51 protein-coding genes (1 of these 51 running past the window's edge) are annotated in these 57,671 nt (G+C 39.2%); 43 read left to right on the top strand and 8 right to left on the bottom strand.

The features are described 5' to 3' along the window. Positions 1-293 precede the first annotated feature (293 nt). From TE34_RS08590 to TE34_RS08620, 7 genes are all read left to right on the top strand, one after another. Positions 294-770, top strand: a complete 477-nt coding sequence (locus TE34_RS08590) for a flavin reductase family protein (protein WP_047984414.1) — start codon at positions 294-296, stop codon at positions 768-770. Between the two features lie 30 nt (positions 771-800). Next, the gene (locus tag TE34_RS08595; protein ID WP_047984415.1) at positions 801-1,943 is read left to right on the top strand and encodes a Leu/Phe/Val dehydrogenase; all 1,143 of its coding nucleotides are present in this window, start codon (positions 801-803) and stop codon (positions 1,941-1,943) included. A gap of 10 nt (positions 1,944-1,953) precedes the next feature. After that, entirely contained in the window at positions 1,954-3,198 is a 1,245-nt protein-coding gene (locus TE34_RS08600; RefSeq protein ID WP_047984416.1) for a dihydrolipoamide acetyltransferase family protein, read from the top strand. A 103-nt stretch (positions 3,199-3,301) separates the two neighbouring features. Then, positions 3,302-4,093 carry a fumarylacetoacetate hydrolase family protein gene (locus TE34_RS08605; RefSeq protein ID WP_053075018.1) on the top strand — a complete coding sequence of 264 codons (792 nt, stop codon included), beginning with the start codon at positions 3,302-3,304 and terminating at the stop codon, positions 4,091-4,093. After that, entirely contained in the window at positions 4,090-4,845 is a 756-nt protein-coding gene (locus TE34_RS08610) for a fumarylacetoacetate hydrolase family protein (protein ID WP_047984417.1), read from the top strand. The genes TE34_RS08605 and TE34_RS08610 overlap by 4 nt, the downstream gene beginning before the upstream one ends. 13 nt (positions 4,846-4,858) lie before the next feature. Then, entirely contained in the window at positions 4,859-5,236 is a 378-nt protein-coding gene (locus TE34_RS08615) for a 5-carboxymethyl-2-hydroxymuconate Delta-isomerase (RefSeq protein ID WP_047984418.1), read from the top strand. A gap of 325 nt (positions 5,237-5,561) precedes the next feature. Beyond that, entirely contained in the window at positions 5,562-5,948 is a 387-nt protein-coding gene (locus TE34_RS08620; protein WP_047984419.1) for a RidA family protein, read from the top strand. 62 nt (positions 5,949-6,010) lie between these two features. On the opposite strand, the gene ytaF is transcribed toward TE34_RS08620, so the two are convergent. After that, positions 6,011-6,640 carry a sporulation membrane protein YtaF gene (gene ytaF / locus TE34_RS08625; protein ID WP_047984420.1) on the bottom strand — a complete coding sequence of 210 codons (630 nt, stop codon included), beginning with the start codon at positions 6,638-6,640 and terminating at the stop codon, positions 6,011-6,013. Between the two features lie 180 nt (positions 6,641-6,820). Here ytaF and TE34_RS08630 point away from each other — a divergent pair, with 180 nt between their 5' ends. The 5 genes from TE34_RS08630 (at position 6,821) to TE34_RS08650 (ending at position 10,942) form a co-directional block, all read left to right on the top strand. Next, positions 6,821-7,225: a hypothetical protein gene (locus TE34_RS08630; protein ID WP_047984421.1), complete on the top strand. Its 405-nt coding sequence runs from the start codon at positions 6,821-6,823 to the stop codon at positions 7,223-7,225. A gap of 58 nt (positions 7,226-7,283) precedes the next feature. After that, on the top strand, positions 7,284-9,458 hold the full coding sequence (locus tag TE34_RS08635) for a DNA topoisomerase III (RefSeq protein ID WP_047984422.1): 2,175 nt from the start codon (positions 7,284-7,286) through the stop codon (positions 9,456-9,458). Between the two features lie 366 nt (positions 9,459-9,824). After that, positions 9,825-10,265, top strand: coding sequence for a GNAT family N-acetyltransferase (locus TE34_RS08640; RefSeq protein WP_047984423.1), 441 nt, complete (start codon positions 9,825-9,827; stop codon positions 10,263-10,265). Between the two features lie 196 nt (positions 10,266-10,461). Beyond that, a complete protein-coding gene (locus tag TE34_RS21310; RefSeq protein WP_201777684.1) occupies positions 10,462-10,635 on the top strand; it encodes a hypothetical protein in 174 nt (57 codons plus the stop codon). Positions 10,636-10,702: 67 nt separating this feature from the next. Continuing rightward, positions 10,703-10,942: an indolepyruvate ferredoxin oxidoreductase subunit alpha gene (locus TE34_RS08650; RefSeq protein ID WP_047984424.1), complete on the top strand. Its 240-nt coding sequence runs from the start codon at positions 10,703-10,705 to the stop codon at positions 10,940-10,942. A 125-nt stretch (positions 10,943-11,067) separates the two neighbouring features. Here the strand turns inward: TE34_RS08650 and TE34_RS21220 are convergent, their stop codons facing one another. Further along, entirely contained in the window at positions 11,068-11,205 is a 138-nt protein-coding gene (locus TE34_RS21220) for a hypothetical protein (protein ID WP_169749093.1), read from the bottom strand. A gap of 211 nt (positions 11,206-11,416) precedes the next feature. Between TE34_RS21220 and TE34_RS08655 the strand changes: the two genes are divergently transcribed. The 8 genes from TE34_RS08655 (at position 11,417) to TE34_RS08690 (ending at position 19,500) form a co-directional block, all read left to right on the top strand. Further along, on the top strand, positions 11,417-11,761 hold the full coding sequence (locus tag TE34_RS08655; RefSeq protein ID WP_047984425.1) for an SCP2 sterol-binding domain-containing protein: 345 nt from the start codon (positions 11,417-11,419) through the stop codon (positions 11,759-11,761). A 38-nt stretch (positions 11,762-11,799) separates the two neighbouring features. After that, positions 11,800-12,942 carry an acyl-CoA dehydrogenase family protein gene (locus TE34_RS08660; RefSeq protein WP_047984426.1) on the top strand — a complete coding sequence of 381 codons (1,143 nt, stop codon included), beginning with the start codon at positions 11,800-11,802 and terminating at the stop codon, positions 12,940-12,942. Next, a complete protein-coding gene (locus TE34_RS08665; RefSeq protein WP_047984427.1) occupies positions 12,939-14,141 on the top strand; it encodes an acyl-CoA dehydrogenase family protein in 1,203 nt (400 codons plus the stop codon). Before TE34_RS08660 ends, TE34_RS08665 begins: the two co-directional genes overlap by 4 nt. A gap of 18 nt (positions 14,142-14,159) precedes the next feature. Next, a complete protein-coding gene (locus tag TE34_RS08670; protein ID WP_047984428.1) occupies positions 14,160-14,954 on the top strand; it encodes an enoyl-CoA hydratase/isomerase family protein in 795 nt (264 codons plus the stop codon). A 305-nt stretch (positions 14,955-15,259) separates the two neighbouring features. After that, entirely contained in the window at positions 15,260-16,099 is an 840-nt protein-coding gene (locus TE34_RS08675; RefSeq protein WP_236687133.1) for an SDR family NAD(P)-dependent oxidoreductase, read from the top strand. Between the two features lie 15 nt (positions 16,100-16,114). Beyond that, a complete protein-coding gene (locus tag TE34_RS08680; RefSeq protein WP_047984430.1) occupies positions 16,115-17,251 on the top strand; it encodes a thiolase family protein in 1,137 nt (378 codons plus the stop codon). A gap of 14 nt (positions 17,252-17,265) precedes the next feature. Next, on the top strand, positions 17,266-17,613 hold the full coding sequence (locus tag TE34_RS08685) for an SCP2 sterol-binding domain-containing protein (protein ID WP_047984431.1): 348 nt from the start codon (positions 17,266-17,268) through the stop codon (positions 17,611-17,613). A 51-nt stretch (positions 17,614-17,664) separates the two neighbouring features. Then, complete coding sequence (locus TE34_RS08690) at positions 17,665-19,500, top strand: AMP-dependent synthetase/ligase (protein WP_053075020.1); 1,836 nt, start codon at positions 17,665-17,667, stop codon at positions 19,498-19,500. Between the two features lie 223 nt (positions 19,501-19,723). On the opposite strand, the gene TE34_RS08695 is transcribed toward TE34_RS08690, so the two are convergent. After that, positions 19,724-21,211, bottom strand: coding sequence for a response regulator transcription factor (locus TE34_RS08695; RefSeq protein ID WP_047984432.1), 1,488 nt, complete (start codon positions 21,209-21,211; stop codon positions 19,724-19,726). A 396-nt stretch (positions 21,212-21,607) separates the two neighbouring features. Between TE34_RS08695 and TE34_RS08700 the strand changes: the two genes are divergently transcribed. The 3 genes from TE34_RS08700 to TE34_RS08710 are packed head-to-tail and all read left to right on the top strand — an operon-like array spanning position 21,608 to position 24,483. Next, positions 21,608-22,210, top strand: coding sequence for a DUF6230 family protein (locus TE34_RS08700; protein WP_407944359.1), 603 nt, complete (start codon positions 21,608-21,610; stop codon positions 22,208-22,210). A gap of 28 nt (positions 22,211-22,238) precedes the next feature. After that, entirely contained in the window at positions 22,239-22,712 is a 474-nt protein-coding gene (locus TE34_RS08705) for a DUF6114 domain-containing protein (protein ID WP_201777685.1), read from the top strand. 31 nt (positions 22,713-22,743) lie between these two features. Next, positions 22,744-24,483, top strand: a complete 1,740-nt coding sequence (locus TE34_RS08710; protein WP_047984433.1) for a hypothetical protein — start codon at positions 22,744-22,746, stop codon at positions 24,481-24,483. A gap of 48 nt (positions 24,484-24,531) precedes the next feature. Here TE34_RS08710 and trpB read toward each other — a convergent pair whose 3' ends face one another. Continuing rightward, positions 24,532-25,698: a tryptophan synthase subunit beta gene (gene trpB / locus TE34_RS08715; protein WP_047984434.1), complete on the bottom strand. Its 1,167-nt coding sequence runs from the start codon at positions 25,696-25,698 to the stop codon at positions 24,532-24,534. A gap of 190 nt (positions 25,699-25,888) precedes the next feature. Between trpB and TE34_RS08720 the strand changes: the two genes are divergently transcribed. Together TE34_RS08720 and proC are read left to right on the top strand one after the other, a co-directional pair. Then, positions 25,889-26,248, top strand: a complete 360-nt coding sequence (locus TE34_RS08720; protein WP_047984435.1) for a carboxymuconolactone decarboxylase family protein — start codon at positions 25,889-25,891, stop codon at positions 26,246-26,248. A gap of 171 nt (positions 26,249-26,419) precedes the next feature. Beyond that, entirely contained in the window at positions 26,420-27,247 is an 828-nt protein-coding gene (proC, locus tag TE34_RS08725) for a pyrroline-5-carboxylate reductase (protein WP_047984436.1), read from the top strand. A gap of 54 nt (positions 27,248-27,301) precedes the next feature. Here the strand turns inward: proC and TE34_RS08730 are convergent, their stop codons facing one another. After that, entirely contained in the window at positions 27,302-29,365 is a 2,064-nt protein-coding gene (locus TE34_RS08730) for a thioredoxin domain-containing protein (protein WP_047984437.1), read from the bottom strand. Between the two features lie 107 nt (positions 29,366-29,472). Further along, on the bottom strand, positions 29,473-30,432 hold the full coding sequence (locus TE34_RS08735) for a tetratricopeptide repeat protein (RefSeq protein ID WP_053075022.1): 960 nt from the start codon (positions 30,430-30,432) through the stop codon (positions 29,473-29,475). A 313-nt stretch (positions 30,433-30,745) separates the two neighbouring features. Here TE34_RS08735 and TE34_RS08740 point away from each other — a divergent pair, with 313 nt between their 5' ends. From TE34_RS08740 to TE34_RS08750, 3 genes are all read left to right on the top strand, one after another. Then, a complete protein-coding gene (locus tag TE34_RS08740) occupies positions 30,746-32,242 on the top strand; it encodes a peptide MFS transporter (protein ID WP_047984438.1) in 1,497 nt (498 codons plus the stop codon). A gap of 155 nt (positions 32,243-32,397) precedes the next feature. Next, the gene (locus tag TE34_RS08745) at positions 32,398-33,153 is read left to right on the top strand and encodes an acyl-[acyl-carrier-protein] thioesterase (RefSeq protein ID WP_047984439.1); all 756 of its coding nucleotides are present in this window, start codon (positions 32,398-32,400) and stop codon (positions 33,151-33,153) included. Positions 33,154-33,275: 122 nt separating this feature from the next. Next, positions 33,276-34,808, top strand: coding sequence for an alpha-amylase family glycosyl hydrolase (locus TE34_RS08750; RefSeq protein WP_047984440.1), 1,533 nt, complete (start codon positions 33,276-33,278; stop codon positions 34,806-34,808). Positions 34,809-34,856: 48 nt separating this feature from the next. On the opposite strand, the gene TE34_RS08755 is transcribed toward TE34_RS08750, so the two are convergent. Beyond that, positions 34,857-36,632 carry a glycoside hydrolase family 13 protein gene (locus TE34_RS08755; RefSeq protein WP_047984441.1) on the bottom strand — a complete coding sequence of 592 codons (1,776 nt, stop codon included), beginning with the start codon at positions 36,630-36,632 and terminating at the stop codon, positions 34,857-34,859. Positions 36,633-36,899: 267 nt separating this feature from the next. Here TE34_RS08755 and TE34_RS08760 point away from each other — a divergent pair, with 267 nt between their 5' ends. From TE34_RS08760 to TE34_RS08800, 9 genes are all read left to right on the top strand, one after another. After that, positions 36,900-38,192, top strand: coding sequence for an extracellular solute-binding protein (locus TE34_RS08760; protein WP_047984442.1), 1,293 nt, complete (start codon positions 36,900-36,902; stop codon positions 38,190-38,192). 234 nt (positions 38,193-38,426) lie between these two features. Continuing rightward, positions 38,427-39,725: a carbohydrate ABC transporter permease gene (locus TE34_RS08765; RefSeq protein ID WP_047984443.1), complete on the top strand. Its 1,299-nt coding sequence runs from the start codon at positions 38,427-38,429 to the stop codon at positions 39,723-39,725. Between the two features lie 5 nt (positions 39,726-39,730). Next, on the top strand, positions 39,731-40,573 hold the full coding sequence (locus tag TE34_RS08770) for a sugar ABC transporter permease (RefSeq protein ID WP_047984533.1): 843 nt from the start codon (positions 39,731-39,733) through the stop codon (positions 40,571-40,573). A gap of 294 nt (positions 40,574-40,867) precedes the next feature. Next, positions 40,868-42,523 (top strand): glycoside hydrolase family 13 protein, encoded by a 1,656-nt coding sequence (locus TE34_RS08775; RefSeq protein WP_047984444.1) that lies wholly within the window; start codon positions 40,868-40,870, stop codon positions 42,521-42,523. Between the two features lie 58 nt (positions 42,524-42,581). Then, positions 42,582-44,918 (top strand): glycoside hydrolase family 31 protein, encoded by a 2,337-nt coding sequence (locus TE34_RS08780; RefSeq protein ID WP_047984445.1) that lies wholly within the window; start codon positions 42,582-42,584, stop codon positions 44,916-44,918. 21 nt (positions 44,919-44,939) lie between these two features. After that, positions 44,940-45,959, top strand: coding sequence for a LacI family DNA-binding transcriptional regulator (locus tag TE34_RS08785; protein ID WP_047984446.1), 1,020 nt, complete (start codon positions 44,940-44,942; stop codon positions 45,957-45,959). 146 nt (positions 45,960-46,105) lie between these two features. Next, positions 46,106-47,254 carry an exo-beta-N-acetylmuramidase NamZ family protein gene (locus TE34_RS08790; RefSeq protein WP_047984447.1) on the top strand — a complete coding sequence of 383 codons (1,149 nt, stop codon included), beginning with the start codon at positions 46,106-46,108 and terminating at the stop codon, positions 47,252-47,254. 12 nt (positions 47,255-47,266) lie between these two features. Continuing rightward, positions 47,267-48,244: an N-acetylglucosamine kinase gene (locus TE34_RS08795; RefSeq protein WP_053075023.1), complete on the top strand. Its 978-nt coding sequence runs from the start codon at positions 47,267-47,269 to the stop codon at positions 48,242-48,244. Between the two features lie 365 nt (positions 48,245-48,609). Further along, positions 48,610-49,077 carry a flavodoxin domain-containing protein gene (locus tag TE34_RS08800; RefSeq protein ID WP_047984448.1) on the top strand — a complete coding sequence of 156 codons (468 nt, stop codon included), beginning with the start codon at positions 48,610-48,612 and terminating at the stop codon, positions 49,075-49,077. A 42-nt stretch (positions 49,078-49,119) separates the two neighbouring features. Here TE34_RS08800 and TE34_RS08805 read toward each other — a convergent pair whose 3' ends face one another. Then, complete coding sequence (locus TE34_RS08805; protein ID WP_047984449.1) at positions 49,120-50,691, bottom strand: SpoIID/LytB domain-containing protein; 1,572 nt, start codon at positions 50,689-50,691, stop codon at positions 49,120-49,122. A gap of 336 nt (positions 50,692-51,027) precedes the next feature. On the opposite strand from TE34_RS08805, the gene TE34_RS08810 reads away from it, so the two are divergent. The 6 genes from TE34_RS08810 to TE34_RS08835 form a co-directional block, all read left to right on the top strand. Beyond that, on the top strand, positions 51,028-51,744 hold the full coding sequence (locus TE34_RS08810; RefSeq protein ID WP_157037610.1) for a PIG-L deacetylase family protein: 717 nt from the start codon (positions 51,028-51,030) through the stop codon (positions 51,742-51,744). Positions 51,745-51,764: 20 nt separating this feature from the next. After that, positions 51,765-53,363: a glycoside hydrolase family 3 protein gene (locus TE34_RS08815; RefSeq protein WP_047984451.1), complete on the top strand. Its 1,599-nt coding sequence runs from the start codon at positions 51,765-51,767 to the stop codon at positions 53,361-53,363. Between the two features lie 5 nt (positions 53,364-53,368). Continuing rightward, positions 53,369-54,559, top strand: a complete 1,191-nt coding sequence (locus tag TE34_RS08820) for an anhydro-N-acetylmuramic acid kinase (protein WP_157037611.1) — start codon at positions 53,369-53,371, stop codon at positions 54,557-54,559. 66 nt (positions 54,560-54,625) lie between these two features. After that, a complete protein-coding gene (locus tag TE34_RS08825) occupies positions 54,626-55,981 on the top strand; it encodes an extracellular solute-binding protein (RefSeq protein WP_047984453.1) in 1,356 nt (451 codons plus the stop codon). Between the two features lie 449 nt (positions 55,982-56,430). Further along, positions 56,431-57,348: a carbohydrate ABC transporter permease gene (locus tag TE34_RS08830; protein WP_047984454.1), complete on the top strand. Its 918-nt coding sequence runs from the start codon at positions 56,431-56,433 to the stop codon at positions 57,346-57,348. Between the two features lie 12 nt (positions 57,349-57,360). Beyond that, a protein-coding gene (locus TE34_RS08835) for a carbohydrate ABC transporter permease (RefSeq protein WP_047984455.1) crosses the window boundary here: on the top strand, positions 57,361-57,671 show its beginning. It continues 655 nt past the right edge of the window; only the first 311 of its 966 coding nucleotides appear in the window; its start codon is at positions 57,361-57,363; its stop codon lies beyond the right edge, outside the window.

The raw sequence follows: 57,671 nt of genomic DNA on the forward strand, positions 1-57,671 counted from the left end.
CAAAATTCCGAGGAAATAAGAAAAAATGATTGAGAGAACGCTTCTCATAATCAAAATTCCGATGAAATAAGAAAAATTGATTGAGAGAACGCTTCTCATAATCAAAATTCCAAGGAAAAAAGAAAAAATGATTGTGAGAGAGCTTCTCACGAACAAAATTCCGAGAAAACACGAAAAAATGACTGAGAGAACCCATCTCACAGACAAAATCCCAAGGAAGTAAGGGGAAATGTCCAAGAGAAAGATTCTCAAAAAAATGAACGTCAAAATACTAAGTGAATGGGGGTCAAAATGTGGATGATCGTGCATTCCGAAACGCCATGGGAAAATTCACAACCGGTGTAACCGTCATTACAACTAAACTTGGAGACGAAATCCATGGCATGACCGCAAATGCCTTTATGTCAGTATCCTTAAACCCAAAGCTAGTCCTCGTATCAGTTGACAATAAAGCAACGATGAAACGATATATAAACAATTCAGGTAAATTTGCAGTTAGTTTTCTAAATCAAGAACAGAAAGACTTGTCTGCCTATTTTGCAGGGCAAAAAGATGAAATAAGGGAGATTGATTTTCACTGGATTCATGAACTACCAACAATAAAAGAAGCACTGGTGAATATCATTTGTGATTTACATGACACTGTAGATGCTGGAGACCATACACTTTTCATAGGTAAAGTTACGGACTTAGTCGTTAGAGAAGGAGAACCACTAGCATTCTATGAAGGAAAATATCGAGAGTTAGAAAATAGTGAACGCGTGAAATAGATTTATATTTTGCTGAATGGGGGTTTGACCATGAAACAGCAATTAGATCAGTCATCTAAGGTGTCAATGGATATCTTTGAAAAAATAAGTGGACATGAACAAGTAGTATTTTGCAATGACCCTAGTACAGGGTTACAAGCTATTATTGCGATTCATAATACGACACTCGGGCCTGCGCTTGGAGGAACGAGAATGTATCCATATGCTAGTTTGGAAGATGCGTTGGAGGATGTACTCCGTTTATCGGAGGGGATGACGAATAAATGTGCTGCTGCGGATATTGATTTTGGTGGTGGTAAAGGAGTTATTATCGGGGATCCGAAGAAGGAAAAATCACCAGCATTGTTTAGAGCCTACGGACAATTTGTCGATTCCTTGAACGGTAGATTTTACACCGGAACGGATATGGGAACGACGATGGATGATTTCGTGCAAGCAGCAAAGGAGACGAATTTTATTAATGGGATTCCAGAAGAGTTTGGTGGTGGAGGAGATTCTTCCATCCCAACAGCAGAAGGAGTACTGTACGGGTTAAAAGCTACGAATCAATATTTATTTGGTGATGAAGCACTAGCTGGCAAAACTTATGCCATTCAAGGGTTAGGTAAGGTTGGTTTTAAAGTAGCCCAACAGCTGTTACAAGAAGGAGCGAATCTAGTTGTAACAGATATATCCGAAGAAGCCATTTCAGAAATTCAGGAAATAGCGGATTCCTTACAGGGGAATGTAACCGTAGTAGCGAGTGAAGGGATTTATGATGCAGATGCTGATATTTTCATTCCATGTGCAATAGGCGGTATTTTGAATGATGTAACGATTGAGAAGTTAAAGGTAAAAGCTGTGGTCGGGTCTGCGAATAACCAGCTGAAAGAAGATTATCATGCAAAAGCACTTCATGATAAAGGAATCCTTTATGCGCCAGATTATATCGTGAATGCTGGGGGGCTCATTCAAGTTGCCGATGAACTTTATGGAGCGAATAAAGCTCGTGTTCTACTAAAAACAAAGGCTATCTATCAATCTATTTTAGAGATTTACCAACAATCGGAGCTTGATGCCATTACAACACTGGAAGCAGCAAACCGCAAATGTCAGCAACGCTTAGAAGAGCAACGGTCACGAAACAATTTCTTTAAAAGGGATAAAAGCCCGAAGTGGACATTTTATAAATGAGGTGTAACCAATGGTTGAAGTAAAATTTCATGATATTGGCGAAGGAATGACAGAGGGCGAAGTTGTTAGCTATTTAGTTAAGGTCGGCGACACAGTTAAGGTTGACCAGCCATTAGTAGAAATGCAGACCGACAAAATGGTTGCTGAAATTCCTTCACCAGCTTCTGGAGTAGTGAAAAAAGTAAATTTTGACGTTGGAACAACAATTACGATTGGCTCTGTATTGTTGGAGATTGATGATGGAAAAGTTGCACAAGATACGAAGTCTAGTCCGGAACAGGAAGTTTCAGCTGCAGTACTTACACCTGAGAAAAAGTCCAGTCAAGAAGAAACTCCTTCCAAGAAGAAACCACCAAAACGAATTATTGCTGCTCCGCATACGAGAAGGATTGCTAGAGAAAATGATGTAGATATTGAGCAAGTAGTTGGTTCTGGTCCTGCCGGAAGAGTTACAGATGAAGATATTTTCCGATTCATACGCGAACGAGAAGGGAAAGATGACGCATTAGCAGAAGTAGCAGTGGAACCAGAAATCAAAGAAGTAAGTAACACGAGTATTCCGGTTGAAGATACGATTCCGTTTACCGGCATTCGAAAACAAATTGCGATGAGAATGACTAAATCCTTATCAACTATTCCACATGTGACTCATTTTGACGAAGCAGATTTGACGAACTTACTAGATTTCCGTAAAGAACTGAAAGCGTCTGGAGAAAATATTTCAGTTGTAGCATTTTTCCTAAAAGCTCTTGCCATTACATTAAAAGAGTTTCCGCTATTCAATGCAAGGCTGGATGAGGAAAATAATGTGATTCGACTTTTAAAGGAATATCATATTGGGCTTGCGACTAACTCAGATAAGGGGTTACTAGTCCCTGTTCTTCGGGATGTGGATAAGAAATCGATGAAAGAAATCCAGAATGATATGAAGGCATTGACTAAGAGAGCGATTGAGCAAAAGCTTAGTGTTGGAGAAATGAAAGGTGGCACTTTTACAATTAGTAATGTCGGTCCACTTGGTGGAACCGCAGCAACACCAATCATTAACCATCCTCAAACAAGTATTATCGCTTTTCACAAGACGAAGAAAATGCCTGTTGTAATGGAAAATGATGAGATGGAGATTCGCTCTATCATGACGATGTCTTTATCCTTTGATCATCGTGTCATTGATGGTGCAGATTCGGTTATGTTTACGAATCGTTTCATTGAATTAATTGAACAACCGAAAAAACTGTTATTACATTTACGCTAAAGTAAGATACGAAACGGGCAGCTTGTACCAAATATGGTTCTACTGCCCGTTAGACGTTGCAAAGGCAATTAAAAAAAGCTATTAGATAGAGGTGATGGCACTCATGATGTATCATGCAAAAGCAAGATTTTCTTCTACAACAGGGCTTGAAGATATTTATATCGGGCAGTCTCACGTTGAATGGAAAGGTGAAAAACTCACTGAAGATGCCTTCTCTTGGCAATCCCCAGTAGTTGGTACGGTCTACGGGACACTGTTAAATTTCCAGGAGCAAGTGGATGCTCTTAAGGAAGACTTTCATAAGGCACCATATAATAAACCACCAGAGCGACCAGTACTATACATTAAACCGAGGAATACAATTAATGCTCATTTAAAAGAAGTTGCTATACCAAAGGAAGCAGAAATGGTAGAAGTGAATGGAACACTTGGCGTTGTTATTGGAAAAACTGCCACCCATGTAAAAGAAGAGGATGCTCTTGACTATGTGGAGGGATATACCATCGTGAATGATGTATCCATTCCTCATCGCAGTTTCTATAGACCAGCAATTAAACAGAAAGCTCGAGATGGTTTCTGCCCAATTGGTCCATGGATTGTCTTGAAGGAAAATGTGCCAGACCCGGATAACATAATGATTTGGACATTTAAAAATGATGAATTGATACAAGTAAATAGCACGAAAGATTTAGTGCGCTCGATTCCAAGATTAATTCAGGATATTTCGGAGTATATGACATTAGCCAAAGGGGATTTGCTTCTAGTAGGTATACCTCATGACCCTCCAACCGCAAAAGCAGGGGATACGATTCGAATTGAAATTGATCATATTGGCAGTTTAGAGAATCGATTCGTCTATGAGAATGTTCGTGTTGCAGGAGGGGAAAAAGTATGAAGCATGCACGTGTAGCTTGTTTTGGTGCTATTCATGAGGCAACCTTAGCTGATGGAAAGTTAAAACTTTCAGATGGAAGATTAGTAGATGAAAAAGAAGTGACATGGTTACCTCCAGTTGAACCTGGGACGATATTTGCACTTGGTTTGAATTATGCGGACCATGCAAGCGAAATCAGTTTCAAAGCTCCAGAGGAACCACTCGTTTTCTTAAAGGGACCTAATACATTAGTCGGTCATGATGGTGAAACGAGAAGACCAAGAGATGTGGAAATGATGCACTATGAGTGTGAGCTAGCTGTTGTTATTGGAAAGAAAGCACGAAATGTAAGGCGGGAAGATGCATACGATTATGTTTCAGGTTATACCGTCGCCAATGACTATGCTATCCGTAACTACCTAGAAAACTATTATCGCCCTAATTTGGCCGTGAAGAATCGTGATACTCTAACCCCTATTGGACCGTGGTTTGTGGATAAAGATGATATTTCGGATCCGATGAATCTTAAGTTATATACTTACGTTAATGGAGAATTGAAGCAAGAAGGTTGTACAAAGGATATGGTGTTTGATATCCCATTTTTAATCGAATATCTAAGCAGTTTTATGACTTTAAACGAAAATGACATCATCCTGACCGGAACACCAAAAGGAACGGTGAATGTGGTAGAAGGTGATGAAGTTGTCGTAGAAATTGAGGGAATTGGTGCATTGAAGAATACCATTGTTGGTGATGAAGTTTTTGTAAGATAGGGAGTTGTTCGTATTGCCACATATTACCGTTGAGTACACGGATAATCTAAAGAAAGACGGAGATTTTACAGGTTTACTGAAAAAAATAAATGAAACGCTCATCAGTGAAGGCTTCCCCATTGGCGGGATCCGTTCCCGAGCAATTGAACTAAAAGACTATTGTGTAGCAGATGGAAAAGGCAAGGATGATAGCTTTGTTCATGTCACTTTAAAAATCGGAGCTGGACGTACAGAAGTGGTAAAAAAAGCAGCCTGTGACCACTTATTTGACGTACTAGAAAACCATTTGGAAAAGCAATTTGCTAATCGCTATCTAGCGTTATCACTAGAATTAGCAGAGTTTACGTATCCCACGTACAAAAAGAATAATATTCATCAGCGCTATCGGTAAAAACACTGACAAATATAGAGTTACATGTTAAACTCGATTCAAACAAGGAGACTGGGACAAAGAATTCTAACAAAAGGTAAAAGATTAAGTAGTGCATATACCCCGCTCCGGAAATATACTTCGCTTTCCGCGGGCGGCTGGTGAGCCTCCTCGTGCTGGCGCACTGCGGGGTCTCACCTATGCCTTTCCTCCCGCAGGAGTCTACGTATATTTCCGGAGCTAGACTAGTGGTTATTCGTCTTTTTAGTTGGATATCTCGTTGTGACTCAGTTTTATCTTTACCATTTAGACAAATTATTATATGTAGCAAAGGAGCAAGCACACCATGAGAAAAGCATTTAATTCTAAAACCGTTTCTGCATCTGGTCCTTATTCACATGCAGTTGATACGGGAGATTTTGTGTATCTATCCGGTCAAACGGCTAAAAACACCGGGTCCCAAACAACATCAGAAGATTCAAAGGAAGACATCACTTCGCAAACAAAGCAGTGCTTTATCAATCTGCAATCCGTTTTAGATGAAGTAGACCTTGACGAATCAAATGTCGTAAAAGTGAATGTGTTTTTAACAAGTATGGACTACTTTGCAGAAATGAATGAAGTGTATCAAACATTCTTTAGCGAGCCATACCCAGCAAGAACTTGTGTTGCTGTGAAAGAGTTACCACTTGGTGCAGATGTTGAAATTGAACTTATCGCAAAACGAAAGTAAGATCCCATACTAAAGCTCTTAGTCCAATGAACTAAGAGCTTTTTTATATAGAAGCTTTAAAATCAGATTAAATTGAGTACTCCTAGTGTAATTAAAACGACAGGAGGTAAAAAATTCATTCGTTCTAGTCGTTTACTTTTCACTAACAAATTTCCAGTTCGGATTCCATAATACAGAAATACACCACTCATAACTGCAATTAATATTGGGGTAAATATAGGAGAATATCCTAAGATTGCCGCACCTATCCCTGCTCCAAATGCATCTAATGCAAGAGCTGTACCAAGCAAAATTGCCTCCCCGATGGAAATCGTTCCAGAGCGATCAAGGTCTGCTTTGTCTGGAGTTGTTAAAACAGTTCTAAAGCTTTGAAAATTATTCGGAGACATCGTTGAGGGATTCGCTTCATCTTCTTTTTTCACTTGACTTCGAATGGTATTAATTAAAGAGAATAACCCAATACATATGAGTATTGTTCCACCAATTGTCTTAGCAAAGCTTACTGTTAAAAAGGAATTTAGCATCGTTCCAATGACCATGGACAGGAGAACGACTATTCCAGAACAAACCATGATAATCGCTAAGGCGCTTTTAGGAACAAGGATTCTCCGCATTCCATAGGTTACCCCAACCCCAAACCCATCCAAACTTACAGCAATTACTAGGAACAATAATCCAGTGTAGAAAAGCATCAGCACCATATCCTTTACTTGTTCTAGGGTATTGTATGGAAATATGGGCTGTAGTGTGCTTTGCTACTTTATGAAGAAATTAATCTAACATAATTCTGTTCTTGTCCATTAGATTTTGGTATCGTTGGAATAAGGAACTGAAAAATAATATAGAGATGTGTAGTTGATGGAGGAGAATGTATGAAAAGAAAATTCTTAACAGCTTTGTTGTCGGCTGTTGTATTTAGTTTTTTGTTAGGTTTATTAAGTTATCTTACATATACAGCTGATAGTTTATGGGTACCAATGTTATTCTTTCTAATGTATTCAGCACCAGTTTATCTGATTGGCGGAATCCCCGTTGCTTTTCTGATAGATAAAGTAATTAATAGCGTGAATTTCTCATCCCAACTTGCACGTCACTATACTAGATATGCTTTGTTCATTCTAGCAGGTATTGTTATTTCTGTGATTTATATCGTCATTTTATCCTTTGCCGATGATAAATTTGAAATCATGTCGCAGGCTTCATTAACATATCTTATTGGTGGAGTTATTGCTGCCTTAGTATTCTACTATGTTTCTGCAGTAGTTGATAAAAAATGAGTCGAATAAGAATATGGTATAGTTAGAATTAGCTTTTTTCTAGAAAGGAATTAAACAAATGAGTAAAACGTTAGTATTAGCAGAAAAACCTTCTGTAGGTCGAGATATCGCCCGCGTATTGGGTTGTAATAAAAAAGGGAACGGATTTATGGAAGGATCGAAATATATTGTTACTTGGGCGCTGGGTCATTTGGTGACATTGGCAGATCCAGAAACCTATGATGATAAATATAAACAATGGCGACTAGAGGATTTACCTATGCTTCCTTCTAATCTAAAGCTTGTTGTCATGAAGAAAACCGGAAAGCAGTTTAGTGCTGTAAAAACACAAATGAATCGTAAGGATGTTGGAGAAATTGTTATCGCGACGGATGCAGGACGCGAAGGGGAGCTTGTTGCACGTTGGATTATTGAAAAAGCCCGTGTACAAAAACCGGTTAAGCGCCTTTGGATTTCTTCCGTAACCGATAAAGCCATTCGTGATGGGTTTAACCAATTGAAGCCTGGTAAGAACTACGAGAATTTATATGCTTCTGCCGTTGCTCGTTCGGAAGCGGATTGGTATGTTGGGCTGAATGCTACACGAGCGCTAACGACTAAGTTTAATGCACAGCTTTCCAGTGGACGCGTTCAAACACCAACATTAGGAATGGTTGCCGCAAGAGAGCAAGAGATTAAGGACTTTAAGCCACAGACTTACTACGGTTTACAGGCAAAAGGCAATGCAGGTATTAAGTACACCTGGCAGGATGCTAAAAACAACACACGTATGTTTTCAAAGGAAAAAGCGGATAGTCTATTTGGTAAGCTAAAAGGTCAATCCCTAAAAGTTGTTAAAGTGGATAAAGCAGCTAAGAAAAAGTTCGCACCTCAACTATATGATTTGACCGAATTGCAACGAGATGCCAACCGTATCTTTGGCTTTTCTGGTAAACAAACCTTATCCATCATGCAAAAATTATACGAGCGACATAAAGTGTTGACCTATCCAAGAACAGACTCTCGAGTTATTTCAACAGATATCGTACCAACATTAAAAGACCGTCTGCAAGCATGTGGGGTAGACCATTATGCGCGTTTTGCACAGATTATCTTGAGAAAAGGAATTAATAAGTTACCAAAATCTGTTGTAGATAATGCGAAGGTCAGTGATCACCATGCTATTATTCCTACAGAAGAGCCTGTAATTTTAGAGGATTTGGATGATAAAGAACGAAGAATTTATGATTTAGTAGTGAAGCGTTTCTTAGCAGTCTTAATGGATCCGCATGAATATGAACAAACCACGATTCACGGTGAAATTAGTGGAGAGTCATTCACGGCGAAAGGTAAAGTAGTGAAGAATCAAGGTTGGAAAGCAGTATATGATCGTAATTTTGATGATGAAGATACCGATGATCAACAACTTCCGAACGTTAAACAAGGTGACGTATTCTCGGATATCAACCTTAACTTGACCACTGGTGAAACTAAGCCACCCGAACGGTTTACTGAAGGGGCCTTACTACAGGCAATGGAAAACCCTGTACGTTTCATGAATCCAGATGAAAAACATTTAGCTGGCACACTGCAAGAGACTGGTGGAATAGGTACTGTTGCCACACGAGCAGACATTATTGATAAGCTCTTTAATGGCGGCTATATGGAATTGAAGGGAAAATATATATTCCTAACTTCAAAAGGGAAACAGCTTCTAGACCTTGCACCAGAAGACTTACGCTCACCTGCATTAACCGCGGAATGGGAACAAAAGCTAAGTCAAATAGCAGAAGGAAAGCTAAATAAAAATAAATTTATCACAGAAATAAAGGACTACACGAAAGAAATCGTCCAAGAAATAAAAGGAAACGATAGTAAGTTTAAGCATGATAACATGACAGGAACAAAGTGTCCTGATTGTGGTAAGCTCATGCTTGAAGTAAACAATAAGAATGGCCGAATGTTAGTTTGTCAGGACCGATCCTGTGGCCACAAGAAAAACATTGCCAGAAAGACGAATGCACGCTGTCCGAACTGTCACAAGCGTTTGGAACTTCGAGGTGAAGGTGAAGGGCAAATGTTTACTTGTTCCTGTGGACATCGCGAAAAACTCTCTACCTTTAATAAGCGTAAAGAGCAAGAGAAAAAGGGTAAGGTTTCTAAAAAAGATGTTAATAAATATTTGAAGAAACAAGATGATGGGTTTACAAATAATGCTTTAGCTGAGGCGCTTGCTAAGTTGAAGGATAAATAATAGATAATGCCTTGGGTGTGGGAGAGCACTCAAGGCATTATTTATTTAATAGTTTAAACATGGGTTCTAATAATCATTTTTGACTTGGAAGTAGGGTTTAAATGAAGTTAATAAGGGCTCTAAGCATCATTTCGATCCCGAAAATTGGTTTGAAATGAAGTTAATAAGGGTTCTAAGCATCACTTCGGTCCCGAAATTGGTTTAAAATGAATTTAATAGGACTTCTTAGAATCATTTCAACTTCAAACCGTTATTTAAAGTGAAGTTAATAATAGCTGTTTTGCAGACCTTCTCTATAGCAGGAATAATAGCGCTTTTGTCGAATTATATAAACATACTTATAATTATTAGCAAAAGGGTGATACGATGGTTATAGTAAGAGAAATCCAGCCTGAAATGCTTTATGATATAAGGCATGCAATATTACGACCACATCAGCCGTATGAGGCTTGTATTTATGATACTGACAACGACGCGGGCGCATTTCATGTCGGAGCATTCCATCAAGAAAAGCTAATTAGCATAGCTTCCTTTTATGTGGAAAAACATCCTGATTTATCTTATAAATCACAATATCGACTTCGAGCGATGGCAACACTGCCAGAGCATCGTCAACTGGGAGCTGGTAGAGCGGTTGTTCAGTTTGCAGAAGGGCGTATTAAGGATAATCAAGCTGAAATTTTATGGTGCATGGGGAGAACCAATGTCCAGGGATATTATGAAAAACTAGGATTTCAAGCATATGGAGAAGTATTTGACTATCCTCCGATTGGACCACACATCGTTATGTATAAAGAATTGTTTTAAGAAGGAGGTAAACGGGCATGGAAACTCTTCCTGACTGGTTTTGGTCCATTTACTATTTTGTTTTACTAGTAACGTTTGGAGTATCGATGGTTTGCGCAATAAAAATAAAAAGCTCATTCTCTCTCTGTTTACTCTAATGATTACCGGAACTCTCCCTATCTCTGGTCTCGTAAATAGTATAGGGAGATATGACAATATGAATGAATGGGAACACCTAGTTTTGGAAATACAGAATGGCGCTGCTTGGGCGATTTACTCTGTGGTTGGATATATCTGGTTAGTAGTTTGGTGGGGGATTTTTTATCTTATCTATATAGAAAAAAATTACTTAATCACATTCCTTGAACTTTCTGTGAAGCGGTTTACTTGAATTAAAAGAAGATGTATCATTAAAATGGAAGTGTACCTTGAATAAATTAGGGAGGGTTAACATATATATGGCTTTTGTTATTTTAGATCCGTGCAGACAAGAGAAAGCAGCTGAATGTGTCAGTGTCTGCCCAGTTGATTGTATAGAAGAAGGACCAGATCAATTCTACATAGACCCCGATATTTGTATTGACTGTGGAGCTTGTAAAGCAGCATGTCCAGTTGATGCGATTGAGGAAGAGTATGATTTGACTCCAGAACAAGAAGTTTTCTTAGAGAAAGCAGAAGAATTTTTTGCTAATCGCTAATTGATAAATATAAAATCCCGCTAGCTTCATAGTTAGCGGGATTTTTATGTAGATTTATTTTGTTCCTATTGTAAGGAAATCAGAGGTATGAAAAGAATTTACAGAGGGTGTTTGAATTCGTAGTACTACTCTTCGTCTACAGCAACTGCTAGTTTACTAGCAATCCAACGCTTTGCAGTCTCTTCATCTACTTCATATATTTTTCCAGCACGGAAAAGTTCCCCATGGTAAGCAGTTTGTACATTCATTTTTACTTTTCTCATCGTCACTAACTCCTTCCTAGTTTTATTATATCGAAATAAGTAGCGTGTCGCTAATGTTACGAGATTCTCGAACCAAAATTACCCCTACATACTAACGTACCGTTTCTACCATCCCCTAACTGTCCCCTACATAATACGGAATTCTAAAAGTCATTCACAAACCGTATTCTTGAAATAAGCATGAAGTTAAATCTAGTCAGGAGGAGTAGTAATGGAAGAAGTGAAAAAGTTGTTTCAAGAAATTGACGCTGCATTAAAGGAAGATGCAAGCAAGGCAAAAGGTGTGGAGGCTGTTTATCAATTTAATTTTCATGATGATGATAAAACTACCTTTCAGCTTGTATTAAAAGGAGATAACAGCTATGCAACAGAAGGGGAACAAGAAACTCCCGACTGCACACTAGTGATGGTAAAAGAGGACTTTCTAGCGATGGCAAAGGGCGAACTAAATGGCACGAAAGCGTTCATGAGTGGACGATTAAAAATTAAAGGAAATATGGGCCTAGCATTAAAACTACAGGATATTTTGGCTAATTATAATAAAACAAGAAATTAAGGGAGATAGCATCTCCCTTTTTTAAGGGGTGAGTCAGTTTGATTTCATTTCAAGCAACAGATGATGAATTAGCTTTTGTAGCAGTTGCAAAAGAATTTGCGAAAGATAGAATTCGCGTACAGGCAAGAGAATCTGAGCAAGTAGAGAAAGTAAATGAAGATTTAATAGAAGAGGCAAACGAATTAGGTTTTCTAGCATTAGAACTTCCCGAAGACTGGGATGGTCTCGAACTGCCTTTAATTACACAAACCCAGATCATGAAGGCATTGAGCTATGGTGATTTGGGGATAGTGCAAGGATTTACTGGCGCCGGAGATGCAGCATCACTGTTTCGTTTGCTCTTTGAACACCCAGGTCTACAACAAGTAAAAGACGATAATTTGACTCAAGGTGATTCAACCACCATATTGGTTGACCTTTCCGACACTGAGAAACCTTTGGGAAGCACTGTATCCGTCCAAAAGGATGGAAATAGTTACCTAGTTAATGGGAAGACGGAACCGATTCGGTTAGCGCAGTATGCAGATACATGTGTGCTGTTTGCAAAGGATCAGGATGGTAGTCCTGTCATTTTATTACTAAATGATGACTGGACGGTTGAAGACGGGGATTACCGTTTAGGCCTTTTAGCTGCTGGGATTGGAAAATTAACGTTTGAAGACGTTCGTGTGCCGGAGTCCTCTGTCCTTGCAACAGGTACCAAGGCAGCGCTTATCATGAAAAAAGTTCAAACGCGCAATTATATCATCCATGCAGCAAAACAAAATGGGCTGATGGAAGCTGCATTAGATTATGCAACCGAATATACAGCAGGAAGAAAGGCATTTGGTCAAGAAATTGCTAAGTTTCAGGGCGTGTCATTCAAAATAGCTAAAATGGCTATCGAGACACGTATTGTTAATCACCTTACTTGGGAGGCAGCTTTAAAAGCAGATGAAGATTCTGCTATGGCACATGGATTAGCCTTAAGGGCAATTCACCGGGCACATAAGGGAGTTCGCTTTGTTACGGATGCAGCGGTGCAACTATTGGGTGGTCATGGTTTTATTCAGGAGTTTCCCGTAGAAAAGTGGATGAGAGATGCACAAGCACAAGTAGCACTTTATGGTCGAGAGCGTGATTACCTTACTCAGCGCGGAGCAGAGATACTTAGTGGTCAGGTGGAGGTGCCGGTAGAATGATTTCGTTTGAGCTTTCCGAACAACAAAATCAAATAAAAGAGATGACCCACTGGTTTGCTGAGAATGAGATTCGTCCGATGGCGCTAGAGGCGGATCGGCTTGGCAAAGTTCCCGATGATTGGTTACATCAAGTTAATCAAATGGGGATTCAATTAAATACTTCTTCCTTTGGTGGTGGAGGAAAATCCTCTGGGAAAAGGAAAAAAGAACGAGAAGGAAATCGCATGGGTGTCTTGGCTACAGAAGAGATGGCTTGGGGAGATCCAGCTGTGACATTATCACTACCAGGTGCTGGGCTTGGCGGTCCACCAATTGAAAGTAGCGGCACAGCCGAGCAGAAGGAAAGATTTCTCTCTATCTTTACAACGGATAAGCCACGCTGGGGAGCCTATGCACTAACTGAACCAGAAGCAGGATCGGATGCATCAGGTGTACGAACGACTGCAAGAAAAGTAGATGGGGGCTATATTCTTAACGGACAAAAGATTTTTATCACAAATGGTGGGCGAGCGTCTTGGTTAGTCGTATTTGCAACAGTAGATCCAAAGCTTGGTCGTGCTGGACAGCGTGCATTTGTCGTGGAAAAAGGAACTCCAGGTTTCAGCTGCACGAAGCTGGTGAAGAAAATGGGCTTACGAGCGAACGAAACAGCAGAGTTATTATTGGAAGATTGTTACGTCCGAACCGAAAATCTCCTCGGTGGAGAAGAACTCTATGAAACTAGTGGTTCGAAGCCATCCGGGTTTCAAGTTGCGATGAAGACTTTTGATTCTACTAGACCGATAGTAGCTTCTATGGCTATTGGGATTGCAAGAGCTGCATACGAATATACGTTAGATATTGTAAAGAAAGAATACCCAAAACAAGGTAACTATTTTCATCTAGCTTCCGAAATTCTAGCAGAGGCAGAACAGGATATTCAGGCTGCTAGATTATTAACCTGGGAGGCAGCATGGATGGCTGACCATGGTATTGCTAATGCAAAGGAAGCGGCAATGTGTAAAGCTTATGCTGGTCAAATCGCTTTAGATGTATGCGCTAAATCACTTGAACTTTTAGGTCCAACTGGGTTGGAAGGACATTTGGTAGAAAAGTTATACCGTGATGTGAAAGTGTTCGATATTTTCGAAGGTACGAATGAAGTCCAACATCTTGTCATTGCCAGAAGGCAGTATGCTCCTTACGATATTCGCGTCTAAGGGAAGGAGGTAGAATTTTTGTCCTATCAGTTAATAGATATCGAAAGAAGAAATAAAGGTGTTACCTGGATTCTGATAAATAATCCACCAGCTAATGCAATCGGTGAAGATTTAATGCAGGAGTTTGATCATGCTGTTGAGGAGCTCACGAATGACGAAGCTACTAGAGTGGTAGTGATTGCATCAAAGAATCCAAAGATATTCCTTGCAGGTGCTGATTTAAAAGGGATAGTCATGAACAGTGGCGATATGGCAGATGATGATAATTTTATAGCTAGAGAGAGTGCTAGAATGCAAGATTGTTTTCAAAAATTTGCGGATTTGCCAAAGCCGGTCATCGCTGCAATAAATGGATATGCCCTCGGTGGTGGCTGTGAATTGGCTCTTGCATGTGATTTCCGGTTAATGGGGAATGGAAAAATTGGGCTGACAGAGGTTTCCCTTGGACTCATACCCGGAGCAGGTGGCACACAGCGAATGACTACAATTCTTGGGCGAGCGAAGGCAATGGAATTGATTTTTCTCGCGAAGAAGTTAGAAGCAAAAGAAGCAGAAACCATCGGACTGATTCATCGTGCAGTGGATGCAGAGCTGTTCGAGGAAGAAGTAACGATGTTTGCTGAGGAGCTATCTACTGGAGCAGTCCATGCGATGGGGCTAGCAAAGAAGGCGATTAATGCATCAGAAAAAGGTTTGGCAGCGGGGCTAAAAGTAGAGGCTCAGGCGTTTGCAGATACATTTTTGACCGATGAGCCTAGTATTGGATTGGCAGCATTCTTTCAAAAGCAGAAAGCTAATTTTTTAGTGAATTAGATTGTAACTGCTAGGGGGGATGAGCTTGAAATGGGGTGCATGAGCCCAAACCAGAGGTACATGAGCCCGAACCAGAGTACATGAGCCTGAACCAGGGTACATGAGCCCGAACCCGAGGTACATGAGCCCAAACCAAGGCTCATGAGCCCGAATCCCAGGCACATGCGCCCGAACCCGAGGTACATGAGCCCAGACCAAGGCACATGAGCCCGAATCCCAGGCACATGAGCCCGAATCCCAGGCACATGAACCCGAACCGAGGCTACATGTGCCCAAACGATAGATTCACAAGGAAGGTGAAAGCATTGTCTTGGAACGAACTACTAAAAGGAAAAGTGGCAGTTGTCACAGGTGCTTCCAGAGGATTAGGTCGTGCAGATGCATTGGTACTAGCAGAAGCTGGGGCAGACGTGGTGATTACTGATATTTTAATTGAATCTGATGAATCCAATGAAATGGAAGCAGAGAAGTATGGTCCGATGGCACAGATTATGCAAAGCACGAATGTGATGTATGCCGATAAAACGGCGAAAGAGATACAAGACATGGGCAGGCGTTCATTCGCTATGAAAATGGATGTGACGGATCGTGACCAGGTGAAAAACGTCTTTGCTAAGGTTAAAGAAGAATTTGGTCATATTGATATTTTGATAAATAATGCTGGCACATTGGATCACATCTCTCAGATTGAGGATCAGAATGATGATTATTGGGAGCGCGATATGCGGGTGAATTTGACTGGTGCCTATAACTGTACAAAGGCAGTATGGCCATATATGAAGGAGCAACGTTACGGGAAAATTATTAATATGGCTTCCGTTGCAGGTACGCTGGGAGGTTTTGGGCAAGCGAGTTATTCTGCAACAAAGGGAGGTTTACTTAGTTTCACAAAAAGTATGGCGATAGAAGGTGCTCGATTTGGAATTAATGTTAATGCCATCGTTCCTGGGATTATTGGAACAGAAGCATTTCATATCGGGAATCCAAAGATGAATGAACGGATGATAAATCGTACAGCGTTCAAGCGTCCTGGTGAACCGGAAGACATTGCTAACGCTATTACGTTTTTAGTTTCAGATAAAGCAAAATATATCACTGGTGTTGGATTGAATGTGTCTGGTGGGATTGAATTATTTACGTTTTAACAAGGAGGTGAGCTTATGCGAGAGGTAGTCATAGTAGATGCAGTTCGAACAGCTGTTGGGAAGAAGAAAGGGTCTCTGTCTGGAATTCATCCAGTAGATTTACTAGTACCAATATTGAATGGTCTTGTAGAGCGAAATAGTCTAGACCCTGCGCTGGTTGAGGATGTTGCATGTGGATGTGTAACAATGACCGAGGAGCAGGGAGGAAATATTGGAAGAATGGCCGTTCTAGCTGCTGGTTTTCCAGTTGAGGTTCCCGCTTATTCAATGAACCGGATGTGTGGCTCTAGTCAGCAAGCCATACATAGTGCAGCGCAGACCATTCTGGCAGGAGATGCTGATATTGCTATCGCATGTGGTGTGGAAAATATGAGCCTCGTACAGATGGGCAGTGATTTGGGAGCTTTTAGTGACAAGTTAATCGATAGGCACAACATTGTCCCTCAAGGTTTTTCCGCAGAAATGATAGCTTCAGAGTGGGGATTAACTCGTGAAGAGTTAGATGAATTCGCGTTAATGAGTCATGAAAAGGCTGCAAGAGCAACAGAAAATGGACTGTTCAAGCGAGAGATACTGCCAATCACGTTGGAAAACGGAGAAGCCTTTGAAAGAGATGAAGGGATTCGCACGAACACATCAATGGAAAAACTAGCTGGGCTTATTCCATCTTTTAATCCTGATGGTGGTGTAGTGACAGCTGGAAATGCGAGTCAGATTAGCGACGGTGCTGCAGGCGTCTTGCTTATGTCAGCGGAGAAAGCAACAGAACTTGGATTAAAGCCTCGTGCCAGAATAATCGCTAGAACGGTTGTTGGAGTTGACCCAGTTATGATGCTTACCGGAGTCATCCCGGCAACTAAGCAGGTACTAAAAAAAGTGGGACTTACATTAGCGCAAATGGATGCTATCGAAATCAATGAAGCATTTGCCTCGGTTGTCAAGGCGTGGGAGAAGAAATTACAAGCCGATATGTCGAAGGTAAATGAAAGAGGTGGTGCAATTGCATTAGGCCATCCGCTCGGTGCAAGTGGAGCGAGAATTTTAACCACTTTGCTGCATACATTAGAAGATAAAGATGGGAAATATGGGCTTCAAGTGATGTGTATTGGGTTTGGAATGGCAACCGCCACTATTATAGAAAAACTAGCGTAAGGAGGATTACCGGAATGGAGTTTGTAAAACCGAAATCAGATGAAGTGTTTGAGATGATTGATGCTGCATTACATTATGACCCAGATGCGACGAAAGGAAAGGAGGGTGTTTATCAATTTAATTTATCCGGTGAAGATGGCGGGACATTCCAGATGATCATTGAGCCTGAGGAAGCACGTGCAGTAAAAGAAGTAGAAAAAGAGCCGAATGTCGTGTTAACGATGAAGGCCGATGATTTTAAGGTTTTAGTTGCTGGTTCATTAAACCCAACGGCAGCATTTATGAGTGGGAAACTAAAGATTAAGGGGAATATGGGTCTGGCATTAAAGTTGCAAACCGTACTTAATTCTTTTTCATTTTAGGATTAACGGTTAGGGGTATCGGGAAGAAAAGCGATACAAGGAGGTTTTTAGATGAAACCTAGTAATATAGTAGAAATGCTTTACCAGACAGTCACGAAATATTCGGATAAAGATGCGTACATGTGGAAAGAAAACGGGATTTATCAGCATATGACCTATGGCGTTTTTTGGGAAAAGATTTTTTATACTGCCTCTGCTTTTAAGATGCTTGGAATTGGAGAGGGAGATAAGGTTGCCATTCTTTCGAACAGTAATCCCATGTGGGGGATTACTGATTTTGCATTAGCTAGTATAGGCGCAATTAGTGTCCCTGTGTATCCTACACTACCAGCTGATCAAGTTGCCTATGTATTGGAGAATTCCGATGCACGAGCAATTGTAGTCGAAAATGAGGAACAGAGGCAAAAGGTCATCACAGGCGACGTGAAACTTGATTATATGATTACGATGTATCCAGAGGCTGAGTTCTCTGTTGACGGAGAGCTATCCTTTGAAAACTTTGAAGAGCTTGGAAGAGAAAATTTTCTTCCAGATTGGAAAGATACGTGGCGACAGATTGACAAGAAACAGGTGTTAACACTGATATACACATCAGGGACTACCGGTAAACCAAAAGGTACGATCTTAACCCATGAAAATTTTCTAGCAAATGTCGAAGCAGTCAAGTTTTGGTTTATAGAGCTATTACCAGAGGATCTCGCATTATCTTATTTGCCTTTGTCCCATGTTTTCGAACGAATGGCAGGACATTATACATTGCTCTCGGTAGGTACAACCATTGCCTATGCAGAAAGTATTGAAACCATCCAAGAGAATTTGGTGGAAGTACGGCCTACTATTATGACAAGTGTGCCTCGGTTATTTGAAAAGGTCTATGCTAAAGTATTAGACGAAATCAATGGGGGGTCACCGGTGAAAAAGAAAATATTTAAATGGGCAGTTGAAATTGGAAAAGAACGCTATGAGCGCTACTTAGATACATCTGTCCAAGATTTAATTTTAGCGGAATCCATGCCGAAAAGCTTTCAACGGAAATGGAATTTAGCCAATCGACTAGTTTATCGAAAAGTGAAAGATAAGCTTGGAGGACGTCTTCGTGGGCTAGTATCTGGTGGTGGAACGTTAAATCCAGATATTGCACGTTTCTTTTGGTCATTAGATATGCCTATTTTAGAAGGTTATGGACTGACAGAGACAGCGCCAGTTATTACATTAAATCCGATGATTCGTTCGAAGGTTGGTACAGTTGGTAAGGTGCTGCCTAATTTAGAGGTGAAGCTTGCTGAAGATGGTGAGGTTTTAGTTAAAGGTCCCAGTGTCATGCAAGGATATTATAAAAATGAGGAAGCAACGATTGATGCGTTTGATGGGGAATGGTTTAAAACAGGTGACATCGGGGAATGGACGGAAGATAACTATTTGAAAATTATCGATCGTAAAAAACGCATCCTCGTGCTTTCAACTGGGAAAAATGTTGCCCCGCAACCAATTGAAAACGCTATCAACGAGAGTCCTTATGTTGAGCAGTCACTCGTAGTTGGCGATAATCGGAAATTCATCATGTGTCTAATCAACCCTGACTATGAGAATCTACTATCATGGGCGAAGAAAAATGGGGTTCGCTCTGAGGACTTACAGGAAATTTGTCGTTATAAAATAATTAAGGATTTACTAGTTCAAGAGGTAAGAGAACGTACCAAGCATTTCGCTAATTTTGAACAGCCAAAGAAAATCGTTATTGTGAGTGAGCCTTGGACAGTGGATGGTGGCGAGTTAACACCGAAATTGTCTCTTCGGATAAATATCATTCAGGAGAAGTATAAGGACTTGATTGATAAAACTTATCTGGAAGCAAATGCTGGTCAGGAGCAAGTTACCGTTCAATAGAGGGGGATATCAACCGTAATCAGTGTGGTATCAACTGAAACCGGAGCATTATCAACCGAACTGTGAAATCATCAACCGTTTTTGAATATTATCAACCAATATTACAGAACATCAACCATAATCAAAAGGACATCAACCGTATTTGCCAATCATCAACCAAATCGGGAATAACATCAACCATATATACACAAAAATAAGGAGCTAACCCTAGCTCCTTATTCTCTTATTCAATCATACCTTCCCGTAATGCACGAGCAACAGCTTCTGTACGGTTTCTGGCATCCATCTTTTGCATAATGGCAGATACATAGTCGCGAACGGTATATTCACTTAAGTTTAATGAACTAGCAGCCTCTGTTGTCGAGCAACCTTCTGCCATTAACTGTAGAACTTCAATTTCCCTTGGAGAGAGATTAACCTCATCTGTTGGAGACTTCGCTTCTCTCTCATTTGAAAACTTAGCTAGTATTTCACCAGCACTTTGCCCAAATTTGATTAGTGCGGAGAAGATTTCTTGCCCAACTTTAAAGTATTTTCCAGGACCTTGATCAAGTATAGCAGCACCTAATAATTTATTATTGGAGGCTAAGAAGATAGGCGCTATGATAACAGAGCGTAAGTTAAATTGTTGGATGTACTGACTTGGAAAGCCGATTTCTGCGTCTTTTATGTAGATTGGCTGGAGGTAATCTAGGCTTTTTCCAAATAGCTCTAAGATTTGAAGGTTATTCTGGATGATTGGTAGATTACTAATATCCTCGGTGATGTTTTGAATTGCTGTATTGTCTAGATGATGACCGAACAATCCAAAGCCCATCTGTTCATCGATCGAGTAGGAGAACAGCGCACATCGTTCGAATGGAAGATAATTGACAAACCCTGCTGTAATATTCTCCACTGCTTCACGGTAGTTTCTAGAGCGTAAAACCGTTTCATTAAACATAATAACGGAGTCTTTCCACTGTTGATCCTGCTTCGTCACCTGAAAGGATTCTTTGCCATTTTGAAAGACTTGCAATGCATAGGATACAAATGGGACGACATGTGTACTATCTTCCTTATGAACACAAATAAGAATCGTAATATCCTCATAAGGAATTGGGAAAACGGTATACTTCTGTTTTTCCTCTAGGGACATTTGGTCTAGCAGTAACTCAGATAACCCATATATGGTATTCGATTTCACATGATCATTACCGTGCAGTAAATCTTGACTAAGATGGTTAAACCATTTCTCTGCTACAAATTGATGGTTCCTTTTTAATGCGATTGCTGTCCAGATAATCGGTAACTGATTTGAAGACACTAGATTTTGTAAAAACGTATCAATGGCAAAATATTGCTGGTAGGGCTGTGTTAATACTTCCTCACTCAACTTAATAAACACGTATTGAATCGCTTGATGATGTTTATGGGAAAACTCCTTATTTTGTTGAATCACTTTGTGAACAGCATTTTCCAGTAGCGTTATGATAAATTTGTTCGTTTGAAAGGATAGGGTTAACGATTTAGAAGTTGACTCATCAGAAGAAAATAGCCTGTTTGAGAAGTATTGAATAGTATCTTCTATGTTTTTAGGAGATCGATCTCTTGTTAAGTTAAGTCGGGCTGTTACCGTATTCCATTCTTCTAAGATTTCATCTTTGTGGAGTTGAATGAGGTTTAACCCCTTTTCAAAAATAGTGTTCATTTGTTCGTTTAATGTATACATTGGATTCACTCCTTTCACAAGCAATTTATTCTTCTAAAGTTTGGGCTTATTCAATAATATTCGCGCAATATGGATATTATCCTAGTTAGAAAAAGAGCTTGTTAGAATAGTAGTTCGAAAGCCTACCTAAATTTGAAGGGTTCGAATTGAAAAATATAGGAATATTGTGAAAAAATAGGGAGAATGGTACTAGCCATAGATTTTTAAAAAGCCTATATTTGTAGGGATACTAATATTGAATATTCTGAATTAAAATAAGAACTATAACTAGTTTAATACATTTTATATTTTTTTGCTTATTGTTGTAAGCGGTATCAGTATGTTTTGGGAGGTGTCATTAGTAGAATATTAGCTTTTTGAAACAAATCCCATTTATAAAAAAAAGAGGTGAATGAGTTGGAAAAAAAGATTGTTGTTGGTAAAACAATGAAGAAAAAGTTTATGATCGCTTTGTTAACAGGTTTTCTGGCGTTTGGTGGTTTAATTGCAGGCTTTGGATTTACTGGTACTGCATTTGCATTACCACTTGGAGGAATTGGCGACTTCTATGTAGAATTTGATGAGTTGAATGGTACAGACTTCCAGTTACTGCCACATGTTGGGGAAACAGGAACATCAGATGCCGAGCCAATGGTCCGAAATAAGATGGATAAAGTTGTGATAACTAATCTACACATTTATAAGGATCTTGAATTGCCAGGGATTGGTTGGGTACGATTCCACGTCCGTTCAACAGGTCCGACGAACATAACGGGTCTAATTCATGATGCACGACTAATTGAAGCAGATTTGAGCTTTGATAACTTAGAAATTGAAGAAAAGAATACAACAGAGTTTTCGCAAAACTGGTCTCAAAATGCATCAACAATTAATATCAAGGATGCCAAAATTGTAACGGATTATCTATTCCAGACAGTTGTAAGTCTTGATGGGGCAAAAATTTCTGCTGAACGAATTGAAGGACCAGATATGACTACCTTCCCTGGAAGTGGAAAGTAATCCTCATGGAACAGGAAAGGGGATTGTGATGAATCGAAAAGAACGGAAGATACTCAAAAGAGAGCAAAAACAAGAAAAGAAGTTTGAGAAAGTAGTAGAAGGAAGTAAGTTTAAACAGTGGAGAAGTAGACGGCCATTTTGGGGTGCGACATTAACGGTGCTTGCTGGCCTTATGATTCTTTATATCCCGCTACACTTGTATGCTATTGCATTTATTCCAGGTAGTTTAGTATTTGTTGGTTTTATTTTTGGAGGATTAGTATTGATTATTGGAATCTGTGAATACCTCTATCCACAGCTCTCCACGTTTTTTGGAATCGCCACGATATTTTTATCCGTCTTGTCCATTATGGGAGCATTAGGTGGATTTCTAATCGGTACTTTACTAGGTATCGTTGCCGGAGCACTGAATATTGCCTGGGATAAGGAAGAGATTGATCTTGATACTTGGGAACGAAATAAGGAGCAAGAAAAGCTAGGTGAAATAAATGAAGCGGTTTAAAAGGAGAGTCTGTTAACGAGGAGAATTTTTAATGAAAAACCAACTGATTGATAAAAAATATTTATATATTAGTTTGATTTTCATCTTAGTATTGAGCTCTGTTTTTGCACCGATTGGGGTTATTTTCGCTAATAATTCAGCCCAAGATACTTCAGGTAATAGTGGTGGATTTATTATCGAAACGGAAAAAGTCGATGGTGCGATGGACTTAATTGGTGCATTGACAGGTAAAATCTCCATTTCGGAGGGGAACATTTATGGACTAACGATAACAAAGGTAATTGAGCGTGGAGAAGGACTTGAGCCTCTCGTCGTTCGAATTACATCACCTGGACCAATTCCAGTTAGTAACTTAGAGGCGCAAACTGTCAATAATGAGCTACCAAACATTGGAGGTCTTTGTAAGCCAGGACAGTTAGGTTGGGTTTGTCTAGAGAATGTTGTTATGAATGTGGAAGCCCAATTTGTTGAAAGCATATCATTGGCTAATGCTAATATTCATACGTGTTATCTTAGTGATTGTGGGGAACTACCTGATTATAATCCAATGCTAAGTTTAGAAGAGCTAGAAAAAATCTTGAATGGGGAAGATGATAAAGAACGCGAAGAATTACTTCAAGACATTTTAGATTTACTTGATGGTCAAGAGGAAGATTTAGCACAACTAAAAGAGCTCCTAGCCATTGTATCTGAAAGTTTAAATGAGATATTGGGTGGTGACTATGTCGGGGAAACAAAACGACTGTTATCAAAGTTAGAAAGTTCCATTTCCAAAAACATAGGATTGGATAAACTTCTACCTATCTCAGAGGATATACCTGCTACATTGGAATATGTTAGTGGTCAACTGATCCAATTGACGGAGGTATTAACTGAAGGCGGTAAACTAATCGAAGAACTGGAAAGCAATACTCCGACACTAGAGTCCATGCTAGCAGAATATGAAAAACGCCTAACAGATTTAGAAAAAGTAAAATCTCAACTTGGTGTTTATGAACAGCTAATACAGTTTGCAGAACTTCAAAAAGCTGGTAAACCAATTGAATATAGCCTTTCAGATGATACAGAAGAAGAAAGTGATGAGACTGAATCCCTTAAAGAACGACTATCTAAGCTTAATGAGCAATTAGAAGGTCAGAGGGGTTTGTATGAAGATTTGAAGGAAGAACTGGAAAAGTTAAGAGCGGAACGGCAACAAATAGAAGAAGATTGGTTTGGAATAAAGTCGTTATTAGAAAAGCTACTAAGAGAGAATGGATCTGAGGACGAGGTTTTGGATAAGGTTCTAGATCCTGTGAAAGACAATGTATTAGATCCGGTTAACGATAAGGTTTTGGACCCAGTAAAAGAAAAGGTTCTAGATCCGATTGATGAAAAAGTATTAACCCCTGTACTCGATCCGGTGAAAGAAAATGTTCTTGATCCTGTCCAAGAAGACGTAGTTAATCCTGTATTGGAGGAAGTAGAAGAGAAGGTAGTAGAGCCAATAAAAGAAGAAGTGCTTGAGCCTATTTTAGACCCAATTACCGGAAAACTTATTGATCCAGTTACAGGAGAAGTTATTGATTTAGTATTAGATCCTGTGACAGGTATGCTCTTAGACCCGATTACGGAAGAAGCAATTATTCCAGTACTAAATCCACTAACTGGAAAGCTCATCAACCCGAAGACGGGAGAAATAGTTAATCGGATTCTAAATCCAGTGACAGGAGAGCTGCTAGATCCATTGACTAACGGCTTATTAAAAAAAATATTGGATGGAATTCTTTGATTTTAATAAAGCCCCCACTACGAATAGTGGGGGCTATTTTAAATTTCTTTATTTGTTCAACATATCAAAAACTTGATTGACGTCTTTATCGCCTCTACCCGAGAGGTTTACGATTATAATATCATCCTTAGACAAGGTAGTTGCAAGTTTTATCGCATGAGCCACAGCATGTGAGCTTTCTAAAGCAGGGATAATTCCTTCTGTTTTAGATAACACTTGAAAAGCTTCTAGTGCTTCGTCACCAGTTACAGTTACATACTCTGCTCTTCCGCTAGTTTTTAAATAGCTATGTTCTGGTCCAACACCAGGGTAATCTAGCCCAGCAGCTATAGAATACGTCGGTTTTGGTTCACCATTTTCATCCAATATTGTTAAACATTTAAATCCATGAATAACGGCTGGTACACCTTCAGCCATCGTTGGTGCCTCTTTAGGCTCCGCACCAACCAGACGAACTGTTGGCTCATCAATATAGTGAGCAAATGCCCCAATGGCATTACTTCCTCCGCCAACACATGCAACTACCGCAGTCGGTAGTTTTCCTTCTTTTTCAAGAATTTGTCGTTTGGATTCTTCACTAATTACAGCTTGAAAATGCTTCACGATGGTTGGATATGGGTGTGGTCCAACAGCCGAACCAAGTAAATAGAACGTATCTTGGAAATTATCAACAAGGTCTCCTAATGCAGCATCAACAGCATCTTTTAATCGTCCTTGGCCACTTTCTACGGCTACAACCTTAGCCCCTAATAACTCCATTCGAAAAACATTAAGTGCTTGTCGTTCAGTATCCACTTTTCCCATATAAATCGTACATGGAATGTCGAACATAGCACATGCAGTTGCCGTAGCAACGCCATGTTGTCCAGCGCCAGTTTCAGCAATAATTCTAGTAGCGCCCATTCGTTTAGCTAGTAAGATCTGCCCAATGACATTATTAATCTTATGGGCTCCAGTATGATTAAGATCCTCACGTTTCAAATAGATTTTAGCTCCACCTAATTTTTGGGTTAAGTTTTGGGCAAAGGTTAGTGGATTTTCTCGTCCCACATATTCCTTTAGATAATAGCGAAATTCCTCTTGAAATTCCGGATCATCCTTGTACCTTTCGAATGCCTCATCTAAACGCCCTAAAACCTTTTGCAGGTCCTCGGGGATGAAGCTACCTCCAAACTCTCCATAAAATCCTCTCTCAGCTACTCTCTGCTCACTCATCTCTCTAAACTCTCCTCTATTCAATTATTAGTACTCTATTCAGAATACTTGTTCATTATTGTAACATGGTACATTCATTTTGCAAGGATAATTTTATAGTTAATTTGCCTTAAAATGATTCAAGTTCAGGAGTATCCTTAACGATTTCGCTCATACTAACATTAGAATTTTAAAATTGGGAGTGAATTTGATGGAAGCAAGAAATATCACAGAAGAAGCTTTAATGGACTATAAAACTGGAATTGGCAATTTTACGAAAAAGATGCCAAAGTTAGCGGAGCTCTATAACTCTTTTACTGAAGAATGTTTTAAAGAAGGAAAATTATCACAAAAGCAAAAACAATTAATTGCATTAGCAGTTAGCCTGTATGCACAGGATGAATATTGTATTATTTATCATACAAAAGGCTGCATCGACCAAGGGTGTTCCGAGGAGGAGATATTAGAGGCTGTTGGTGTAACGGCTGCCTTTGGTGGTGGAGCAGCAATGAGCCAAGCGGTTACTTTAGTTCAGGAAAGTATTCAAGATTTACAGGAATTAAAGCAGTAGGAAAAGATAAAAGGCAGTTGGGTCCGAAGATTCAATTGCCTTATTTATTTGTAGTTGTTAGCAGCTGCAGGTGAATGTATGATTAAAATAAGTAATAAGTATAGGTTTATATCACATATATTGAACGAAATGAAGTAAAGGAGAGGTCAGACATGGATAGGGGGGATTTCGATGTTGGATAAGAAAAAAATAGCTTTTCTTGGTGCAGGTGCTATAGCAGAATCTATCATTGCAGGATTACTTAGTGAGAAACTTGTAACACCGGATCAGCTTTGGATTACGAATAACAATAATGTGGAACGTCTTCAGCGGCTATGGGATACATACCAAGTTAAAGTTACACATAATCGAGAAAGTCTGCTATCGAGCGCAGACATCGTCATACTAGCCATGAAACCGAATGATTTTTCCGTAGCGATGGAGCAGATTCAGCCATATACGAACGAAAGACAATTATTTTTATCAATCGTCTCAGGAATTCCAAGTTTCCACATTTCTAAGCTACTGGGCCATCGTGCGGCAGTTATTCGGGCATGTCCGAATACACCTTCCGCAATTGGCAAGTCAGCTACAGGAATCGCAGCAGGAGACTTTGCCTCAGAGGAAGATGTAGAAATAGCGACGCTCCTTTTTGGTACCATAGGCTATGTAGCACATATTGCTGAGAAAGATATAGATGCTGTTACTGCGCTATCTGGAAGTGGTCCTGCGTATATCTTCTATATTATTGAGGCGATGGAAAAAGCTGGAGAAGAGCTTGGGCTTGAAAAAGAAGTAACCAAGCAATTAATTATTCAAACATTCATTGGTTCGGCAAGGTTAATCGAATCGACATCAGAGGAAGCATCCACTTTGTATAGACAGGTTATGTCCCCACAAGGAGTAACTGAAGCGGGCTTTAACGTGCTAACAGAATATAAATTTCAAGAAGCGTTAATTGAATGTATTAAACGTGGAACGGAGCGGGCAAAGGAGCTAGGAAGGGTTTATTCGGAATAAATAAAATGTACTAAAGCACACCTGAAAGCCTAAAACTTCAGGGGTGCTTTAGTATCAAACTGTGCTATTCTTCAATTTAGATAGTGCTAAATCGATGTCGTTCGTAGGTTGCTGACAAGCAAAATTCTCACATACATAAATAGTAGCTTGATCATTTAGAATGATATACTCCGCAGCAAATGGAGCAACATCCTTTAGCATCTCTGGATTATCTGCAACTAGTAAAGCGATATCCGGAGAAAACTGTTCTTGGAGCTCTCTTACTAGTGGTTTCCAACTGTCCGAATCTCCTAGGACGACCACTTCTTTTGTCGGGTACTCCGTAAGCAATAAACTTTGGAGGAAGAATACCGCTGCGGAAGCCTGCCTGTCTATATCTTCGTAAAAGGTGAAGTACATTTCTTCTACCTTGTCTAAATAGTTCATTTCCCCAGTTAGACTGACCATTTGAGTAAGAACAAGAGCAGCAACACTATTCCCCGATGGTGTAGCCCCTCCATAGATCTCTTTGTCAGTTGAAATGAGCTTTTCATTATTCTTCCCGCTGAAAAAGAAACCAGCCTGTTTATTGTCCCAGAACAATTCAATCATCTTGTCTACTTGTTCTTTTCCCTTTGATAAGTATTCAAGCTGAAATGTTGCTTGATAAAGCTCCAAATAAGCCCACGCTACGTATGCGTAATCATCTAAATAGGCATTGTATTTTGTTTCCCCATCACGGTAACGTGCTTTAAGCTGCTCATGATCGAATAACTTCTCTTCAATAAATTGCATCGCGCTTTCAGCCATCGCTAGGTAATCCTTATTCTGAAAAACCTTTCCAGCTTTGGCTAGTGCAACAATCATCATCGCATTCCATGAGGTTAAAATTTTATCATCAACATGTGGGTACACTCGCTTTTCTCGTTCTGATAAGAGCTTTTGTCTAGCATCTTCTAGTTGTGAAACCAAAGCCGATACCGACAAATCAAACTCATCTGCCACACTTTCTAAATTAGAGCGAATAAGATTGGGGATATTTTTCCCCTCAAAATTTCCAACTGGTGTAATTCCGTAAGCTGTCGTATAAATATCTCCGAGGTCTTCCCCAAGAATGTCAAAAATCTCTTCACCATCCCACACGTAATACTTGCCCTCAACGCCTTCAGTATCCGCATCGATTGCAGAATAAAATGCTCCATCTCTACTAGTCATTTCACGTTGAATGAAGCTAATGATTTGTTCTGCGATGTTTTTATAAAAAGGTTTCTTTGTGATTTGGTAACATTCCGTATAGACCATCAGTAGAAGTGCGTTATCATAAAGCATTTTTTCGAAATGGGGGACGAGCCACTTTTCGTCTGTAGCATATCTAGCAAAACCGAATCCTACATGGTCCCAAATGCCACCCGCAGCCATATTTTGTAGGGTACTTTCCACCATTTTAAGAGCTGCAATTTTACCAGTGAAATGATAGTACTTAAGTAAAAACATAAGATTCTGTGGTTGTGGAAACTTAGGTGCTTCCCAGAAACCTCCATATGTAAAGTCGAAGCCTCGTCCAAGCTGCTGAAACGCTTGGTCAGCGTGTTCTTTTGTTAGACGCTGATCGCTTTTCTCACGAGCCGAACTTTCAAGTGCCTGTTTGACACTTTCCGTTACCTCAGAAATATGTTCTGGGTCGGTCGTATATTTCTTATGTAGCTGTTCCAGCGCCTCGATTAAACCAGGTCGACCATATTTACTTTCTTTTGGAAAGTAGGTCCCAGCATAAAAAGGAATCTTGTCTGGCGTCATAAAAATAGTTAGCGGCCAACCACCATGACCAGCCATCATCTGACACACTTTCATATAGATCGAATCAACATCGGGGCGTTCTTCACGATCTACTTTAATGGATATATAATGTTCGTTTAATATTTTAGCGACTTCTTCATCCTCAAAAGACTCATGAGCCATGACGTGACACCAATGGCAAGTCGAGTAACCAATAGAGAGAAAGATAGGCTTGTTTTCTTGTTTTGCTTTCATGAATGCTTCTTCTCCCCATGGAAACCAGTTAACAGGGTTATGAGCATGTTGGAGAAGATATGGGGACTTTTCAGTAATTAATCTATTGGGTTTATTGTTTGTTTGCATTGGCTCACCTTCTGAAATGTATTATCTTTAGTTTATCCTAAGAGGTGTGATAAACTCGAATTCTATTTAGTTCTTGGGAATGGGATAGTAACTGTAGCTAGTCATAACTATATTTCTTTTAACTTTTCCTTCGCTTGCACATCCCCCTTTAAAGCTGCTTTTTGATACCAAATCTTGGCCTTTTTCATATTAACTGGTGTCCCGATACCATTTTCATAGCACATTCCAAGATTAAATTCCCCATACGAATCTCCTCGATCTGCAGCCATTTTATACCAGGAAATGGCTTCTTCCCCCAAGCCATTTTCCACTGCTTCGTGTCCTAATTTATTGGCTGCGAATACATCACCTGCAAGAGCAGATTCCTTAAACCATTCTTTGGATTTCTGCAAGTCGACATCTGTCCCAACACCATTTTCATACATATAACCCAATGTATACATCGCTTCTGGAACTCCATTATCGGCTGCCTTCCTAAATAGTTCTAATGCTCGCTTCGGATTCTTTTCAACAAATTCCCCTCGTAAATACATATCTGCGTAATTATTCATCGCATCTGGAAAACCTTTCTCAGCGGACTCTTTATAACTATAATAGGTCTTCTCAATATCCTGTTTAACCACTTTACCCATATAATAGTAATTTCCTAACCAGTATAGTGCTTCAGGATTTCCTGCATTTGCTGATGCTTCGAACCACGGAAACGCCCAATCTTCACGACCAATCATACGGTACAAGTGGCCAAGTTCTACTTGTGCATCTTCATATCCATTAACTGCATGACGATAGAGATGGTTTGCTTCCTCCAGTTCATCGTCATCCATTTGGATAAAAGAAGGGTCTTGAGTTGGATTGCTAATCTCGGACAAAATAGCCTTTAGATCACGTATAACTAATAATTTATACTCCTCTTTAACTTCCTCTATATGAGTGAGTTGGGAAAACAATATATAGATATCATCAGGAAATTCTGTATTAGAAGGAACAGACTCCTCTAGTATTTGTTTTAAATCATTAACGAACTTATCACTTTTTGCTAATTCTGCTTCAATCTTCTTCATGTCCATTAATAAAGACACCTTCACTTTAATTTTTTGTAAAGTATCTCATATTTTGATTCGATAAGCACGTTCAAGAAATCCAAGAAATTTTTATTCCTTTTCCCATATTTTTACTATTAATGGAAAACGGGATGAAGGAAATACTACCACTGTACCGCTTACATAAAAATGATTCACTATTTTACTTATTTTTAGAACAATATCACTTCTTAAAAACCCCTTTACGCAAGCTTTTGTTTGCCATAAAATAAACGAGTTGATTCGACAAAAGATTTCAGTAAATTTTAAGTAATTTAAAACATTAGGAGGCTATATATTCATGAAAACAAACGACAAGGATGCCATCCTAAAAACGATTCCTCAGAAAGGTTTCTTTGGACATCCAAAAGGTTTGTCAACGCTATTTTTCACTGAGTTTTGGGAACGTTTTTCATACTACGGTATGCGTGCAATTTTACTATTCTACATGTACTTCGAAGTTTCCGACGGTGGACTTGGTATTGACCAAACTACAGCAAACTCGATTATGGCGATTTATGGGTCGCTTGTATATATGTCAGGTATCATCGGTGGTTGGATTGCTGACCGTATCTTAGGTACAGCTCGTACCGTATTCCATGGTGGAGTACTCATCATGATTGGTCATATTATCCTAGCACTACCAATGGGTGCCTCTGGGTTATTCATTTCGATGGTATTCATTATTTTGGGTACAGGTTTATTAAAACCAAACGTTGGTGGTATGGTTGGGGATCTATACAGCATGAAGGATCCACGCCGTGATTCAGGATTTAGTATTTACTATATGGGTATTAACATGGGTGCATTTATTGCTCCATATATTGTTGGTACACTAGGTGAAGAAGTAAACTTCCACTTAGGATTTGGTGTTGCAGCAATTGGTATGGCAATTGGTTTAATTGTTTTTGTTGTTACTCGTAAAAAGTTCCTAGGACTTGCTGGTACAATTGTGCCTAATCCTCTAACTAAGCCTGAAAAAGGACGTATTACTAAAATCATACTTCTAGTCCTTGTTCTTCTTGCGCTAATTGGTTGGGTAGGTATTACTGGCGGTTGGTTAAACGTTGAACGGATTATTTTTGCAATTAGTATATTGGGTATCATCATCCCGACTGCATACTTTATCTTTATGTTCCGTAGTCCGAAAACTACTGCTGATGAAAAATCTCGTCTATTAGCTTATATTCCATTGTTTATTGCTGCAATGGTATTCTGGGCAATTGCCGAACAGCAGTCTAGTATTCTGGCTACTTTTGCAAATGAAAGAACAGATTTAAACTTTATGGGTATCGAATTAAAAGCTTCTTGGTTCCAATCGCTTAACCCATTATTCATTATTATGTTTGCTCCATTATTTGCTGGATTATGGACGAAACTAGGGGACAAGCAGCCATCGGTAGCACATAAATTCTCATTCGGTTTAATGTTTGCTGGGTCAGCGTTTATTGTCATGATGTTACCAGCTTATTTAAATGGTGGAACAGGAACACTAGTTAGTCCATTATGGTTAGTATTAACATTCTTCCTGATCGTAATGGGTGAATTATTAATCTCACCGGTAGGATTATCAGCATCAACAAAACTTGCACCAGCTGCGTTCGCTGCGCAAATGATGAGTTTATGGAACCTTTCTAACTCATCTGCACAAGCAATTAATGCACAGGTTGTGCGTTTCTACACACCTGAAACAGAAATTGCATACTTCGGTGTACTAGGTGGTATTGCAATCGCGTTAGGTATTGTGTTATTAATTTTCTCTCCTAAGTTGAAGAAATTTATGAGAGGTTTAAACTAAGATTTGTTTAAAGGCTAACTCTTGGATCAGGGATTCCTGAATCAAGAGTTGGCTTTTTTCGTTATGGGAACATCCCCAAAGAATCATCAAACAAGTTTCCATTATCCACTTTATGGTAGAGTTAAATATAGAAATGGTAACTAGGAGAGAGAGCAATGGAACAAACAGCACGTTACAAGAAAAACTACCATGTAGACTTAGGAGACGTTGATTTTAAAAAGGAATTACGACTTAGTACGCTATATAATTATTTTCAAGATGTTGCTAATTTAGCCGCTGAAAACCTTGGCGTAGGAATTAATCAATTGCTGGAGAATTATGGCGTCGCCTTTGTACTCATTAGAATCCGCGTAGACATCATCCGTAACCCGAAGCTAGACGAAGAAATCACGATTGAAACTTGGCCACTTAAACCTGGGAAGCTTGAATTTGAACGTGATTATCTTGTATATGATCATCAAGGAGAAGTAATAGCGCGAGCTGTATCCGTTTGGGTAATTATGGATTTAAAGAAACGTCGTTTAAAACGTAGTGATGCCATTAATCTAGAGTATCCGGAACTTATTGAAGATAGAGCGATTGATGTTTCCTTAGGGAAAATTAAAGCTACAGAGAACTTAGAAACTGCCTATCATAAAACGATCGGGTATAGCGATATTGATTTCAATGGACATCTAAATAACTCACGATATGTGGATTATATGATGGATTGCTTCCAATTAGCTGAGCATGAGAAATACCATACAAATTCTATAGAAGTGAACTACTTAAATGAAGCTTTACCTGGAGATACACTAATAATCAAGAAGGATTTATCAAGTCTCGGTCAGAACCTAATCGTTGTAGAAGGGGTTAGGGAATCCGATGAAAAAGTAGTATTTCGTTCACAAGTGAAAATAGAGGAAAATTAAATGAATGGAATTGGAAAGGTCTAATTTTAGCCTTTCTAATTCCTTTTGTATCCTAATGAAAACGCTACCCAAAAATAGATGAATAAGATAGAATGGTCTAGAAAACAACAGGGGGGTAAAGGATGAGAAAAATATTAACTGCTTTCATCACGCTCATACTAATTTGTAACATCATTATACCAGTACATGCAGAAGAAAAAGATACATGGGAAGATGAAATGATTTATTTTATAATGACCGATCGCTTCCATAATGGAGATACCTCTAATGACTATCAAGTGGATCTTAATGACCCACGTGCTTATCATGGTGGAGATTTCCAAGGGATTATTGAAAAACTAGACTATATTCAAGAAATGGGGTTTACCGCTATTTGGCTAACACCAATTGTTAAAAATGAACCAAAAGGCTACCACGGCTATTGGACAGAAGATTTTTATGAAGTGGAAGAGCACTTTGGAACATTGGAGGAATTTAAAACGTTAGTACAAGAAGCGCATGAACGCGATATCAAAATAATCCTTGACCTTGTGGTAAACCATACTGGTTATCAGCATCCATGGCTTACTGATCCAGACAAACAGGATTGGTTCCATGAAGATCAAACCATCCTTGATTGGGATAATCAAGAAAATGTAGAAAATGGTAGATTAGCGGGATTACCTGATTTAGCACAAGAAAATCCGGAAACACGGAAGTACCTATTGGATATGGCAAAATGGTGGATAGAAGAAACAGATATTGATGGCTATCGTCTAGACACTGTGAAACATGTACCGAAGGATTTTTGGGAGCAATTTGCGACTGAAGTGAAGTCTGTAAAAGAGGATTTCTTTTTAATAGGAGAAGTTTGGCATAGTGACCCAACTTATGTGGCAGATTACGCAAAAACTGGAATTGACTCATTTGTAGATTATCCATTTTTCAATGAAGCAACACGTATATTCAGCAATGCTGATCAGCGAATTGGACGATACATGCATGGGATATGGGAAAGAAATCAGACGTTGTATGAAAATCCATATATTCTTGGCAACTTTATAGATAATCATGATAATAAGCGTTTTACTCGTTTAGTCTTGGAAAATAACGAAGATCCAGCAACGCGTTTGAAGCTAGCTTTAGCATATATGTACACGGCACCAGGGATTCCTATTGTCTACTACGGGACAGAAATTGCTATGGATGGTGGGGAAGATCCGGATAACCGCCACCTGATGGAGTTCCAAGATCATGAAATAATTTCCTATATTTCTACACTAGGTGAGATGAGACAGGAGAATCCTGCTTTAACAAAAGGTGATTTTGTGATGCTAGTCGACCAAATAGGTACCTCTGTATTTTCACGAACGTATGAGGATGAGCAACTTTTAATCGCGATTAATAATACGGTAGAAGACCAAGAGGTTGTCCTTACCGATGAAGAATTACCAACCATTAGTAAGCTAGTCGCTAAACTAGGGGAGGAATCTATCTCGAAAAATGAAGAGGGCTATGTACTTCATCTACCGAAGGAATCGGCTGAGATTTATGTAGTAGAAGAAGTAGAGCAGGACGAAACAACTACAGATTATACGATTTGGTACGCCATTACTATTGCAGGCGTTGTTGCTTTACTTGGTATTTGGTTTGTTATCCGTAAGCGTAAAGCATAAATGATATAGGGACTGAATCAGCAGTAATTGCTGTTCAGTCCCTAATTTTTATTGCAGTGCTTGTTCGATTATGTTAAATCCAAGCCCATCTACTTTAATGGATGTGTTATCCAAATTCTGTTTTTGAACATTTCCATTCGCTAGTAGCCATTCATTTAATCGGTTACTGCTAACAGATAGTTGTTCAATAGGTACATTAATAGTCTCTGTACTATTATTTATGATAAAGATAAGGCGTTTCTCATTATTAAACTTTTCATAAACAATATAATTTTTATCATTGCTTGCATGTAAGAATCGGAAGTCTCCACCATTTCCAAATACTGGTTCTTGTTTTCTTAACTGAATAAGCGTTTTAAGATAATCGAACAGTTCACGATCCTGTTTCGTCTCATCCCATTCCATACAAGCACGGCAACCTGGATCTTGTCCACCATCCATTCCGATTTCATCTCCGTAGTAAATACAAGGTGAGCCAACAAAGGAAAGCTGGAATAGATAAAGTAGTTTTACACGATCTGGATTCCCGTTCGCTAGTGTTAATATTCTTGGAGTATCATGACTATCCAGCAAGTTAAAAGCTACCTCATTTACATTTTTCGGATACATATGCTGTACCTTAGTAATGGCATCTTGGAATTCCTGAGCAGATACCTCTGATTTGGCAAAATAGTTAATGGCACCATTAGTAAATGGATAGTTCATCACAGCATCGAATTGATCACCCTGTAGCCATGGCATGGAGTCATGCCAGATTTCGCCAAGAATATAGGCATCCGGTTTAACGGACTTAACGGTTCTCCTGAAGTCTCTCCAAAATGCATGATCAACCTCGTTAGCCACATCTAATCGCCAACCATCAATATCAAATTCTTCCACCCAATATCGAGCTACCTTTAGTAGATATTCCCGGACTGCAGCGTTTTCTGTATTAAGTTTCGGCATAGAAGGTACAAAAGCAAACGTATCATAGTTTGGACGTGGCTCCGTCATTACTGGGAACTCCCAAAGATGGAACCAGTCTTTGTAGCTGGAATCTTCCTGATTTTCCAAGACATCTTGAAAAGGAGCAAAATAAAAACCACTATGATTAAATACTGCATCCAGCATGACACGGATACCACGCTTATGACATTCCTGTACGAGCTTACGAAATACTTCTTTGTCACCGAACTGTGGATCGATTTTCATGTAGTCAATCGTGTCATACTTATGATTGGAATGTGCTTTGAATATCGGAGTAAAGTAAATTCCGTTAATTCCAAGTTCTACTAAATGGTCCAGATGATTGATTACTCCTTGAAAGTCTCCACCAAAGAAATTGGCTGGACTGGGGTCTGTGCTTCCCCAAGGCAGGGTTCCTACAGGATTGATTGAAGGGTCACCATTTCCGAATCGTTCTGGAAAAATTTGATACCAAACTGTATCCTTTACCCATTCTGGTGCTTGAAACACATCAACTGCATTTAAGTAAGGGAAGCAGAAATAGTTGGCAATATCGTTTGGCTGTTCATTAAAAGTACCACCTTCCATGTAATAGCAAGTTTCCTTCTCATCTTTTAAACGAAATCCATAGCGCATTCTTCTAAATGACGGTTTAACTTCTACCAACCAATAATCATAATGCGATGTAGACCCTGATTTTTTCATAGGCAATGTTTCTGTCTGCCATTCATCATTTGCCCAATCATAAGGATCACCATATATTAATTCGACGGAACCTACATCACCTTGTTTCGTTTGTAATAAAATATGAAGCGTTTCCTTATCATACGCATAAGCAAAATTATTTTTAGGACGATGGAAGATAGCTTCCTTTATCAATGTAAACACTCCTTTTTGTACAATCGTTTGCATAAAATTAGATTATTAGCAAAGTGTTATGCTATAAATCTTTTTACTAGTATAACAAAATATCAAAAGTTTGTAAGCGTTACCTTGATTGATAGAATAATTATTTTGCTGTTTTATGAAAAGGGTTGCATAAATCTATAAAACTTGTATAATGAAGTAGAAATGATTTGTGCAAACGTTTTCCTAAAGCGTTTTGTGCAAACGTTATCACAACATCCTTTTGGGGGGTAAATTACAATGAAAAAATGGTTAGGATTATTTGTTGCTTTAGTACTAGCCCTAGTGCTTGCAGCATGTGGACCTGAAGAAGTGAAAGAGTCAGGAGATACTAATAATGACTCAACTTCAACAGATAACGGAGAAACTGCAGAAGGCGAAATGCCTGAAAAACCAGAAAGTCTAACAATCTGGGTGAATGCAGAAGAAAAGCAAGAAAATGCAGTGAAACAAATTACAGATAAGTATACAGCGGAAACTGGTATTGCAGTTGAACTAGTTCCAATTAATATGCTTGACCAAGTAGAGAAGCTTGACGTTGAAGGACCTGCAGGAAATGGTCCAGACATTATTTTCCAACCACATGACCGTATCGGTGACCTTGCAATGCGTGGTTTGGTTGATCCAGTAGATTTAAGTGATGTTGAATCTGAGTACACAGATATTGCATTAGAAGCAGTAACATACGATGGCGACTACTGGGGTGCTCCAGCAGTTATGGAAACTTATGCAATGTACTACAATAAATCTTTAACTGATGCTCCAGAAACAATGGAAGACATCATGGCAGTAGCAGCAGACTTTACAGATGCTAGCCAAGATAAATATGGTTTCCTAATGGAAGCTGCTAACTTCTACTTCGTATATCCATTCTTCTCTGGATATGGTGCTTACGTATTTGCTAACGATGGTGAAAACTATGACATCGCTGATGTTGGTTTAGCAAATGATGGTGCAAAAGAAGGTGGAGACCTAGTTCAATCTTGGTTCAACAATGGATATATTCCACAAGATTTAACACCTGATATTATGAACGGTCTATTTAAAGAAGGTAAAGTAGCTACAGTATTAAACGGTCCTTGGATGGTTCGTGAATACCAAGAAGCTCTTGGTGAAGACTTAGGTGTTGTGCCTCTTCCACTTCTTGATAATGGTGAAAATCCTAAATCATTTGTAGGGGTAAAATCTTACATGCTTTCTTACTACTCTGACAACAAAGAGTGGGCTACTGATTTAATGAAGTTTATTACAAACGAAGAAAATTCAATGGTTTACTATGAAGTTGCTGGGGAAATTCCTCCACGTCATGACGCAGTAGAAAACCCAATCATCGCTGACGATGAAATTTACTCTGCATTTGCTGAGCAAACTACTTATGGTGAGCCAATGCCTAACGTACCAGCAATGCAACAAGTATGGGAGCCAATCAACAATGCACTAAACTTTATCTCTAAAGGTGAGCCTGTTGATGAAGTAATGGACGAAGCTGTAGAAATGATTCTAAGCAATATTGAAGCTTCTGGTGCTAACTAATAATAGATTTTAAGGTATATGGGGGCTTCGTGCTCCCATATCCTATTTCACTACCTTTTCAGAAAATACTAGTTTATTAGTTTATAACTAACAAGAATCACATCAAGTTACGTACAGAAATTTTAGCAAGAAATAGAATCGATACCGTTAAAATTTTCACGTATGAAGTATAAAGAAAACTAATCGATTCGCCAAAGAGAGGTGAATAACAAGTTTTCTAAGGAGGAAACAAACATGGCACAGAAACAAGAAAAGAGGAAAACCGGATTAAGCCAACCTCGAAATATTGCTACACTGTTATCTGTCATTGTTCCAGGATTAGGGCAGCTATACAATCGTAGAATACTAAAAGGATTGATCTTTCTGATCGTAACGATATCCTTCTTGGTCGCTACATGGGACTACTTAGATATCGGTATTTGGGGATTGTTTACATTAGGGACGATTCCACGTGAGCACCATTCGATACAACTGTTATTACAAGGACTCATCTCATTAATTGTATTGTTCTTTGGAATTATAATTTATATCTATAATATTCGTGATGCAAGGAAGGATGCAATTGCAAGAGAAGAAGGAAGAAAAAAACCTTCCCTACTAAAAGGAATGCTAGATTTTTATGACGGTGGATTCCCGTATTTCATGATTATTCCTGGTTTAATTATGCTTGTATTCATCGTAGTATTACCACTACTATTTATGCTTGCTTTAGCGTTTACCGATTATAATCAATACAATGCACCACCTCGTAATCTATTATCTTGGGTAGGCTTTGATAACTTTGTAGATTTAGTGAATATCGGTGTTTGGAAAGATACCTTCTTTAGCGTATTTACCTGGACGATCGTATGGACAGTTGTTGCTACTACATTACAAATCGTCCTCGGATTTTTCTTAGCAATGTTAGTAAATGACAAGCGTGTTAAGTTTAAACGAACTATTCGTACCGTACTTATTTTACCTTGGGCTGTACCGGCGTTCGTTTCTATCTTAATCTTCTCCGCTTTATTTAACCCAACGTTTGGGGCGATTAACCGTGATATCTTAAGTCAGTTTGAAATTATGATTCCTTGGTTATCGGATCCATTCTGGGCAAAAGTTGCACTTATTATGATTCAAACTTGGCTTGGTTTCCCGTTTGTGTTTGCCTTGTTTACTGGAGTACTCCAAAGTGTTCCAGCCGATATGTATGAAGCAGCTGATGTTGACGGTGGTTCTCGCTGGCAAAAGTTACGCCACATTACATTACCACACGTACTATATGCAACTGCACCACTACTAATCATGCAATATGCTGGTAACTTTAATAACTTTAATATTATTTATCTATTTAATGAAGGTAACCCTGCTGTCCGCGGACAAAATGCTGGTGGAACCGACATTCTAATCTCTTGGGTTTACAAATTAACATTTGAGACGAATAACTACAATATGGCAGCAGCGATTACGATTATTATGGGACTTCTCGTTATGGGATTTGCATTCTTCCAATTCAGAAAAACTGCGGCATTTAAAGAGGAGGGACGTTACTAATGGCTATGAGACGTAAAACAAAATCAAAAATTGAGGTAGCGTTCATCTATATCTTTTTCTTAATTATGTTTGTGATTATCGGTTATCCATTGTTCTGGGCAGTGATGATGAGTATAAACCCTGGCACAAATATGCTAGTAACGGATTTATTCCCAGATAGTCCAACCTTAGAGCATTATAAGTGGTTGTTCACGGATCCAAACAGTGATTATCTAACTTGGTACAAAAATAGTTTGTTTGTAGCAGTCTTGAACGCTGTTGGTTCTGTTGTAATCACATCATTAATTGCGTATGCTTTTTCACGATATAAGTTTATTGGTCGTAAGTATGGTTTATATATGTTCCTATTACTACAAATGTTCCCAGCACTTATGGGGATGGTAGCTCTATATATTCTATTAAATACAATTGGCTTGACTGATTCACTTTGGGGATTGCTAATCATCTACCTAGGTGGACAAATTCCATTTAATGCTTGGTTAGTGAAAGGGTATTTCGATACAATTCCGAAAGAACTAGATGAAGCAGCAAAAATTGACGGTGCTGGACACCTACGAATTTTCTGGACCATCATGCTTCCGTTAGCGAAGCCAATCTTGGCGGTTGTTGCGTTGTTCAACTTCATGGCACCATTCATGGACTTCTTGCTACCAAGAATCGTATTAACAAGTCCAGAAAACTATACACTAGCACTTGGTCTTTACAACTTTATTAATGACCAGTTCTCTACTAACTTTACAAGATTCGCAGCCGGCGCAATCCTAATCGCCCTACCAATCGCACTTGTATTCTTAGTACTACAACGTTACCTAATCTCTGGATTAACTTCCGGAGCGACAAAAGGATAATAAATATGATGAGGCTAAGACATAGCTAAAATAAAGGTCTTTTAATAAGGACAATGAACATTATCAGCCCCGGAAATATACGGAGACTCCTGCGGGATAAAAGGCATCGGTGAGACCCCGCAAGAGCGATAGCTCTGAGGAGGCTCACCAGCCGCCCGCGGAAAGCGCAGTATATTTCCGGGGCGGGTTATATGCACTAGCTAATTGTTTAAATACACCTTTGTTAGTAATAGACTTATGTCTGTCTCTTTTTTTGTAAAACAACCAGAATAATTATAAGCAAGGAGAATTCTTATGAACAAAGTATGGTGGAAGGAAGCCGTAGCATACCAAGTATATCCACGGAGCTTCATGGATTCCAATGGAGATGGCATCGGCGATATTCAAGGCGTAATCTCTAAACTAGACTATATAAAAGACCTAGGAATAGACGTTATTTGGATGAGCCCAATCTATAAATCTCCTAACGATGATAATGGCTATGATATCAGTGACTACCAAGATATCATGGATGAGTTCGGTACGATGGAAGACTTCGATTTACTTCTTGCTGAGGTACATCGTAGAGATATGAAATTAATTATGGATTTAGTTATTAACCATACATCAGACGAACACCCATGGTTTATTGAATCACGTAGTTCCAAAGATAATCCATACAGAGATTACTATATCTGGCATCCAGGTAAAGAAGGAAAAGAACCAAATAATTGGGAATCAATCTTTGGTGGTTCGGCATGGAAATACGATGAGAAAACCAAAGAATACTTCATGCATGTTTTCTCAAGCAAGCAACCAGATTTAAACTGGGAAAACCCATTGGTACGTAATGAATTATACAAAATGGTTAACTGGTGGCTGGACAAAGGAATTGATGGCTTCCGAGTAGATGCCATTTCTCATATTAAAAAGGTTCCTGGTTTTCCTGATATGCCAAATCCGGATAACTTGAAATATGTTCCATCCTATGAGGGGCACATGAACCGTGACGGTATTCATGTTTTCTTAGAGGAATTAAAACAAAATACCTTTGCGAACTATGACATCATGACGGTTGGAGAAGCAAATGGTGTAAGCCTTGAACAAGCGGATGATTGGGTCGGAGAAAAGAATGGCAAGTTCGATATGATTTTCCAATTTGAGCATCTGGGCCTTTGGAGAAAAGAAACAGAAAATGGTATTGATTTACCAGCGTTGAAGAAGACGTTGACCAAATGGCAAAAAGGATTAGATGGAACTGGTTGGAATGCTTTGTTCTTAGAGAACCATGATCAACCCCGTTCGGTATCTACCTGGGGCAATGATGGAGAATTTCTTGTAGAGTCAGCTAAAGCGTTAGCAACGATGTATTTCTTAATGCATGGCACACCGTTTATTTATCAAGGACAAGAAATTGGAATGACGAACGTCCAATTCCCTTCTATTGACGATTATGATGATGTTGGGATGAGAAATTACTATGATAATGAATTGGAAAAAGGAACACCTGTGGAAGAAGTTATGGAAGTAATTTGGAAGACAGGCCGTGATAATTCCAGAACACCAATGCAATGGACTACGGATAAGAATGGTGGATTTAGTACAGGTAATCCGTGGATGAAAGTAAATCCTAATTACACAGAAATCAATGTCGAAGCAGAAATGAAGAATCCCGATTCAATTTATCATTATTATAAGAAGCTTATTCAATTAAGAAAAGAGTTTGAAGTTCTTGTTTATGGTAGCTATGATATTACGATGGAAGACCATGATCAGATTTATGCATATACAAGAAAATTCGGTGACGAGATGACGTTAATTGTAACGAATCTATTTGCTGAGGAAACAGAATTAACGTTACCAAAAGAATTAGATGGTATGAGCAAGGAACTACTCCTTAGCAACTATGACAGTAATGATGAAAATAGATTGAAACCTTATGAGGCTCGCGTATATAAATTAGTGAAATAGGTAGTTTTATTGAGGCTAATTGTAAGTTTCACCAATACTATTCTATAGGAGGTATAACATGCTTGGAGATACGAGCTTTGCCATACACCCTGGTAAAGAGAAAAAAGTTGATGCAGTAGTATACCGCGATATCGGAAATCTAGTCGATGTTGAAAAAACAGGAGCAGCCTACTTCTTTCAGTGTGTAAATGGCAAGGTTGCTATCCAATTTTATACCGACGCTATTATTCGAGTAACGATGAATCAGAAACAAAAGCCAGCATTAAATCACTCCAAAGCTGTTATTGTGGAACCACAGTTGGTTGAAGTTGAGGAGCATGATACAGAAGAAGTGCTAATTTTAAAATCTACTAAACTAGAACTTCATATAGAAAAGCAACCTTGTAGAATAAAAGTGTTAGATCCGCAAGGTAGAGTTCTTGTTTCAGAAGATAAACATGGAATGGCCTACCGTGAAAATGGTGAAGTTATTGCATTTAAACAGATGAAAGAAAATGATCATTTCTATGGTTTTGGTGAAAAGTCGGGTCACCTAAATAAACGTGGTGAGAGACTTGAAATGTGGAACACAGACGTGTATGCACCACATAATCCTGAAACGAACGCACTATATGAGTCGATTCCGTATTTCATGACGTTACGTGATGGAAATGCACATGGAATTTTCTTTGATAATACATTCCGTACGTTCTTTGATATGAAAACATCTGAAGAATATTACTCTTTCTCTGCAGAGGGTGGACAGCTAGATTATTACGTGATGGTAGGTCCTCATCCGAAAATGGTATTAGAGCAATACACATACCTAACTGGTAGAATGCCGTTACCGCCGAAATGGTCACTTGGTTATCATCAGTCCCGTTATAGCTATGAAACAGAGGCAGAAGTAAGAGAGCTAGCACAGAATTTTATCGACAAGAACATTCCTGTTGATGTGATTCATTTAGATATTCACTATATGAATGGGTACCGCGTCTTTACGTTTGATAAAGAACGTTTCCCTAATCCAGAAAAGCTTATTGCTGATCTGAAAGAAATGGGTATCCGTGTCGTGCCAATTGTGGACCCTGGGGTGAAAAAGGATTCGGAATATCCGATTTATCAAGAGGGTGTTCGAGAAGATAATTTCTGTAAGTATATCGAGGGTGACATATACTATGGTGAAGTTTGGCCAGGTGCGAGTGCATTCCCTGATTTTACAGAGGAGCGAGTTCGCAAATGGTGGGGCGACAAGCATGCATTCTATACGTCAATAGGGATTGAAGGTATTTGGAATGACATGAACGAGCCTGCCGTATTTAATGAAACAAAGACAATGGATGTTGAAGTGATGCACCGTAATGATGGTAATCCAACGACACACCGTGAATTACACAATGTTTATGGGCTATTAATGGGGAAAGCAACGTATGAGGGAATGAAAGATAACCTTCAAGGAAAGCGACCATTCCTGTTGACACGAGCTGGTTATGCTGGCGTTCAACGATACGGTTCCGTATGGACTGGAGATAATCGTAGCTTCTGGGAGCATCTACAAATGTCACTTCCTATGGTAATGAACCTTGGACTATCCGGTGTAGCTTTCACTGGTCCAGACGTTGGTGGGTTTGCCCATGATACGAATGCAGAATTATTAACTCGTTGGACACAGGTTGGTGCATTTACACCATTTTTCCGTAACCATTCAGCAATCGGTTTCCGCTATCAAGAGCCGTGGCAATTTGGCGAAAAGTACGAAGCGATTATGAAGAAATATATACAAATGCGTTACGTATGGATGCCGCAGTTATATTCTCTATTCTATCAAGCTAGTAAGCAAGGATTACCGGTTATGCGTCCATTGCTAATGGAGTATCCAGACGATGTGAAAACATACAACATCAATGACCAATTCATGATTGGTGATAATGTGATTATGGCACCAATCCTAAACCCTGCCGTAACGGACAGGGCGGTATATTTACCTGAAGGAGATTGGGTTGAATTTTCAACTGGTGCAAGTTATGAAGGAGAGAAGGTTCACCTTATCCATGCCGAGTTAGAAGATCTACCAATTTTTGTCCGTAAAGGGTCTGCTATTATGCAAGGGGAATGGAGTTCCAATCAAGATAAGCAAACAAAAACATTAACGATGAATGTATATGCATCAAGTAACGAGGAGAGCTATTCCTTTACATTTTACGATGATGATGGTGAAAGCTTTGCTTATGAAAATGGAGAATTTTTAAAATTAGATTTAGAAATTCAATCTAGTGCCGATAAAATAGAAATAAACGTCGTTGAAAAAGAAGGAAGCTATCAACCTTCTTATCGTGAAATTAAGATTGAGTTAGTTGGAGCAACAAACCAAAGCGTGTTTGTGAATGGGGCAGAAAGTAAACGTATAACATTATAAAGGGAAAGTAGAGGTGGGGTCATGGTAACGATAAAGGATGTAGCAAAAATTAGCGGGGTTTCCCCCTCTACTGTTTCCCGTGTAATTGCCAATAATCCTAGGATTAGTGAAGAAACAAAGAAAAAAGTCCGAAAAGCGATGAAGGAATTGGGGTATCATCCCAATGTCAATGCTAGAAATCTAGTTGCGAAGTCGACGAAAGCAGTCGGAGTTATTTTGCCGTCTTCCACGAATACCGCCTTACAAAATCCGTTCTTTCCAGAAATCTTACGAGGAATCGGCTCGGTCATTCATGATGCCGAATACTCAATGTACCTATCAACTGGTGAAACAGAGGAAGAGATTTTTAATGAGGTACAGCGTTTGGTGTACGGTAGTTATGTTGGTGGGATTATTCTTCTTTACTCTCGTATTAATGATAAAGTAACTAATTTTCTAAGGGAGCAGAATTTTCCATTTATCATTGTTGGAAAGCCGTATGATTATGAGACACAAATCTCTCATGTGGATAATGATAACTTTAAAGCTGGTAAAGAGATTACAAAGCATTTAATTGAGATGGGACATAGTCGTATTGGATTTATTGGTGGTTCAAGGGATTTGTTTGTGACTCGTGACCGTGAAAATGGCTATTTAGCTGCTTTGGAAGAGGCGGGGATAGAGGACTGTGAATCGTACAAGATTCATACCGAATTTCTGAAATCTGGTGGTCGAGAAGCTGTAGAGCATCTGATGTCACTAGATACTCCACCAACGGGACTGGTTGTAAGTGATGATTTGATCAGTCTCGGCATATTAAGTATGTTGGAGGAGTACGGTATTCGTGTACCGCAAGATATTTCATTAGTTAGTTTTAACAATGTCTATCTATCAGAGATTACTAGACCAGCACTTACGACAGTTGATATCCAAATCTATGAATTAGGTGCTCAATCTGCAAAAGCCCTAATTGAAAAAACGCAAAATAAAAATGAACCGACGAAGCGAATAATTATTCCATATCAAATTGTTTTTCGTGATTCGGTTAGTAGGCTGTCCTAGGGGATTTATCTCCTTGGGATGGCTTTTTTATTTTTGAAGTGAAATTTTATTTCAGGAATTCTGATTGAATGATGTATTTTTATTTACTATACTTGTGGATAGGAAACGCTTTATTGAAAGATTACTAGTGGGGTAGGGGAGTATAAATGAAACTTGGGTTAGAAGTTTTTTTAGATAAATATGTAGATAACTATGAGGGAAAACGTATTGGATTACTTACTAATTTAACAGGAGTGAATCATCAATTAGAAGCAACCATTGATTTGTTTTATCGTCACGATCAAATCAATCTGACGGCACTTTTTGGACCGGAGCATGGAATTCGTGGGGAAGTTCAAGAGGGAAAATTAATAGACTCTAGTGTCGATACCTATACCGGCGTTCCGATACATAGTTTATATAACAAAGAGAAGAAGCCAAATGTAGACATGCTTCAAGATGTCGATGTTGTGTTTTGTGATTTACAAGATATTGGTGCGCGATATTATACATTCATATACTCATTAGCAAATACGATGCAAATGTGTGGGCAGGAAGGGAAAAAGGTTGTTGTGTTGGACCGTCCAAATCCGATTAATGGAATAACGATTGAGGGTAACTTAGTAGAGAATGAGTTCCAATCTTTTGTTGGAAAGTTTCCGATTCCAGTCAGACATGGGATGACTATCGGTGAATTGGCACTTCTGTTTAAAAATGAATTTGCTATTGATTGTGACGTAGAAGTAATACCGATGGAAGGCTGGTCTAGGGAAATGTACTTTGACCAAACCGACCTGTTCTGGGTATCGCCATCACCGAATACGACAACGATGGATATGTGTGTGCTCTACCCAGGAACTTGCCTTGTAGAAGGGACGAATCTGTCAGAAGGAAGAGGTACGACAAAACCTTTCGAAGTAATTGGGGCGCCTTTTATCGATAGTAGAAAATTAACAGAAGAATTGAATGCATTAAAAATAGAAGGTGTGCGTTTTCGACCGACTGTTTTTAAACCAATGTATTCAAAGCATGCTGGCGAGGTTTGTGAAGGAGTGCAAGTACATGTTTCCGACCGGTCGAAGCTGCGTTCTTTCGAGATGGGAATCCGATTGCTAGAAACGATTTACCGTCTCTATCCAGAGGATGTGGAGTTTATCCAAGCTGGAAAGTTGAATCGTTACTTTTTGGACTTGTTAGCGGGAACAGATAAGTTACGAAAGCAAGTAATTCAAGGAGATACAAAGGAATTCCGTGCACAATTACCAGAAGATACGCAACGATTTGAGAAAGTGCGTAAGAAATACTTTCTGTATTAAGGGGCTAAAGTGATGAGATATGTAATTGGGATAGATGGTGGTGGAACGAAGACAGAGGTTGCTCTGGCAGATTTAGATGGGAATGTTTTAGTGAACCAAGTTTATGGAGCAACAAATCCTAATACGGTTACGAAGCAAGAATTAAAAGAAACGTTTCTCCATATTTTTCAAGATATAGAGGGAAAAGTTCCAGGTAGTCTCCTCCAAGTATCCAGTGTTTTTGCAGGGATCTCAGGAGCGGGAAGTAAAGCTTCGGCAGCATTGCTAGAAGAAATAATCTCTCCCTATCTTTCTTCTTACACAAGATTGAAGGTTGAAGTGGATTCGATAAATGCGCTTTATTCAGGGACATTTGGAAAACCTGGCATTGTACAAATCTGTGGAACAGGCTCTATCACCTATGGCATCAATCAAAAGAAGGAACAAGATCGCGTTGGAGGTTGGGGCTATTTACTAGGAGATGAAGGAAGCGGCTATGAAATTGGGCGAAAAGGAATTGCGGCTGTTTTACAGTATGTAGATGGTCGTGGACCGGAAACCAAATTGGTCGACCTATTATATCAGCATTTTCAAGTGACCAGCGGCAGGGAGTTGATTGATCAAGTATATCAATCGGAATCTCCCAGATTAGTCATTGCACAAGTATCAAAACTGGTTTACCAAGCATACGAATTAAAAGACCAAGCTGCAGTTGAAATACTAAGACAGACCTCAAAAGAAATAGCTTACAGTATAGTAACGTTACATAAAAAACTATTTAATCAAGATGAGAAGGTAAAAGTTACACTATGTGGTGGTTTATTTAACAATCCAACTATACTCCCAGTACTAATAAAAGAAGCACTTGCAGATCACAATAACCACTTGACCCTCGTATTACCCGAAGTCCCACCAGTGGCAGGTTCAGTGATTGGTGCCTATATAGAGTTAGGAAATACTGTTTCTTCAGCTGTTAAGGAGAACTTAAGGGAGTATTGGAAGAAGGAATAAATGTAAAAAGAAAAAGGGTGCATTTTAGCATGTTATTTAAGTTAACTAGCTCCGGAAATACACGGAGACTCCTGCGGGAGGAAAGGCATAGGTGAGACCCCGAGAATGCACCTGCGTCTGCTAGTAACGCTACGCAGCAAGCTTCCTCGGTGCAAGGCTGCAATGAAGTAGATTCAAGTAGTTGCCTGGCTCACCAGCCGCCCGCGGAAAGCGGAGTGAGTTTTCCGGAGCGGGTCGATGCACTACCCAATATCCAACTTGCCATAATTCCGACATATATCCCAAATAATTATCACTACTTCATTGAAATTGATAATCGTTATCATTTAAAATAAAAGTGAGGGAAGAAGTTGGGAGGGATTAGGTTGAGTAGAGTATTAATCCTTTATACAAGCTTGACTGGAAACACAGAAATCTTAGCTGAAACAATAGCAGATTATCTCAAGAAGCATCAGCATGAAGTAACCTTAAAGCATTTTGAACAGGACCAGATTACCGCAGATGAAATTAAAGACTATGATGCTACACTAATAGGAATCTACACGTATGACTACGGGGAAATTCCATTTGAGGTCGAGTTCTTTTTTGATGAGTTAGATGAGGTCGACTTAACTGGTTGTATTACTGGTGTATTTGGAGCGGGAGATAGATTTTATGGTGATACATTCGGGTTAGCTGTAGACTTAATGCATGATAAGCTAGAAGAACGAGGCGCTACTCTCGATCCAGAACGATTAAAAGTCGATATGGATCCTGAACAGGATGATATCAAACGTTGTGAGCAATTAGCGGAACGAGTAATTCAGAAAGCAATTGGTAAAGTAAATACTTGAATATATAAACAGGGTCAGCTCACAAAGGCTGACCCTGCTCTTTTAATAACGTTCTTCTAACTCAATTCCTTGATAGTAATGCTTTAAAATCTCATCATACGTATGACCTTTCACAGCCATTCCCATCGCACCAGTCTGAGATAGACCTACACCATGGCCCCAACCGCCACCATAAACTTCAAAGCCAGTTAGTGTCTTCGTACTATTATCAATTACTGGTTCTACATAGAATAGTGTACTTAATAATACGCTTTGACCGCCATTAGCATTAATATACTTCAGCGACCAACGAATACGGTCTTTAAATTCATAGAAAGTGCCATTCTCTGTTACAAACTCGATTTCTAGTACTCTACCAGAATTCGAACGTTCTAGTACATTAATTTCATAGACTTCTCCTACATCTGTACTGAAATAATCACTTAGTACTTCACTAATTTCTTCGTTTGTCCATTGGAAATACCAGCGATGATATTTCGACCAATCTGCTTCAAAATCACCATTACGTTGTGCACGTAGCGATTTAGGATTTGCATGACTCTTAAATACTTCTAAAGTCGGTACATTCTCAATAGCTTTTCCTCGTTGTGAATCCGGGACACCACGCAGATATGGTACCGGGTCAGATGCCCATACATCTTCATTATTAGCTGTATATCCACCGGTAGTTGAGTGATAGACCGCGTTAATTAACTTTCCATTGTAAGTTGCTACGACACCCTCTGTTTCCTGAACAGCTTGCGTCGAAATAGGGTGTTCCACATCGTAGCCACCATATACTTGGTCAGATGTTGTTGGTAGTAAGTCATACCCATCTGCACTACGTTTACCTAATCCTGAAATAGCATACGTTCTAGCAGCGACAGCCTGTGATTTTTGTGCTTCTAATTCGCCATATGGAACTGGTGGTAATTCTCGTGGAACAACACCATATAAGTACTCTTCTAGTGGTAATTCATTAATACCTGCCAATGTACCCGCACTATTAAAGCCAACCTCACCTATTCCGCGGTACTGGCTACCATTAATTTTTATGACGCCATTTTCTGAGCTGATTTGAATCGCATTCGGTACAATTTGTTCAAATCCATCTGCTACTACTTTGATTTCTGACTCGCCAGATGAAACTGTAATAACTCTCCAGTAGGAGTCACTAGCTGCGAATCCTTCCGCAATCATTTGTTGACGGAAAGACTCACGTTCGCTCCAACCAGCATCGGTTGGGAACTTTCCAATTAACAATCGCCATCCATCAAGATAGTCTTCTACATAGGTTTCATAGCCTGCAGCTTCTGCTCGATTTAACCAATCCTGCATATAAGGAACACTAGTAGTCCACGCAGTTTGTAGGCGGAAGTTGGTTTCGATTGTTGCACTTGAGGACAATTCGACATTTACCTCACCATTTTCGCCTGTATAAATTACTTCACCAGTTTCTTTATCCGTTATGGTGAAGTCTTCATTACTTCCAATGCTAATGGATTCAGCGCTTGGAACAACCCCGATTCGGATCATTTGTGTGGTGCTTTCTGCAAAACTAGTAAATCCGGTTGAAATAAATCCTGATAAAGCTAATAAACTAACTAGTAAGAACATCCCTAGTTTTTTCAACATGCCCACCTCCTATTTTAAAAACGCTTACATTAATACATATTCAACAGCCTTTGGAAGAATCCTTTTTATTTCGTATAGGCAAAAAGAACCTTTTTTCATTCATAGATAGGTCATTTGTATAATAGTAATGAAATAAGAAAACATTTTTTGTGAAAAAATAATGAATTAGTATTTCAATTTTAATTATTTCATGTATAATAAAAGTGAATTTATAGAATGAAAAATAAATCTACTAGAAGAGTACGTTTGAAGAAAGATTTCAAATCTTTTATTTAGTTTAAAATGTAAGCGATATCAAAGGTTCATAGTACAAAATCCTTAAGTGAGGTGTGGCAGGTGGGAAATAAACATCACGTGATGGTAGTAGGTGCACATTGTGGAGATGCTGAAATACAAGCAGGTGCAATTGCCCATAAATATGCGAAAGCAGGTCATGAAGTTACCTTTTTACATTTAACAGCAGGAGAGAAAGGGAATCCTCCACACATTTCAGTAGAGGACTATCGAAACCAGAAAATCCAAGAAGCTGAAGAAGCTGCAGAAATCCTTGGTGGAAAAAGTATAACACTAGATTATAAGGATGCCGAGTTAAAAGAGGATGATGAAACGGTAACGAGTGTGGCCAAGATTTTTCGTGAACTAAAGCCAAATATCGTTATCACCCATTGGGAAAATAGTATGCATCCGGACCACGCTTTATGTCCTAGAATCGTTCAGGCAGCTTGGTTAAAAGCAGCACTACCTGGTTTTGATATAGATGGCTTGGCTCCTCATTCATTAACTAGAGTGTTTCACAGTGAAAATTGGGAGGACATGGAAGGGTATGTGCCAGATGTTTTCGTAGATGTTTCCGAGGAATTTGATACATATTTAGAGGCATTATCCCAATACTGTTTCATCATGAATTCGACCGATTTCCGTTACTATGATTATTATCAGGCGCTTGGCACCATGAGAGGTTGCCTTGCTAGAACAACATATGCACAAACATTAAAGTTTCCAACAGGGTCAAATACTAGAAAAGGTAAATCGATACCAGGGTTTGATCTATAGACTAACGTGGAGTGATAGAAATGAATAAAACAATTCAAGAAAAAATTGGCCAACTGATGGTGTTCGGATTTAAAGGTAAGACAGCTACACCAGAAATCAAGAAGCTAATCCGAGAACGTCATGTTGGTGGGGTTATTCTTTTTGGTAGAAATATTGGAACGACAGAAGAGGTACTTGCATTAACAACGGAATTACAACGAGAAGCAAAAGAGGCAGGTCATAAGAAACCGCTATTAATTTGCATTGATCAAGAAAATGGTGTTGTTCGTCGACTTGGTGAAGGGGCAACTATTTTTCCAGGGTCAATGTTGCTAGGAGCAACTGGTCACAGTGAAAATGCCTATATTACAGGCCTGCTTACTGGACGTGAGTTAAAGGCGCTAGGTATCAACTGGAATCTAGCACCAGTACTCGATGTCAATAACAATCCAGATAACCCAGTCATCGGTGTTCGTTCGTATGGTGAAACGGCAGAATTAGTTTCCGAATTTGGAAAACAGGCTGTAAAAGGGATGCAAGACGCTGGCGTCATTACGACGCTAAAGCATTTCCCAGGACATGGTGATACCAATGTCGATTCACACCTGGATTTACCAACGATATCCCATGGAATGGAACGCTTAAAGGAAATTGAACTAAAGCCATTCGTTGATGTTATCGAGCAAGGCGCAGACACAATCATGTCAGCACATGTCTATTTTCCTGCCATTGAAGACCAAGAAAATGTACCAGCAACGTTATCGAGAAAAGTAATAACTGGCTTGCTTCGAGAAGAACTAGGTTTTAATGGCGTGGTAACAACTGATTGCATGGAAATGAATGCGATATCAGAAGGAATTGGTACGGCAGAAGGCGGGGTCGAAGCGTTGAAAGCTGGAATCGACTTAATTATGATTTCTCACCTTCAATCCAGACAGTACGAGACATTAAACCTGGTTGAAGAAGCAATCTTATCCGGGGAGATTTCAGAGAGTATCGTAGATGAAGCATACCAACGTGTTATGGAATTAAAGGATAAGTATTTAACTTGGGATGATATTACCCTAGATGCTCATCCAGTTGTTTCTTCAGATGTTGGGGCAAAAATCCATGAAGTAGAAGCAAACGAAATTTACAAGCAAGGAATAACAATTGTAAAAAATGAAGGCCTACTTCCATTACAAGCAGATGATTCTGATCGTGTTTTAGTTGTTTATCCGAAAAACAGTTATGCGATGCAAGTGGAAGATAAGCGATATTCTACCTTTTCATTAGGAGAAGCAGTATCGAAAATCCATAAGTATACAGAGGTAATGGAATTATCCAACCCTCCAACTACTGAAGAACTAAATCAATTAAGAGAAATTGCTAAAGATTTCAAAGCTGTTATCGTTGGAACATTGTCTGCAAAACCTAACGACCAGCAAGTGAAAATGGTAGAAGAGCTCTACAAGGAAAACTCGAATGTAGTCGTTATTGCAACAAGAAGTCCATATGATATTGCTTATTTACCAGATATCCCAGCATATATCGCAACGTATGAATTTACAACACCGGCTTTACAGATTGCTGCAGAAGCGATTTTTGGAAAAGTAAAAGTAAAAGGGAAATTGCCAGTCACACTTCCAAAGAAGGGATGATGACCATGGTTTTTGAGAAGGATTTTGCTTATGCAGTTGGTATTATGTCTGGAACTTCTTTAGATGGTATCGACGTCGCAGTAGTTAAGGTTACTGAAGAAAATGATACAGTTAAATTGGATCTACAGCATTTTGATTCAATTCCATACACGGAAGAGGTTAAGCAAGAGATTCTTGCACTATGCGACCCGAATACAGCTAGTATTCAAATGATTTCTAGCATGAATATGTTGCTTGGAAAATTGTACGCAGAGGCAGCATTAAGCGTGATAGATGCTGCGGGCTTACGTGCAGAAGACATTGATTTGATAAGTTCTCATGGGCAAACTATTTTTCACCAGCCTGAAGCTTTGGATGTTGCGGGTCATCCAGTCACATCTACGTTGCAAATTGGAGATGTCGGTGTAATTGCCGAGCTGACTGGTATCACAACGGTAGGTGACTTCCGAACAAGAGATATGGCTGTTGGTGGTCAAGGTGCTCCACTTGTCCCTTATGCTGATTATCTACTATTTCGCGATAAGGAGATTGGTAGAGTACTAGTGAATATCGGTGGGATTTCTAACCTGACTATCCTTCCGAAGAATTGCAATGAGTCACAAGTAAAAGCTTATGACACTGGACCAGGAAATATGATTATTGACTATTTTGCCAGCAGAATAACAGGTGGTAAGCAGAGCTTTGATAAAGACGGGGAACTGGCTGCTAAAGGTAAGGTCAATCAGGAGTGGCTAGATCAACTGTTAAAAGAGCCATACTACGCACAAAAACCACCTAAGTCTACTGGGAGAGAGCTCTTTGGTGAGGAGTATGCTAGTAAACTATGGGATGAGGCAGACAGACTGTCTATTAACGAAACAGACAGAATAGCGACCGTAACGAAGCTAACCGCTATCACGTTATCCGATGAAATCAAACGCCATGTGGAGTCTGATGGGATTCGGGAAGTTTTCATCAGTGGTGGGGGCAGCTACAATCCTGTGTTAATGAAAGAGATTGATTGCTGCTTACCGGAAAATGTGAAACTTCGAAAAATGGATGAAATCGGCATGCCTGCCGATGCCAAGGAAGCAATGATTTTTGCCTTACTAGGGTATCAATGTTTGCAAGGAAGACCCAATAATTTCCCACCAGCTACAGGAGCCTCACGTGAAGTTGTGATGGGTAAAGTAGCTTGGGGCACTTTAAGGAGGTGAACCACTTAAAGTAATCATCTATAGTTTATAAACCATTATTAAAAATTAGTTAGGGGGAAGTAAACCATGCAAGGTAAATTAAAGTTATTTTCAATGATGCTACTAGCATTCGCATTTGTATTAGTGCTAAGTGCTTGTGGTGATGATTCAGAAGGAACAACAAACGAAGATGGTAACTGGGAAGGAACCATCACAATCTGGGATGGTCCACGTTGGGCTGAAGAAGGTGACACTTCTGGTGAAGACGGAAAAGGTAACCAATATTTCTGGTTAGAAGGCAAAATCAAAGAATTTGAAGATGCTAATCCAGGAGTAAAAATCGAGCTTGTACAAGTTCCTTGGGCAGAAATGCCAGACAAACTAGGTGTTAATATTGCAGGTCAATCTTGGCCAGACATTGCACCAGTTGATATTAGTGGAAGTGCTGTAAGTGTTGACCATATTGAGCAAGGTGTTATCGAGCCTCTAGATGATTTCTTTACTGATGAAGAAAAGAAAGATTTCTATGAAAATGCATTAGAAGCTTATTCGTTTGATGGAAAAATGTATGGTATTCCAAACTCAATCACAGTTCATTCTATGTTACTTAACCTAGATCTATTTGAAGAAGCTGGTGTAGAACCACCTGCAAATGGCGAATGGACTTGGGATGAATTTGTAGAAACTGCAGAAAAATTAACATTCGACCGCGATGGTGACGGTGAAATTGATGTATATGGTTTCTCTACTTATGTCCTACCTGGATATTATGAAGCATGGCCATTCTTCTACATGAATGGTGGTCAGCCTTTAAGTGATGACCTATCTGAATTCACTTTTGATTCACCAGAAGCTGTAGAAGCTATTCAAGCTCTAGCTGATATCAAACTTAAAAACGAAGCAGCTCCTGTATCTATGGGTGGCGCTGATGTTGGTGGTACGTATCAAGCATGGGCAAATGAAGAACAACGTACTGTAGCAATGGAGCCATGGGCAACATGGGCAATTACCTCAGCTCAAGGTTCAGGTGTAAACCTAGCGGTAGCTAACTATCCAACTGGTTCTAAGGGTGAGCCTGTAACAATCGGTGGTGTTGGTGGTTGGACAATGTTCAAGCAAGAAAGCGACGCGAAGAAAGAAGTAGTTGCTGAATTCATGAAGTCTATCTCTAGCACAGATGAGCAATACTTAATGTCTAAATCTTATGGTATCTTCCCTGCACGTATTAGTGCAGCAGATATGGATCCATTTGCTGAGAACCCAGAAATGGCTCGTGCTATGGAAATGTCAGATCAAGTTGTGATGTTACCTCGTCACCCTGAGTGGAAGAAAATTGACGAAATCATCCAACGTGAACTACAACTAGTATTCAACGGCGAGAAAACAGCTGAAGAAGCAATGGCTACAGCGAAACCAGAAGTTGAAGCATTACTAGGAGAATAATTGATAGTCTGGTAGACTTCGGAGGTCCGGAGTCTACCGGATTTTTGAAAAGGTCAATTGTTGAAATAAACTTGAGGGTCGAGTTTTCTAAGACAAAACCAAGCAAAATGAGGTTGAATTGTCCGAGAGAAGCACTCTCTAAGACAAAACCAAAGCAAAATGAGGTGGAATTGCCCGAGAGAAGCACTCTCTAAGACAAAACCAAGCAAAATGAGATAGATTTGTCCGAGAGAAGCACTCTCTAAGACAAAACCAAGAAAAATAAGATAGATTTGTCCGAGAGAAGCACTCTCTAAGACAAAACCAAAGCAAAATGAGATAGATTTGTCTGAGAGAAGCATTATCTAAACAAATCCGTAGCAAAATTGATGAAATTTTCCGAAAGAAATACTTACAATCATTGTGTAATCTGATCACATATCCTATGAAGGCAGCAGGGAGGGAGAATTTTGGAATTATCAGGACGTTTAAAAAATGCTGGTAAGAGTTTAAAAAGTACAGGTAGATTAATGCGAAAAAACTATGCAGCTTACCTCTTTTTACTCCCGAAATTGATTCTATTTACATTGTTTATCGCTGTACCGGTCGTTTGGGCATTTGCATTATCATTTCAGGAATATCGGATTATGGATGCTAACGAATGGGTTTGGCTGGACAATTACAAACAAGTTTTTGAAAGTGAAGCGTTTAAAAAGGCTTTACTCAATACAACGATTTATACCGTCGTTACGGTACCTTTCAACGTTATTACCGCTTTAATTGCAGCAACGTTAATCCATTCGTTAGGTAAATTTGCACAGAACTTCTTCCGTGCGGCATTTTACTTACCGACTGTTACCTCCATGGTAATTATCGCGATGGTTTGGCGTTGGATGTATAACTACGAATTTGGTCTTTTCAATCATGTATTAGGTTGGTTTGGTTTGGAACAGATTAACTGGCTAGGACAAACCAATTCAGCGTTATGGGCAATCATTATTATGCAAATGTTAATTCCATTTGGTGTTGGGATTATTCTATATATGGCTTCGATGAGTTCTATTTCTGACTCACTATATGAAGCAGCTACAATAGATGGTGCTAATGCATTTCAAAAGTGGTTAAAGATTACTGTTCCAATGTTAACACCGTCAACTGTATATTTAACACTATTAAGTACAATCGGATCCTTCCAAGTATTTACGCAAATTATTCTAATGACTGGTGGAGGGCCTGGTTACGCTACTGAAACATTAGTTCACTTAATCTATAAAACTGGTTTTAGAGACTTTGAGTTTGGATTAGCAGCTGCGCAATCTGTTGTTCTATTCTTTATTATCTTTGTTATATCTGTAGTCCAATATAAAGTCTTGAATCGAAAAGGTTAGGAGGGGAAATACATGAAAAAGAAATTCACACTGAATAAACTCATTGTCTACGTCTTGTTATCTGTAGCAGCCGTTATTTCCCTTTTACCATTATATTGGGTGTTTAGTACATCTTTACAACTTAAAAGCTTTCAGGATGAAGAGCTGGAGCGTCCGACTTCTTACGTAAACGCAAATCCACCTAAAATGTATCCAATGGGTATTTCAGAGTATTTCGAGCATTGGGGAAAAGCAAGAGATGCTGAAAAAGCTGGAGATGTCGAACAAGAGGCATATCACCGTGATTTAATGAGTCTTATCGTAAAAGATACATTTTCTGGGTT

This window comes from Ornithinibacillus californiensis (assembly GCF_001038485.1).
In the GTDB taxonomy this organism is placed as follows: domain Bacteria; phylum Bacillota; class Bacilli; order Bacillales; family Amphibacillaceae; genus Ornithinibacillus; species Ornithinibacillus californiensis.

Coding starts and splice junctions, on each gene's coding strand:
- TE34_RS08595 (WP_047984415.1), top strand. CDS start 801: ATGAAACAGCAATTAGATCAGTCATCTAAGGTGTCAATGGATATCTTT.
- TE34_RS08600 (WP_047984416.1), top strand. CDS start 1,954: ATGGTTGAAGTAAAATTTCATGATATTGGCGAAGGAATGACAGAGGGC.
- TE34_RS08605 (WP_053075018.1), top strand. CDS start 3,302: ATGATGTATCATGCAAAAGCAAGATTTTCTTCTACAACAGGGCTTGAA.
- TE34_RS08610 (WP_047984417.1), top strand. CDS start 4,090: ATGAAGCATGCACGTGTAGCTTGTTTTGGTGCTATTCATGAGGCAACC.
- TE34_RS08620 (WP_047984419.1), top strand. CDS start 5,562: ATGAGAAAAGCATTTAATTCTAAAACCGTTTCTGCATCTGGTCCTTAT.
- ytaF (WP_047984420.1), bottom strand. CDS start 6,640: ATGCTTTTCTACACTGGATTATTGTTCCTAGTAATTGCTGTAAGTTTG.
- TE34_RS08630 (WP_047984421.1), top strand. CDS start 6,821: ATGAAAAGAAAATTCTTAACAGCTTTGTTGTCGGCTGTTGTATTTAGT.
- TE34_RS08635 (WP_047984422.1), top strand. CDS start 7,284: ATGAGTAAAACGTTAGTATTAGCAGAAAAACCTTCTGTAGGTCGAGAT.
- TE34_RS08640 (WP_047984423.1), top strand. CDS start 9,825: ATGGTTATAGTAAGAGAAATCCAGCCTGAAATGCTTTATGATATAAGG.
- TE34_RS21310 (WP_201777684.1), top strand. CDS start 10,462: ATGAATGAATGGGAACACCTAGTTTTGGAAATACAGAATGGCGCTGCT.
- TE34_RS08650 (WP_047984424.1), top strand. CDS start 10,703: ATGGCTTTTGTTATTTTAGATCCGTGCAGACAAGAGAAAGCAGCTGAA.
- TE34_RS21220 (WP_169749093.1), bottom strand. CDS start 11,205: ATGAGAAAAGTAAAAATGAATGTACAAACTGCTTACCATGGGGAACTT.
- TE34_RS08655 (WP_047984425.1), top strand. CDS start 11,417: ATGGAAGAAGTGAAAAAGTTGTTTCAAGAAATTGACGCTGCATTAAAG.
- TE34_RS08665 (WP_047984427.1), top strand. CDS start 12,939: ATGATTTCGTTTGAGCTTTCCGAACAACAAAATCAAATAAAAGAGATG.
- TE34_RS08680 (WP_047984430.1), top strand. CDS start 16,115: ATGCGAGAGGTAGTCATAGTAGATGCAGTTCGAACAGCTGTTGGGAAG.
- TE34_RS08685 (WP_047984431.1), top strand. CDS start 17,266: ATGGAGTTTGTAAAACCGAAATCAGATGAAGTGTTTGAGATGATTGAT.
- TE34_RS08690 (WP_053075020.1), top strand. CDS start 17,665: ATGAAACCTAGTAATATAGTAGAAATGCTTTACCAGACAGTCACGAAA.
- TE34_RS08695 (WP_047984432.1), bottom strand. CDS start 21,211: ATGTATACATTAAACGAACAAATGAACACTATTTTTGAAAAGGGGTTA.
- TE34_RS08705 (WP_201777685.1), top strand. CDS start 22,239: ATGAATCGAAAAGAACGGAAGATACTCAAAAGAGAGCAAAAACAAGAA.
- TE34_RS08710 (WP_047984433.1), top strand. CDS start 22,744: ATGAAAAACCAACTGATTGATAAAAAATATTTATATATTAGTTTGATT.
- trpB (WP_047984434.1), bottom strand. CDS start 25,698: ATGAGTGAGCAGAGAGTAGCTGAGAGAGGATTTTATGGAGAGTTTGGA.
- TE34_RS08720 (WP_047984435.1), top strand. CDS start 25,889: ATGGAAGCAAGAAATATCACAGAAGAAGCTTTAATGGACTATAAAACT.
- proC (WP_047984436.1), top strand. CDS start 26,420: ATGTTGGATAAGAAAAAAATAGCTTTTCTTGGTGCAGGTGCTATAGCA.
- TE34_RS08730 (WP_047984437.1), bottom strand. CDS start 29,365: ATGCAAACAAACAATAAACCCAATAGATTAATTACTGAAAAGTCCCCA.
- TE34_RS08735 (WP_053075022.1), bottom strand. CDS start 30,432: ATGGACATGAAGAAGATTGAAGCAGAATTAGCAAAAAGTGATAAGTTC.
- TE34_RS08740 (WP_047984438.1), top strand. CDS start 30,746: ATGAAAACAAACGACAAGGATGCCATCCTAAAAACGATTCCTCAGAAA.
- TE34_RS08745 (WP_047984439.1), top strand. CDS start 32,398: ATGGAACAAACAGCACGTTACAAGAAAAACTACCATGTAGACTTAGGA.
- TE34_RS08750 (WP_047984440.1), top strand. CDS start 33,276: ATGAGAAAAATATTAACTGCTTTCATCACGCTCATACTAATTTGTAAC.
- TE34_RS08760 (WP_047984442.1), top strand. CDS start 36,900: ATGAAAAAATGGTTAGGATTATTTGTTGCTTTAGTACTAGCCCTAGTG.
- TE34_RS08765 (WP_047984443.1), top strand. CDS start 38,427: ATGGCACAGAAACAAGAAAAGAGGAAAACCGGATTAAGCCAACCTCGA.
- TE34_RS08770 (WP_047984533.1), top strand. CDS start 39,731: ATGAGACGTAAAACAAAATCAAAAATTGAGGTAGCGTTCATCTATATC.
- TE34_RS08775 (WP_047984444.1), top strand. CDS start 40,868: ATGAACAAAGTATGGTGGAAGGAAGCCGTAGCATACCAAGTATATCCA.
- TE34_RS08780 (WP_047984445.1), top strand. CDS start 42,582: ATGCTTGGAGATACGAGCTTTGCCATACACCCTGGTAAAGAGAAAAAA.
- TE34_RS08785 (WP_047984446.1), top strand. CDS start 44,940: ATGGTAACGATAAAGGATGTAGCAAAAATTAGCGGGGTTTCCCCCTCT.
- TE34_RS08790 (WP_047984447.1), top strand. CDS start 46,106: ATGAAACTTGGGTTAGAAGTTTTTTTAGATAAATATGTAGATAACTAT.
- TE34_RS08795 (WP_053075023.1), top strand. CDS start 47,267: ATGAGATATGTAATTGGGATAGATGGTGGTGGAACGAAGACAGAGGTT.
- TE34_RS08805 (WP_047984449.1), bottom strand. CDS start 50,691: ATGTTGAAAAAACTAGGGATGTTCTTACTAGTTAGTTTATTAGCTTTA.
- TE34_RS08815 (WP_047984451.1), top strand. CDS start 51,765: ATGAATAAAACAATTCAAGAAAAAATTGGCCAACTGATGGTGTTCGGA.
- TE34_RS08820 (WP_157037611.1), top strand. CDS start 53,369: ATGGTTTTTGAGAAGGATTTTGCTTATGCAGTTGGTATTATGTCTGGA.
- TE34_RS08825 (WP_047984453.1), top strand. CDS start 54,626: ATGCAAGGTAAATTAAAGTTATTTTCAATGATGCTACTAGCATTCGCA.